The 57,671-nt window shown below is 49.6% G+C and carries 53 protein-coding genes (2 of these 53 running past the window's edge); 19 read left to right on the forward strand and 34 right to left on the reverse strand.

Going from position 1 to position 57,671, the window contains the following annotated elements; genetic code table 11:
• The 5 genes from MRBLPE1_RS07270 to citZ all read right to left on the reverse strand — a co-directional run.
• Positions 1–352, reverse strand: the 5' portion of a protein-coding gene (locus MRBLPE1_RS07270) for a hypothetical protein (RefSeq protein ID WP_364143403.1). The gene continues 77 nt to the left of window position 1, outside the view; only the first 352 of its 429 coding nucleotides appear in the window; its start codon is at positions 350–352; the stop codon falls past the left edge of the window.
• A 217-nt stretch (positions 353–569) separates the two neighbouring features.
• Complete coding sequence (gene recQ / locus MRBLPE1_RS07275; RefSeq protein ID WP_364143406.1) at positions 570–2,723, reverse strand: DNA helicase RecQ; 2,154 nt, start codon at positions 2,721–2,723, stop codon at positions 570–572.
• Positions 2,724–2,846: 123 nt separating this feature from the next.
• Positions 2,847–3,788, reverse strand: coding sequence for a malate dehydrogenase (mdh, locus tag MRBLPE1_RS07280; protein ID WP_364143408.1), 942 nt, complete (start codon positions 3,786–3,788; stop codon positions 2,847–2,849).
• A gap of 486 nt (positions 3,789–4,274) precedes the next feature.
• Entirely contained in the window at positions 4,275–5,570 is a 1,296-nt protein-coding gene (gene icd, locus MRBLPE1_RS07285) for an NADP-dependent isocitrate dehydrogenase (RefSeq protein ID WP_364143411.1), read from the reverse strand.
• Positions 5,571–5,738: 168 nt separating this feature from the next.
• Positions 5,739–6,851, reverse strand: coding sequence for a citrate synthase (gene citZ, locus MRBLPE1_RS07290; RefSeq protein WP_364143414.1), 1,113 nt, complete (start codon positions 6,849–6,851; stop codon positions 5,739–5,741).
• 305 nt (positions 6,852–7,156) lie between these two features.
• On the opposite strand from citZ, the gene MRBLPE1_RS07295 reads away from it, so the two are divergent.
• A complete protein-coding gene (locus MRBLPE1_RS07295) occupies positions 7,157–8,704 on the forward strand; it encodes a Ppx/GppA family phosphatase (RefSeq protein WP_364143417.1) in 1,548 nt (515 codons plus the stop codon).
• On the opposite strand, the gene ppk1 is transcribed toward MRBLPE1_RS07295, so the two are convergent.
• From ppk1 to MRBLPE1_RS07340, 9 genes are all read right to left on the reverse strand, one after another.
• The gene (gene ppk1, locus MRBLPE1_RS07300) at positions 8,676–10,742 is read right to left on the reverse strand and encodes a polyphosphate kinase 1 (RefSeq protein WP_364143420.1); all 2,067 of its coding nucleotides are present in this window, start codon (positions 10,740–10,742) and stop codon (positions 8,676–8,678) included. The two genes, MRBLPE1_RS07295 and ppk1, sit on opposite strands and share 29 nt — an antisense overlap.
• Positions 10,743–10,904: 162 nt before the next feature.
• Positions 10,905–11,297 (reverse strand): FxsA family protein, encoded by a 393-nt coding sequence (locus MRBLPE1_RS07305; RefSeq protein WP_364143423.1) that lies wholly within the window; start codon positions 11,295–11,297, stop codon positions 10,905–10,907.
• 69 nt (positions 11,298–11,366) lie between these two features.
• Positions 11,367–11,831, reverse strand: coding sequence for an acyl-CoA thioesterase (locus MRBLPE1_RS07310; RefSeq protein ID WP_364143426.1), 465 nt, complete (start codon positions 11,829–11,831; stop codon positions 11,367–11,369).
• A 123-nt stretch (positions 11,832–11,954) separates the two neighbouring features.
• Positions 11,955–13,709, reverse strand: coding sequence for a pyruvate kinase (pyk, locus tag MRBLPE1_RS07315; RefSeq protein WP_364143428.1), 1,755 nt, complete (start codon positions 13,707–13,709; stop codon positions 11,955–11,957).
• A gap of 94 nt (positions 13,710–13,803) precedes the next feature.
• Positions 13,804–14,868 carry an acetyl-CoA carboxylase carboxyltransferase subunit alpha gene (locus MRBLPE1_RS07320; protein ID WP_364143431.1) on the reverse strand — a complete coding sequence of 355 codons (1,065 nt, stop codon included), beginning with the start codon at positions 14,866–14,868 and terminating at the stop codon, positions 13,804–13,806.
• On the reverse strand, positions 14,858–15,727 hold the full coding sequence (gene accD, locus MRBLPE1_RS07325) for an acetyl-CoA carboxylase, carboxyltransferase subunit beta (protein ID WP_364143433.1): 870 nt from the start codon (positions 15,725–15,727) through the stop codon (positions 14,858–14,860). The genes MRBLPE1_RS07320 and accD overlap by 11 nt, the downstream gene beginning before the upstream one ends.
• 40 nt (positions 15,728–15,767) lie before the next feature.
• A complete protein-coding gene (locus MRBLPE1_RS07330; protein ID WP_053374720.1) occupies positions 15,768–15,959 on the reverse strand; it encodes a hypothetical protein in 192 nt (63 codons plus the stop codon).
• A gap of 95 nt (positions 15,960–16,054) precedes the next feature.
• Positions 16,055–16,546, reverse strand: coding sequence for a phosphatidylglycerophosphatase A family protein (locus MRBLPE1_RS07335; RefSeq protein WP_364143437.1), 492 nt, complete (start codon positions 16,544–16,546; stop codon positions 16,055–16,057).
• Positions 16,547–16,754: 208 nt separating this feature from the next.
• A complete protein-coding gene (locus MRBLPE1_RS07340) occupies positions 16,755–20,411 on the reverse strand; it encodes a DNA polymerase III subunit alpha (protein ID WP_364143440.1) in 3,657 nt (1,218 codons plus the stop codon).
• A gap of 139 nt (positions 20,412–20,550) precedes the next feature.
• Here MRBLPE1_RS07340 and MRBLPE1_RS07345 point away from each other — a divergent pair, with 139 nt between their 5' ends.
• From MRBLPE1_RS07345 to MRBLPE1_RS07355, 3 genes are all read left to right on the forward strand, one after another.
• Entirely contained in the window at positions 20,551–20,877 is a 327-nt protein-coding gene (locus tag MRBLPE1_RS07345) for a YtrH family sporulation protein (RefSeq protein WP_308999611.1), read from the forward strand.
• A gap of 45 nt (positions 20,878–20,922) precedes the next feature.
• Positions 20,923–21,396 (forward strand): hypothetical protein, encoded by a 474-nt coding sequence (locus MRBLPE1_RS07350; RefSeq protein ID WP_364143443.1) that lies wholly within the window; start codon positions 20,923–20,925, stop codon positions 21,394–21,396.
• Between the two features lie 87 nt (positions 21,397–21,483).
• On the forward strand, positions 21,484–21,780 hold the full coding sequence (locus MRBLPE1_RS07355; RefSeq protein ID WP_364143446.1) for a YtpI family protein: 297 nt from the start codon (positions 21,484–21,486) through the stop codon (positions 21,778–21,780).
• Positions 21,781–21,787: 7 nt separating this feature from the next.
• On the opposite strand, the gene MRBLPE1_RS07360 is transcribed toward MRBLPE1_RS07355, so the two are convergent.
• Together MRBLPE1_RS07360 and MRBLPE1_RS07365 are read right to left on the reverse strand one after the other, a co-directional pair.
• Complete coding sequence (locus MRBLPE1_RS07360) at positions 21,788–23,149, reverse strand: DRTGG domain-containing protein (RefSeq protein WP_364143448.1); 1,362 nt, start codon at positions 23,147–23,149, stop codon at positions 21,788–21,790.
• 89 nt (positions 23,150–23,238) lie between these two features.
• A complete protein-coding gene (locus MRBLPE1_RS07365) occupies positions 23,239–23,712 on the reverse strand; it encodes a hypothetical protein (protein WP_364143451.1) in 474 nt (157 codons plus the stop codon).
• 231 nt (positions 23,713–23,943) lie between these two features.
• On the opposite strand from MRBLPE1_RS07365, the gene MRBLPE1_RS07370 reads away from it, so the two are divergent.
• The gene (locus tag MRBLPE1_RS07370) at positions 23,944–24,297 is read left to right on the forward strand and encodes a helix-turn-helix domain-containing protein (RefSeq protein WP_364143453.1); all 354 of its coding nucleotides are present in this window, start codon (positions 23,944–23,946) and stop codon (positions 24,295–24,297) included.
• A 116-nt stretch (positions 24,298–24,413) separates the two neighbouring features.
• On the opposite strand, the gene MRBLPE1_RS07375 is transcribed toward MRBLPE1_RS07370, so the two are convergent.
• Positions 24,414–24,698, reverse strand: a complete 285-nt coding sequence (locus tag MRBLPE1_RS07375; protein WP_364143455.1) for a hypothetical protein — start codon at positions 24,696–24,698, stop codon at positions 24,414–24,416.
• 89 nt (positions 24,699–24,787) lie between these two features.
• On the reverse strand, positions 24,788–25,123 hold the full coding sequence (locus MRBLPE1_RS07380) for a YlbF family regulator (RefSeq protein WP_364143457.1): 336 nt from the start codon (positions 25,121–25,123) through the stop codon (positions 24,788–24,790).
• Positions 25,124–25,360: 237 nt separating this feature from the next.
• Between MRBLPE1_RS07380 and MRBLPE1_RS07385 the strand changes: the two genes are divergently transcribed.
• From MRBLPE1_RS07385 to MRBLPE1_RS07410, 6 genes are read left to right on the forward strand one after another with little or no spacing between them, the layout of a single operon-like run.
• The gene (locus tag MRBLPE1_RS07385; protein WP_364143460.1) at positions 25,361–26,731 is read left to right on the forward strand and encodes a YheC/YheD family protein; all 1,371 of its coding nucleotides are present in this window, start codon (positions 25,361–25,363) and stop codon (positions 26,729–26,731) included.
• An 11-nt stretch (positions 26,732–26,742) separates the two neighbouring features.
• The gene (locus MRBLPE1_RS07390; protein WP_364143463.1) at positions 26,743–27,957 is read left to right on the forward strand and encodes a YheC/YheD family protein; all 1,215 of its coding nucleotides are present in this window, start codon (positions 26,743–26,745) and stop codon (positions 27,955–27,957) included.
• Positions 27,954–29,333: a YheC/YheD family protein gene (locus tag MRBLPE1_RS07395; protein ID WP_364143465.1), complete on the forward strand. Its 1,380-nt coding sequence runs from the start codon at positions 27,954–27,956 to the stop codon at positions 29,331–29,333. The genes MRBLPE1_RS07390 and MRBLPE1_RS07395 overlap by 4 nt, the downstream gene beginning before the upstream one ends.
• The gene (locus MRBLPE1_RS07400; protein ID WP_364143468.1) at positions 29,333–30,487 is read left to right on the forward strand and encodes a YheC/YheD family protein; all 1,155 of its coding nucleotides are present in this window, start codon (positions 29,333–29,335) and stop codon (positions 30,485–30,487) included. The genes MRBLPE1_RS07395 and MRBLPE1_RS07400 overlap by 1 nt, the downstream gene beginning before the upstream one ends.
• A 1-nt stretch (position 30,488) precedes the next feature.
• Complete coding sequence (locus MRBLPE1_RS07405) at positions 30,489–30,986, forward strand: GNAT family N-acetyltransferase (protein ID WP_364143471.1); 498 nt, start codon at positions 30,489–30,491, stop codon at positions 30,984–30,986.
• The gene (locus tag MRBLPE1_RS07410; protein ID WP_364143474.1) at positions 30,943–32,109 is read left to right on the forward strand and encodes a YheC/YheD family protein; all 1,167 of its coding nucleotides are present in this window, start codon (positions 30,943–30,945) and stop codon (positions 32,107–32,109) included. Before MRBLPE1_RS07405 ends, MRBLPE1_RS07410 begins: the two co-directional genes overlap by 44 nt.
• Positions 32,110–32,225: 116 nt before the next feature.
• Here the strand turns inward: MRBLPE1_RS07410 and MRBLPE1_RS07415 are convergent, their stop codons facing one another.
• On the reverse strand, positions 32,226–32,819 hold the full coding sequence (locus MRBLPE1_RS07415) for an MSMEG_1061 family FMN-dependent PPOX-type flavoprotein (protein WP_364143477.1): 594 nt from the start codon (positions 32,817–32,819) through the stop codon (positions 32,226–32,228).
• A gap of 87 nt (positions 32,820–32,906) precedes the next feature.
• Positions 32,907–33,584, reverse strand: a complete 678-nt coding sequence (locus MRBLPE1_RS07420; RefSeq protein ID WP_364143480.1) for an HAD family hydrolase — start codon at positions 33,582–33,584, stop codon at positions 32,907–32,909.
• Between the two features lie 230 nt (positions 33,585–33,814).
• Here MRBLPE1_RS07420 and MRBLPE1_RS07425 point away from each other — a divergent pair, with 230 nt between their 5' ends.
• Positions 33,815–35,089 carry a saccharopine dehydrogenase NADP-binding domain-containing protein gene (locus MRBLPE1_RS07425; protein ID WP_364143482.1) on the forward strand — a complete coding sequence of 425 codons (1,275 nt, stop codon included), beginning with the start codon at positions 33,815–33,817 and terminating at the stop codon, positions 35,087–35,089.
• A gap of 76 nt (positions 35,090–35,165) precedes the next feature.
• Here the strand turns inward: MRBLPE1_RS07425 and MRBLPE1_RS07430 are convergent, their stop codons facing one another.
• Positions 35,166–35,462, reverse strand: coding sequence for a transposase (locus MRBLPE1_RS07430; RefSeq protein WP_364143484.1), 297 nt, complete (start codon positions 35,460–35,462; stop codon positions 35,166–35,168).
• 159 nt (positions 35,463–35,621) lie between these two features.
• On the opposite strand from MRBLPE1_RS07430, the gene MRBLPE1_RS07435 reads away from it, so the two are divergent.
• Together MRBLPE1_RS07435 and asd are read left to right on the forward strand one after the other, a co-directional pair.
• Complete coding sequence (locus MRBLPE1_RS07435) at positions 35,622–36,386, forward strand: tryptophan-rich sensory protein (RefSeq protein WP_364143487.1); 765 nt, start codon at positions 35,622–35,624, stop codon at positions 36,384–36,386.
• Between the two features lie 82 nt (positions 36,387–36,468).
• Complete coding sequence (gene asd / locus MRBLPE1_RS07440) at positions 36,469–37,257, forward strand: archaetidylserine decarboxylase (protein ID WP_364143489.1); 789 nt, start codon at positions 36,469–36,471, stop codon at positions 37,255–37,257.
• Positions 37,258–37,333: 76 nt separating this feature from the next.
• Here asd and MRBLPE1_RS07445 read toward each other — a convergent pair whose 3' ends face one another.
• Positions 37,334–38,119, reverse strand: a complete 786-nt coding sequence (locus MRBLPE1_RS07445) for an AraC family transcriptional regulator (RefSeq protein ID WP_364143492.1) — start codon at positions 38,117–38,119, stop codon at positions 37,334–37,336.
• 206 nt (positions 38,120–38,325) lie between these two features.
• On the opposite strand from MRBLPE1_RS07445, the gene MRBLPE1_RS07450 reads away from it, so the two are divergent.
• Positions 38,326–39,624 carry an aminotransferase class I/II-fold pyridoxal phosphate-dependent enzyme gene (locus MRBLPE1_RS07450; protein WP_364143495.1) on the forward strand — a complete coding sequence of 433 codons (1,299 nt, stop codon included), beginning with the start codon at positions 38,326–38,328 and terminating at the stop codon, positions 39,622–39,624.
• 136 nt (positions 39,625–39,760) lie between these two features.
• On the opposite strand, the gene MRBLPE1_RS07455 is transcribed toward MRBLPE1_RS07450, so the two are convergent.
• From MRBLPE1_RS07455 to MRBLPE1_RS07490, 8 genes are all read right to left on the reverse strand, one after another.
• On the reverse strand, positions 39,761–41,008 hold the full coding sequence (locus MRBLPE1_RS07455; RefSeq protein ID WP_364143498.1) for an ABC transporter permease: 1,248 nt from the start codon (positions 41,006–41,008) through the stop codon (positions 39,761–39,763).
• Positions 41,008–41,757, reverse strand: coding sequence for an ABC transporter ATP-binding protein (locus tag MRBLPE1_RS07460; protein ID WP_364143500.1), 750 nt, complete (start codon positions 41,755–41,757; stop codon positions 41,008–41,010). The genes MRBLPE1_RS07455 and MRBLPE1_RS07460 overlap by 1 nt, the downstream gene beginning before the upstream one ends.
• Before the next feature lie 193 nt (positions 41,758–41,950).
• Positions 41,951–44,899: an S-layer homology domain-containing protein gene (locus MRBLPE1_RS07465; protein WP_364143503.1), complete on the reverse strand. Its 2,949-nt coding sequence runs from the start codon at positions 44,897–44,899 to the stop codon at positions 41,951–41,953.
• A gap of 127 nt (positions 44,900–45,026) precedes the next feature.
• Positions 45,027–45,755, reverse strand: a complete 729-nt coding sequence (locus tag MRBLPE1_RS07470; RefSeq protein ID WP_364143505.1) for a hypothetical protein — start codon at positions 45,753–45,755, stop codon at positions 45,027–45,029.
• A gap of 425 nt (positions 45,756–46,180) precedes the next feature.
• The gene (locus tag MRBLPE1_RS07475) at positions 46,181–47,410 is read right to left on the reverse strand and encodes an S-layer homology domain-containing protein (protein ID WP_364143507.1); all 1,230 of its coding nucleotides are present in this window, start codon (positions 47,408–47,410) and stop codon (positions 46,181–46,183) included.
• Between the two features lie 115 nt (positions 47,411–47,525).
• Positions 47,526–48,968, reverse strand: coding sequence for a DEAD/DEAH box helicase (locus tag MRBLPE1_RS07480; protein ID WP_364143509.1), 1,443 nt, complete (start codon positions 48,966–48,968; stop codon positions 47,526–47,528).
• Between the two features lie 29 nt (positions 48,969–48,997).
• Complete coding sequence (locus MRBLPE1_RS07485; protein ID WP_364143511.1) at positions 48,998–49,771, reverse strand: SDR family NAD(P)-dependent oxidoreductase; 774 nt, start codon at positions 49,769–49,771, stop codon at positions 48,998–49,000.
• 77 nt (positions 49,772–49,848) lie between these two features.
• Complete coding sequence (locus MRBLPE1_RS07490) at positions 49,849–50,310, reverse strand: chemotaxis protein CheX (RefSeq protein WP_054028542.1); 462 nt, start codon at positions 50,308–50,310, stop codon at positions 49,849–49,851.
• A gap of 167 nt (positions 50,311–50,477) precedes the next feature.
• Between MRBLPE1_RS07490 and MRBLPE1_RS07495 the strand changes: the two genes are divergently transcribed.
• Entirely contained in the window at positions 50,478–51,488 is a 1,011-nt protein-coding gene (locus tag MRBLPE1_RS07495; protein ID WP_364143515.1) for a zinc dependent phospholipase C family protein, read from the forward strand.
• 60 nt (positions 51,489–51,548) lie between these two features.
• On the opposite strand, the gene MRBLPE1_RS07500 is transcribed toward MRBLPE1_RS07495, so the two are convergent.
• On the reverse strand, positions 51,549–52,547 hold the full coding sequence (locus tag MRBLPE1_RS07500; RefSeq protein WP_364143517.1) for an HRDC domain-containing protein: 999 nt from the start codon (positions 52,545–52,547) through the stop codon (positions 51,549–51,551).
• Positions 52,548–52,784: 237 nt separating this feature from the next.
• Here MRBLPE1_RS07500 and MRBLPE1_RS07505 point away from each other — a divergent pair, with 237 nt between their 5' ends.
• Positions 52,785–53,081, forward strand: coding sequence for a DUF3055 domain-containing protein (locus MRBLPE1_RS07505; RefSeq protein WP_364143520.1), 297 nt, complete (start codon positions 52,785–52,787; stop codon positions 53,079–53,081).
• Between the two features lie 51 nt (positions 53,082–53,132).
• Complete coding sequence (locus tag MRBLPE1_RS07510; protein ID WP_364143522.1) at positions 53,133–53,411, forward strand: hypothetical protein; 279 nt, start codon at positions 53,133–53,135, stop codon at positions 53,409–53,411.
• A gap of 143 nt (positions 53,412–53,554) precedes the next feature.
• Here MRBLPE1_RS07510 and MRBLPE1_RS07515 read toward each other — a convergent pair whose 3' ends face one another.
• From MRBLPE1_RS07515 to MRBLPE1_RS07525, 3 genes are all read right to left on the reverse strand, one after another.
• Positions 53,555–54,910 (reverse strand): dicarboxylate/amino acid:cation symporter, encoded by a 1,356-nt coding sequence (locus tag MRBLPE1_RS07515; protein ID WP_364143525.1) that lies wholly within the window; start codon positions 54,908–54,910, stop codon positions 53,555–53,557.
• A gap of 271 nt (positions 54,911–55,181) precedes the next feature.
• Entirely contained in the window at positions 55,182–55,973 is a 792-nt protein-coding gene (locus MRBLPE1_RS07520) for an alpha/beta hydrolase family protein (protein ID WP_364143528.1), read from the reverse strand.
• Positions 55,974–56,170: 197 nt separating this feature from the next.
• Positions 56,171–56,950 (reverse strand): phytanoyl-CoA dioxygenase family protein, encoded by a 780-nt coding sequence (locus tag MRBLPE1_RS07525; RefSeq protein ID WP_364143530.1) that lies wholly within the window; start codon positions 56,948–56,950, stop codon positions 56,171–56,173.
• 125 nt (positions 56,951–57,075) lie between these two features.
• Here MRBLPE1_RS07525 and MRBLPE1_RS07530 point away from each other — a divergent pair, with 125 nt between their 5' ends.
• On the forward strand, positions 57,076–57,671 hold the 5' portion of the coding sequence (locus tag MRBLPE1_RS07530; protein WP_364143532.1) for an AraC family transcriptional regulator. 292 nt of this gene lie beyond the right edge of the window; the window shows 596 of its 888 coding nt (coding positions 1–596); it begins with the start codon at positions 57,076–57,078; its stop codon lies beyond the right edge, outside the window.

Genomic DNA, 57,671 nt, shown 5'->3' on the forward strand with positions numbered 1-57,671 from the left:
GAGCTTTGCCGATGTGCGTAGTTGCGCTCTTGCCATCTTGAATAGATGCTACGACCAGCTTAAGCGGCTTCGAAATAATTCCGCCCAGCGCGGCTATGCCGAGGAAAAGCAGGATGATAATCACCATCCAAACTACGCTGTAATCGGCTTGCGACATCAAGTAGCCGCCCGTTAGCAGCTGTAGAATTAGAAAATACTGAGCGATGCGATTTGCCGAAAGCAAACCTTCCGCCAGACCTCCTTGTCCAAGTCCGGCCAGCTTAGAGGCTCTGCCGATCATGATAGGCAGCACGATATAAAACCCCATGCCAACTGCACCTAATACATGCAAAAATAACATTGCATTATCCATTTTTACTCCTCCTGTTTTGGTAAAGCGTAATCAACGACGATCCACTCCTGCCAAAATTGTGTATATCGATTAGTTTATCAGAAACGAGATTTTTTTCAAATGACTACGCTCCCAATCCGGGCTTTTATACATGCGAATGCACAACTAATTCTGAATCGTTCCCGAAATTTTCACACCTTGCGGCAAATGACTTCAATAATCTAGATGAACTCCCTTTTTATCCTTTGAAACCGTATTTGCTCATAACCCCATGGATTGCAAAATAAGTAACTTCCTCGGGCAAAGCATCCTTGATCGGCCGCAGCTTCTCCGTGCCTTGCTCGCCAATGGCTTCTACGATCAATTGCTCATATTCCTCTGGGATAATCCGGCTCCAGTCCACGTCCTCGCCTTCATCCGCACAGCGAATAATATGGCCCTCTACCGTCACTTTGCTTAAACCGCGTTCTTTTGCGATCTCATCCGGTTCCTGTCCCGCCGAAAAAAGCGCAAGCGTCGCCAAATGGCTCGGCTGCTCATCGCCGTCCGAACTTTTATTTAATGCCGATGCATCCCGCGGGACGTTCAAAATTTTCGCGGCCGTCTTACCTTCGCCTTCAAAAGATCGTATGATTGCGAGCAAATCCTCACCGTATTTCTCCGCTTTTGCCGCGCCGATTCCCTTCACGCTTAACAGCTGGTCAACCGATTGCGGCTGAGCATTGGCAATTTCCCGAAGCGTAGCGTCGAAGAAAAGCATAAATGGCGGTACGCCTTCCGCCGCTGCTTTTTCTTTGCGCCACTGCTTTAGCGCATCGAACAATGGAGACGCGTTCGCGCTGTCGCCAGATACGGCTTGCCTTACGGTAGCCCTTACTCTCTGCATGATCGATTCGCGGCCTTCCAGCACCGGAAGCGCGTTCGCGGTTAAAGAAACGACCGGGTATTGCCCGTCGCTCAGCTTTAAATAACCTTCTGATACGAGCCAATAAAGCCAATCCGCGATTTCTTTCTCGGGCAAATGGCGCATCAAGCCGTAGGTGGACAACCGGTCCAGCCCAAACTCAAGCAGACGCTTGTCTCTCGAACCCTTCAGGACTTTAGCTGCCATCGTTACCCCGAAGCGGCCTTTCATCCGGCCAACGCAAGAGAGCGCCATCTTCGCTTCCTCTGTCCGATTGACAGGCTCGCTCTTATCAAGGCAGCTGCTGCATTTGCCGCAAGCTTCAACGCCTGTTTCACCAAAATAATCGACGATAAATTGCTGTAAGCAGCGCTGGGTACGGCTGAAATTCATCATCGTATTCAGCTTAGAGAGTTGAATAGACTTTCGGTCCGAATCTCCTGTGCCCTGTTCGATCAGAAAGCGCTGCACCTGCATATCAGCAGGCTCGAACAAAAGAATGCATTCACTCTCTTCGCCGTCGCGGCCCGCACGTCCCGCTTCTTGATAGTAGGATTCGATGTCGCTGGTCATTTGCCAATGCAGCACGTACCGAACATTCGGCTTATCGATTCCCATGCCGAACGCATTCGTGGCGACCATGACGCGAATGTCATCAAACCGGAATTTCTCCTGCGTATCGGCCCGTTCCGCATCGGACAAGCCGCCATGGTATTTGCCGGCTTGAATGCCGCGCCGCGTCAGCTGCTCATAAACATTCTCGACTTCTTTGCGGGTTGCCGCATAGATGATGCCGGATTGTTCCTTGCGTCCGGCCACATAGCTCTCAAGAAACTTCTTCTTTTCCACGCCCGTAACCACGGATAACGAAAGGTTGGGTCTGGCAAACCCCGTTACAAATACGCTCGGGTCACGAAGCTTCAGCATGTCTGAAATGTCTGCCGCAACCTCGGTCGTTGCCGTAGCCGTAAACGCAGCTACAAGCGGCCGGTCCTTCATCCGCGCTATCCAGCCTGCAAGCTGTCGGTAGCTTGGCCTAAAATCATGCCCCCACTGCGAGACGCAGTGAGCCTCGTCGATCGCGATTAGCGGGATGGAAAGCTGCTCTGACAACGATTGGAACATCGGCGCGTCAAGTCGTTCCGGTGCGACGTATAACAGCTTATATTCGCCCTGCATGGCATTTCGCATGACATCGCGATATTCCGCAGCTCCCAAAGAGCTGTTAAGAAACGCCGCGGACACGCCTACCCGCCGCAAGGCATCCACCTGATCCTTCATCAACGAAATTAGCGGCGATATCACAAGTGACGTGCCCGGCATCAGCATCGATGGAATTTGATAGCAAATCGATTTCCCTCCGCCGGTTGGCAGAATGGCTAACGTGTCGCGCCCTTGCAAAATCCCCGAAATAATATCCTCTTGCCCTTTACGGAAGGAATCGTAGCCGTATACCCGTTTCAATGCTTCTCTCGCTTGTTCGATCAACCTGAACCCTCCTTCTAAACCATGACTTTTACGCTTTGAAAAATAAACAAGAGGACCCTGGCAGCATTCTGTCAGGGTCCTCCCAAACGCATTCATTTATTTTATCTGCGCGCAGCTTGTTAATTAGCCAGTTACGACTTGGATAACATTGCGAACGGATTGCGCTGATTTATCAAGCGCCGCTTTTTCCTCAGCAGTCAAATCAAGCTCTAGCACTTTCTCGATGCCGTCGCCGCCAATGATTGTCGGAACGCCCATGAACAGATTATCATAACCGTATTCGCCTTCAAGCAAAGCGATTACCGGTATAATGCGTTTTTTGTCTTTAAGGATGGCTTCCGTCATTTGCACAAGGGAAGCTGCAGGCGCATAGTATGCACTGCCGTTGCCAAGCAAATTAACGATTTCGCCGCCGCCGACGCGTGCGCGTTGTACGATAGCTTCAATACGATCCGCTGGAATCAGTTTTTCGATTGGAATACCGCCAACGTTCGAGTAACGGACGAGAGGAACCATATCATCGCCGTGTCCGCCAAGCACGAAGCCGCGAACATCTTCAACGGACACATTCAGCTCTTGCGCAATAAATGTGCAGTAGCGTGCCGTATCAAGTACGCCGGATTGACCGATTACGCGGTTTTTGGGAAATCCAAGCGTTTGGAATGCCGCATAAGTCATCGCATCAACCGGGTTGCTTAGGATGATAACGTAAGCGTTAGGGCTTGTAGCTTTGATGTTTTCGCAAACCGATTTCACGATGCCCGCGTTTGTGTTGACAAGATCATCGCGGCTCATGCCTGGTTTGCGGGCGATACCCGCGGTAATGATGACAACATCAGAATCCTTCGCGTCATCGTAGTTAGACGTACCGATGATGTTAGCGTCTACACCTAGTACCGGAGTAGCTTCAAGCATATCAAGCGCCTTACCCTTAGTCGGGTTCTCAAGTTGTGCGATATCGACAAGAACAACATCACCTAGTTCTTTTTGAGCCAGCATTAGTGCAGTTGTAGCGCCTGTGAAGCCAGCTCCTACGACTGTGATTTTTTTACGGGTTATAGCCATCTTGTGTAAATCCTCCTATCATTATTTTAAAGGGGAGACCCCTTTGACCCCCATTTTTCATTTGGAATCCTTAAGTGCTTTTCGAACCCACCTAAATCCTCCCTTCCAAGGGAGGACCCCGAGGCGCTGCGCCCTCTGGACACCTGCCAATTGGACGAACGTGGGAGTTTGACCGGCGCATCTTTGCTACTGTTGAGCATTACTCGCTTTCGTCCCTGCGGGACACGCTTTACGCTTCTGGCAGGGAATTGTCCCTTGCGGGACGCCATTCCCCACTTGCAAGAGCAGGAACGGGATTTGTCCCTTACGGGACGCCATTCCCCACTTGCGAGAGCAGGAACGGGAATTGTCCTGCGGGACGCCATTCCTAGAGAGAAGAACAGGAATGTGTCCCTTGCGGGACCTCATTCCTGGTTAGTTAGAAAAGATTAGGGATGCAATTGAAAAGTTGTGGGGGGACTCCCCTTTAATAAGATAAGGAACGAACTACATGTTTTTGATGATTTCGTCTGCGAATGCGGAACATTTTACTTCTGTTGCGCCTTCCATCAAACGTGCGAAGTCGTAAGTTACTGTTTTGTTGTGGATGGAAGCTTCCATACCTTTATAGATAAGGTCAGCCGCTTCCTGCCAGCCTAGGTGCTCAAGAAGCATTACGCCGGAAAGGATAACGGAACCTGGGTTTACTACGTCAAGGTCAGCGTATTTAGGAGCTGTACCGTGAGTTGCTTCGAAGATCGCGTGTCCAGTCAAGTAGTTGATGTTCGCGCCTGGAGCGATACCGATACCGCCGACTTGGGCAGCAAGAGCATCAGACAGGTAGTCGCCGTTAAGGTTCAATGTTGCGATAACATCGAAATCTGTAGGACGAGTCAGAACTTGCTGCAAAGCGATGTCCGCGATTGCGTCTTTAACAATTAGCTTGCCAGCAGCTTCTGCTTCTTTTTGTGCTTTGTTAGCAGCGTCAGTGCCTTCTGCTTCTTTAATGCGGTCGTACTCGCCCCATGTGAAAGTTTCGTTAGCGAATTCTTGCTCAGCCACTTCGTAGCCCCAGTTTTTGAACGCGCCTTCTGTATATTTCATGATGTTGCCTTTGTGTACTAGCGTTACGGATTTTTTGCCGTGCTTGATCGCATACTCGATCGCTGCGCGAACAAGACGTTGTGAACCTTCTTTTGATACTGGCTTGATGCCGATACCGGAAGTTTCAGGGAAGCGGATTTTGTTTGCTCCCATTTCGTTTTGCAGGAACTCGATTACTTTTTTCACTTCTGCGGAACCTTCTTGGTACTCGATACCTGCGTAAATGTCCTCTGTGTTTTCACGGAAGATAACCATGTCAACAAGCTCCGGACGTTTTACTGGGGATGGTACGCCTGTGAAGTAACGAACCGGACGCAAGCAAGTGTAAAGATCAAGCTCTTGGCGAAGAGCAACGTTCAAAGAACGGATACCGCCGCCGATAGGCGTTGTCAAAGGTCCTTTAATAGCTACGATATATTCGCGGATAGCTGTAAGCGTATCAGCTGGAAGCCACTCGCCGTACTCGTTGAATGCTTTTTCGCCGGCGAATACTTCGTACCAAGCGATTTTTTTCTCGCCGTTGTATGCTTTTTCTACCGCTGCATCAAGTGCGCGTTTCGAAGCCTTCCAAATGTCGCGGCCTGTGCCGTCGCCTTCGATGAAAGGGATAATCGGATTGTTAGGTACTTGAAGAACACCGTTGTCAATTGTAATTTGCTCGCCTTCTGTTGGAAGCGCGAATTTTTCGAACTGTGGCATGAATGAAATCCTCCTTGGAATGGTACCTGCCTCTAAGGCAGATAAAAGTTAATATTAGTTCATGTGGGAATATAATCTTTTATATGTATCGCCTATAAACGATTATATTTTGAATGAGAGGACGAACGGCCTGTTCGCTCTCTCGTTCAATTATATCATAATTTACGATTAGCGCTGCTCGATCGGAATGTACTTCGCATTAACCGGTCCAACGTAGTCTGCGCGTGGACGAATCAAACGGTTATCTTGGTATTGCTCAAGGATATGAGCGCTCCAACCGGATACACGGCTGATTGCGAATATTGGCGTGAACAGGTCGCGCGGAATTTCAAGCGTAGTGTATACGGAAGCGGAGTAGAAGTCAACATTTGGCTTCAAGCCCTTTTGTCCCGTTACAAGCTCTTCAATCTTAACAGACATTTCGTAAAGCTCCATGTTGCCTGTCAGCTTGCCAAGCTCGCGCGACATTTTTTGCAAATGTTTCGCGCGCGGATCGCCGTTTTTGTAAACGCGGTGACCAAAGCCCATGATTTTATGTTTGTTTGCAAGCGCGTTGTTGATAAAGCTTTCAACGTTAGCTGCCGAACCGATTTCTTCCAGCATCACCATAACGGCTTCGTTTGCGCCGCCGTGAAGAGGACCCTTCAAGGCGCCGATTGCGGATGTTACGCCCGAATAGATGTCAGACAATGTCGCGACCGTAACGCGAGCCGCGAACGTCGAAGCGTTCAACTCGTGGTCAGCATGAAGAACGAGTGCTTGGTCAAGCGCCTTAACGGCAACTTCAGCTGGCTCGTTTCCAGTAAGCATATAGAGGAAGTTATAAGCGACGGAGACGCCTTGTTTAGGAGCTACCGGTTCTTGTCCTTGACGGATGCGGGCAAAAGCAGCAATAATCGTCGGCAGTTGTGCCTGCAACTTAATTGCTTTCAATTGGTTCGCTTCCGGGGACATATCGTTAGCGGAGCTATCATACAGCGCTAGGCTGGATACCGCTGTCCGAAGAGCAGCCATCGAATTTGTATCTTTAGGATATAGCTTAATTTGATCAATTACGCCTTGCGGAATAGCTGCATATTGATCCAACTGCTTTTGCAGTCCATCAAGTTCAGAACGAGTTGGTAATTTTCCGTACCAAAGCAGATATGCGACCTCTTCAAATGTAGCGTTTTCAGCGAGATCATCAATATCGATACCACGGTATGTCAGTACGCCATCAATAATCGAGCTGATGGAGGACGCCGCTGCGACAATGCCTTCTAATCCTTTAGTTGCTGTCATCGTTCTCTCTCCTTTAACTTGGGTATCGTAAACAATAAAAGGTTCGTTTTTTGTACCGTCGCCTTTAATCATAAATGATTTCGGCACTGAAGTGAACAAATACGGACATAAAAATGCTTTATCGGCATCATTAATATTTTTTTCGCTTATTATTTCACCACGTCGTGTCGTATGCTCCAGCAGCATTTTTCCCTATTCGCTCCAATTTTAGCCGTATCATAAACTATTTTTACTGAATCGAATATAGTGGTAAAATGTCAAATAGAGAACATAACGAGCAAAATTCGCTGTATTGGAGGCGCTATATGACAGGACAACGCATTGGAATTATTGACATAGGCTCCAACTCAGTCCGGCTCGTCGTATACGAGAGGACAGCAAATGGTGCTCATCGAGTGGCGGATAGTAGCAAACGGCCTGCCAGATTAAGCGAACGTATTGATGAAAAAGGCTGTCTTCCGGGTACAGCGATCGACGAGCTTATTGACACGCTGACTCATTTTACCATGATTTGCACCCATAATCATACAAGCAATATTCGAGCTGTCGCTACGGCAGCCATTCGAAATGCCAATAACCGCTCTGAAATCCTTGGGCGCATCAAAGCCGAAACAGGCTTGGAGATAGAACTGCTCTCCGGCGAGGATGAGGCCTCGTACGGTTTTCTGGGGATGATCAACTCGCTGAATATCCGGGACGGGCTGCTTATCGATATCGGAGGCGGCAGCACCGAGCTTTCTTTGTTCCGTAACCGCTCACTCGTTCGTTCCGTTTCTTTTCCGTTTGGCTGCGTTAGTCTTAATAAACGGTTCGGAATGAAAGGCATGCTGTCTGACGATGAACTCAAGGCGCTTGAAACCCTTGTCCAAGAGGCAGCCCGTACCGAGTCTTGGATCGGCGAGACCGCGGGATTGCCTCTGGTAGGCGTGGGCGGCACCGTGCGCGCATTAGGGAAAATGCATCAAGCCGCGTATAAATATCCCTTCCCGCAAACGCATAACTATCCGGTTACAAGCGTGCAGGTCGATGAGCTGTTCCATCAAATGCGCAAGCTCCCGCTCGACAAAAGGCGCAAGCTTCCGGGCTTGTCCAAAGACCGCGCGGATGTTGTCGTGCCGGGCGTAGCTATTCTGAGAGTGCTTTTCCGAGCCGCCAAAGCATCCTATTACCGTATTTGCGGGGCCGGGCTTCGTGACGGCTTATTCCATGCGACACGTTTTCCCAATCGTCCCAAGCTCGAAGATGTGTTGAAATACAGCCTCACTAATTTAAGCGCCTTGCACCCGGAAGCGCCAAAGCAGCATGTGCTTCAGGTCAACCGGATCTCGCTTGAGATTTATGATGTGCTTAATTATAACCATCCGCTGCCGACGCAAACCAGAGTACTGCTTGATACGGCATCTCAGCTGTTCCGAATTGGCGCATCCATCGATTATTACGAATATGCGCGGCATTCTTTCTATCTCATTATTAACTCCCAGCTAAACGGGCTTACCCACCGGGAGATGATCATGACAGCAGCCATTGCCTCTTACAAAAGCAAAAGCCGGGCCCGTCAGCACATTTCCGAGTATAAAGAGATGCTCAACGAATCCGACCTTGATGTCATTTATAAGCTTGGCGCGCTGCTGCAGCTGTCGGCTGCGCTTGACCGCGGAGAAACGCAGGCCATCGCGCAGCTCAATGTCCACTTGTCAGGCAATCAGCTGCTGCTTCGCCCGATACAGCCGCGAGGTACGCTGGCCGTCGAGCGGCGCGAGGTTGAAGAGCTTGGAGCCGAATTCAAAAAGCTATGGGGCGTATCGCCGAGCCTTGACTATACGGCTACGCACGTCCCTTCCACGACGATATAACCTTCGCTTCGAACTGACTTCGGAACGGCTCCTTATCAACACTTGAAATATGTTCATAGGTGCCGTTCGGCTGCAGCTCGCGAGCCTTCACATTGTCATTAATGTTAAGATGAAGCATTTTGATCAAAATCTGCCTGAGCGTAGAATCAAACACAGGGCACATAAGCTCGATCCGCCTTGTCAGGTTACGGGTCATCCAATCCGCGCTCGACAAATAGACCTCTTCTTCCCCGCCATTATAAAAATACATGATTCTTGCATGCTCAAGGAATCGGTCAACGATACTGATGACCTGAATGTTCTCGCTGCGTCCCGGCACGCCAGGCCGCAAGCAGCAAACCCCGCGGACGATCAGCACGATTTTTACGCCGGCTTGAGAAGCGTCATACAGCTTATCAATCATCTCCTGATTGGAGAGCGAGTTCATTTTTGCGATAATGCGCGCCGGCTTACCGGCTATCGCGTTCAATCTTTCCCGGTCAATCAGACGGTATAGCTTTTCTTTCAAATCCGACGGCGCTACGCCGAAGGCTTTCCACTCATAGGGAGAAGAGTAGCCAGTCACCTCATTAAACAGGGCTGAAGCGTCTCCGCCGATAATCGGATGCGATGTGAAAAGTCCGATGTCCGTATACAAAGTAGCCGTACTATCATTATAATTGCCGGTGCCTACATGGACATAACGGCGAAGAGTGCCGTGCTCCCGCCTAACGACTAGCAATATTTTCGCATGCGTTTTTAATCCGACCAGGCCATACACGACATGACAGCCCGCCTTCTCCAACTGACGCGCCCAGGCAATGTTCCGTTCCTCATCAAACCTTGCTTTTAGCTCTACAACAACCGTTACCTGTTTCCCGGCTTCGCCAGCCTTTGCAAGCGCTTGAACGAGCGCAGATTGGCCGCTGACTCGGTATAAGGTCATTTTTATCGCCAATACGTTCGGGTCATAAGCGGCTTGCATGACAAAATCATTCACCGCATCGAACGACTCGTAGGGATGGTACATGAGCACGTCACGCTGGCGGATGACTTCAAACATATCGTCCGTATCATCGAACTCCCTTGGATAGACAGGCTCCAGCTTCTCGTACCTTAAATTATCGTTGCCCGGAACAGCGCCCGCGAATTTCATCAAAAAACTTAAATCAAGCGGTCCGTCGATTTCGAATAAATTATCTTCGATTTCCAGCTCTTCCGTAAGCATCTCGAGCGCATAAGGATGCGTGCCCTTGGCTACCTCCAGCCTTACCGGAATACCCCAGCGGCGGCGGCGAAGCTCCTTCTCGATCTCCTCGAGAAGATCCTCCGCATCCTCTTCGTTCAGCGTAATATCCGCATCCCTAGTGAGACGGAATGCATTAACGGAGAAAGGGATATAACCGTTGAATAACGTATCGATGAATTGTTCGATTAAATCTTCAAGCAGCACGAATTCGGTCTTCTTGCTGTTGATTCTTCCGGGTACGGGTACAAACCTAGGCAGGATGGACGGCACCTGAACAATCGCAAACAGGGGCTCCTCCTCGGACGGATCTCCTTCTTGCCTCAAGAGCACGGCCAAGTACAACTCTTTGGTATGAACCAGCGGAAACGGCCTGCTTTGGTCGACGGCCATCGGGGTTAGGACAGGAAATACGATTTCATGAAAATAGTCCGAGACCGCCTTCGTCTGCGAAACGTTGAGCTCCTCGAACGAACGGATAAATATCCCTTCGCGGCTCAAGCCGCGAAATACTTCTCTATATGTACGGTATTGTTCATGAATCATTTGCGTCGTACGTTTAATGAGCCTTTTCCAAAGACCGGACGGCGTATAGCCCGTGAAATCCATTTTGGACAAGCCGGCTCTCATCTGCATTTGTATGCCTGCAACTCTTACACTCATGAATTCATCTAAGTTGCTCGTAACGATTGCCAAAAACTTAGCTCTCTCGAGCAAAGGATTGCCGGGATCCTGAGCTTCTTGGAGAACTCTTCGGTTGAATTCGATCCAACTTAGATCTCGATTTACATAGTTGGACAAAAGCTTGGTCATTTCTCACGCCTCCTGAGTAATTTTGCGGAATCAACCTGCTTCTTAAGCATACGCTCCAACATGCATTTCAAGAATGCTGCGGCAGGAAACGACACCTATCTATCTCATTATGAGGGATAACTATTATTTCCATGTTAACCTTTTGTAAATGCGGCGTAAACATTAGAACCTTCCGATCTTAAAATTGCCGTTTCGCATCCTTTTTTCGAGCCATTGCAGCATAAGCTGCCTATAGAAAACTCGCGTAACGGGGAATAGAAGGGTAATGCCCGCGATATCCGACAAAAATCCTGGCATTAACAGCAATAAGCCCCCTGCAAGCACGCAAAGTCCATCCAGCATCGTTTGTCCGGGTATTTGTCCTGCTTGCATTTGACGCTGCGCCTCAACCCAAACCCTGCGGCCTTCCGCACGCGCTAAATAGGCTCCGGCCAACCCCATTGCGATTAGAATAAAAAATGTATTCCAACCGCCGATCCAGCTGCCCATTTGATAAATGCCCCACAGCTCGATTACGGGAACAACAATAAAAAAACCCAACAGCCATTTGTACATGGTTGGACCTCCTTCAAAGTTTGCGAAGCAAACTTACTTCGTAAGCATAGGCTTTGTTTGCGAAGCAATCTACTTTGTAAGCAAATGGTATAAATCCGGCATTACTTTGTTTAATCGTGCGGGCTGCCATTCGGCGTTGACCCATACATGCTTGGTACCGCCCTCGACTAGCAGCTCTCCAGGCAGCTGCTCGCCAGCCGCGATTTCCGCTGCTTGAAAGTCTGATGCCTCTACCCTTCTTACCTGTGATTCAAACGTAACGCGTACGGGCGTGCAGGCTGCTATTCGCGTGCAAACCAGTATCGTATCATCGTAACGTGCAGGAAGAACATAGCGGCATTGCAAATCGACAACCGGAAGCAGTAAGCCCCGTTCTTCTATATCTTTATAATTATAACCTGCGTTTCTTATCCATTCTGTACGTCCAATTTCGAACCAAGTTACATAATTCCCATGGAACACGACTCCCATTTGATCGGTTTCTTGATATCGGACGCGAAGCGGATGCGTGAACCAGCTGGAAGCGGCTAGCATATTTGTACCTCCCCGAGATTGGATTTTTTCATTTATGTACGGTTAGATTAACAAAAAGCGACGGTGAGATCACCATCGCTTTTGTTTCATTCTTATATGTTTGTTATAAAAGTACCCTTGTAATTAAAGTACCTTCGATTGGCCGTGATAGATTACGCCTGTTTCGCCGTAGATGGTTACTTCCATACCGTCTTGCAGCAACTCCGTTGCATTTGCGATGCCTAGAATAACCGGGATCCCAAGGTTCAGACCGACTACTGCAGCATGGCTTGTAATTCCGCCTTGCTCCGTAATAACCGCGCCAGCTTTCTCAAATGCAGGCATATATTCTTTGTCCGTCGATACCGTAACCAAGATGGAGCCTTGAGTCGTTTTTGCGATCGCTTCCTCCGGTGTACGGGCAACAACGATCTTACCGATGGCTGTTTGGCTTCCGATACCTTGTCCTTGTGCCAAAAGTTCGCCAATGTGGTGAATTTTGATAAGGTTTGTCGTACCTGCGCGGCCAACAGGAACGCCGGCTGTAATAACGACAGTATCACCAAGGTTAAGGAAACCTGTGCTCATGCCGCCTTTTACTGCATTTTCAAACATTTCGTCTGTAGTATCCGCATCAGGACCCAGTACCGCGAATACGCCCCAAATGAGAGATAGACGGCGCAATACTTTCTCATCTGTCGTTACTGCAATGATCGGAGCTTTAGGCTTGTACTTCGATACCATACGGGCAGTAAAGCCGCTTTGCGTCGATGTAATGATCGCTTTTGCTCTTAGGTCAAGCGCAGAGTTAGCAACGGCTTGAGAAATAGCCTCAGTAACCGATGTTTGCTGTGCATTTGCTTGCTTTGTGAACATTTCACGGTATTCCAAAGCCGCTTCCGCGCGCTCAGCAATACGTGCCATAGTTTGTACGGATTCAGTCGGGTAACGCCCCGCAGCTGTTTCGCCGGACAACATAATCGCATCTGTGCCGTCAAAAATCGCATTTGCTACGTCACTCGCCTCAGCGCGGGTAGGACGCGGGTTGCGCTGCATGGAATCCAGCATTTGTGTAGCCGTGATAACCGGTTTACCAACGCGGTTACCTTTTTTGATCATGTTTTTTTGCACGAGCGGTACTTCTTCGGCAGGGATTTCAACGCCGAGATCGCCGCGCGCAACCATTAAGCCGTCGGAAACCTCAAGAATCTCATCGAGATTGTCCACGCCTTCTTGGTTTTCGATTTTGGAGATGATTTGAATATGTCCCGCATTATGGCGCTCAAGAAGCTCGCGGATTTCAAGCACGTCGCTTGCTTTACGCACGAAAGAAGCTGCAATGAAATCTACGCCTTGCTCGATTCCGAATACGATATCATTCGCATCCTTCTCGGTAATACCAGGCAAAGAGATCTTCACTCCAGGTACGTTAACGCCTTTTTTGCTTTTAATCGGACCGCTGTTAACGATACGGCACACGATTTCAGTTCCTTGAACTTCTTCTACCGTCAAACCGATCAAGCCGTCGTCAATCAAAATAGTCGAGCCGATGGTTACGTCGTTAGGCAGGTTGTTGTAAGTAATAGGCACACGATTGCGGTCACCCAGAATTTCTTCTGTCGTAAGCGTAATAGTTTCGCCTTGGTTTAATTCAATAGGCTCTTCCTTCAGCTTGCCAAGACGGATCTCTGGACCCTTTGTGTCAAGCAAAACCGCTACCGATGTACCAAGTTCAGCGTTCGCAAGGCGGATATTTTTGATACGGTTGCCGTGCTCTTCGAAATCTCCGTGGGAGAAGTTAAGACGGGCCACGTTCATGCCTGCTTTGATAAGTTTCTTCGTGTTTTCCAGTGATTCGCTGGATGGACCGATTGTACAAACGATTTTTGTTTTGCGCATGTTAAGTTTCCTCCGTAAATTGCCTGATATTCTTTTTTATACTGACATGACAACCAGCTGCTTGTACAGCGAAATCATCAATTTTACATATTATTTACTGAACGGTCGGGGTCGCTTCTTCCGGCTGTTCGGATGGTTCTACCGTTGTGCCTGCTGCTTGGATGCGATTCGCTTCCTGCTGGCTTGGCGCTTCAAGCGTCTTCTCCGCAATTTTGAATTGGCCGACCTTGCGGAATTTCTTATAACGGTCTTCGATTAGCTGTTCGGCGCTTAACGGAAGAAGTTCCTGCAAATGCTTCCACAGCTTATCTTTGATTTGCTCCGCTTGAAAAGCTAAATCTTTATGGGCTCCGCCTTGCGGCTCCATAACGATATCTTCAATAATGCCAAATTCCAGCAAATCCTTGGCCGTGATTTTCATCGCTTCAGCAGCCTGGTCCGCTTTGGAAGCATCCTTCCACAAAATCGAAGCGGCTCCGTTTGGAGAGATCGCGCTGTAGATCGCATTTTCAAGCATTAACACACGATTTCCCACGCCCAGCGCAAGCGCTCCGCCGCTGCCGCCTTCGCCGATAACGATACAAATGATAGGCACGCCGAAGCCGGACATCTCTCTTAGGTTACGTGCAATCGCTTCTGATTGTCCGCGTTCCTCAGCCGTTTTGCCCGGATAAGCACCCTTCGTATCGATAAAGGTAATGATCGGTCGTTTGAATTTATTCGCTTGCTCCATTAGCCTAAGCGCTTTACGAAAGCCCTCGGGATGAGGACTGCCAAAAAAGCGCGCAATATTCTCACGGGTATCCTTACCGCGCTGATGTCCGATAACCGTTACCGGTACGCCATTCAGCTTGGCAAGGCCGCCAACGATCGCGAGATCATCCGCAAATAGACGATCCCCGTGAAGCTCCATATAATCCGTGAACACCGTCTGAATATAGTCAAGCGACGTTGGACGCTGATGATGGCGCGCCATATGCATTTTTTGAGCCGGAGACAGCTCGCTGTACAGTTCTTCTTCCAGCTGTTTGCACTTTTGCTCAAGACCCAAAATCTCTTCCGTGAAGTCGATCCCCTTCTCCACGCTCAAGGTCTTCAGCTCCGTGACCTTCTGCCGCAAATCATTCAACGGTTTTTCAAAAGGCAGCTCACCCGCCATAGGATGTTTCCCCCTTTACGCAATGCATATCAAGCAGCTTAGCTAACGTCGGCTTCATATCTTTACGGTGTACGACTTTATCCAATTGGCCGTGCTGTAAATTAAACTCAGCCGTTTGGAAGTCGTCAGGCAGCTTCTGGCGAATCGTTTGTTCAATCACAATCCGTCCGGCAAAACCGATCAACGCGCCAGGCTCGGCCAAATTGTAATCGCCCAAGCTCGCAAAGCTAGCCGAAACCCCGCCTGTAGTAGGATCGGTAAAAATTGAAATAAACAAACCGCCTGCGCCTTGAAATTTCGAAAGCGCTGCGCTTGTTTTGGCCATTTGCATCAAGCTAAGAATACTTTCCTGCATCCGGGCGCCGCCGGAGGTTGAGAAAATCAGAAGCGGCAGCTCTTTGGCATGAGCCGCTTCAATGGCTCTCGTTATCTTCTCACCAACGACTGATCCCATACTGCCGGTAAAGAAATCAAAACTCATAACGGCTACGACAACCGGAAAACCGCCGATCGTACCTTCTCCCGTAATGACAGCGTCGCGAAGATTAGATTTGTTCTTCTGCTGCTCCAGCTTGCTGGCATATCCAGGGAAGTTAAGAGGATCAACGGATTCCATATCCGCATCGTATTCAAGCAAATGTCCCTCATCTAGCGTTAAAGCGATTCGTTCCCAAGCAGTAAGGCGATAATGATGGCCGCAAGAGGAGCAAACCTTTAAGTTTTTTTCCAATTCCTTGCTGTACTGAATGGTGCCGCATTTGGAGCACTTATTCATCAAGCCTTCGGGAACCTCACGCTTGCGCGGTTCCGATGGTATTGTCGCATATTTCTTCTTCGTAAATAAATCCTTTATTTGCACGTGTGACACCTCTCAAGGCGCAATAGTATAGAGCTATCCATCATAACGGCCGCATAATGGAGTTAAATACTTCTTGTACTTCCTCCAACTCGCCAGATGGGACTAGTATCTCGTATTGCTGTTTGGACAGATTGACAGAGCGGATTTTCACCAAAAACCCTTCCTCCGTTAGCCGCTTCTTGATGTTATCTGCGATTTTTGCTGTTGGTGCGATATAAATGACCGTCCACATCATGGTACCTCCTGAAAACTTTGCTTCCGCAAAGCTCACTTACTAAGCATAGCTATCCCGGTAACAGGCCATATGATCTCATAATGATACCATAGTCATGGCGAATCCGGCAAATCATATCGGATCGCTTTCGGGTCCTGATGCGCAATTCTTGCCGAGGCGGCAGCGGCTAATCCGGCAACCAAGTCATCCAAAAACACATGAATGCGTTCGCCTTTCACATTCAATTGACGAATAATACCGGGTTTTACTTTATCCAAATATCCGAAGCTCGTCAATCCAATCATGCCATAAACATTCGTTATGCCGAGCGCCAGCGTCTCATCGACGCCATAAAGCGATTCATCGGTTTCCATGATCGATTGCAAGGGCTCCGGCAGTAATTTGCGCTCTGCCAGCTCATCTAAAGCTATGCCTGTATACATGACGTATTGCACCTCGCGCTTATCGAGTACCGCCCTGACGCTTTCCTCGCATTGTTCCATCGTCAGATCACCATTGTAGGGACGCTGCAGCGCATAGACGATTTCGGTTACGTCGTCGATCGATACCCCTCGTTTTAAGAGCCATTTCTCGATTCCTGTCATCGGACTCATCCCTCCCGTAACTGCTTGTACGTCTATCTTGGAAACAATAGCGTGAGCAGATGACACTGTCCTTCACATGCAGCTTCCCTTTAGGAGGCTCCATTGCCATCGTCGCTTGTATCTCTAAACATATGCGCGTACAAGCCCTGACGTGCATACGAAATACTTTTGTTTACAGGATATTTAGGAAGGGTAGAAAGGTCCTTGCTTATCTCACAACGATCGCGCCCTTGCCAAGCAGCTGTTCGACTGCTTCTATGAGCTCGGTGGACGGATGAACGCGGTAGCTGTCGCTAAGCGCAATCGACTTTTGTCCCTGCACATAAAACAAAACGGTAGCAAGCTGGCCGGAATGGCCCGAAAGAAGCGATTTTAGCTGCTCCAGAATTGCGGGCTGCTCATTTTCCGAAATAATTTTGATATACACCCGCTGCGGCTTGCGCTCCGTCGAGTGCGGCGGCCCTTGCTCATTTCCGATAATATTTTCAGTCGGCAATGGATTGTCTTTGAAGGCTCGCGGCTTCCAGGTTGCGCCAGCGGCTCGCCCGGTTGGTGCGGCCTGCTCCCCGGATCTTCCGTTTGCAGAGCTGCTGCCGCTAGTCCGCGCAGCGCGTGCTTTCGCCTGCTTTTGGAGCCGTCCTACATGATCCGCGAGATCCATATCCGAATGCTCGATCGGCACGCAATCCTCGACGATCAGCTTATAATCATCATCCTGCTGTTGAACCGTAGCCTGTATGATTGCTAAACCGCCCTTCTCGAGCTTGCTGCCTATCCGCTTCCAAATCGTCGGAAATACGACCGCCTCTATGCGCATGATACGATCCTCCAGTTCGAGGAAGCCCATGGATAGGCCTTTTTTGCTCGTAAAAGGTTTAACAGACACGACCATCACGCCCACAATGGCGATTGCGCCGTCCTTCGCGTCGCTAAGCTCGAGCAGCCGATCCAGGCCTAACGGCGCAAGCTGCTGCTCCGCAGCATCCAGCGGATGCCCCGATAAGTAAAGACCGAGCAGCTCACGTTCAAAATCCAGCTGCTGGCTGGTCGTATAAGGGCGAATATCCGGCAGTTCGACATCCCAATTCTGGATTTCGTCGAGACCGAACATTTCAATTTGCAGCTCCTCGCGCTCCTTGCGCCATTTCACCGCGGTTTCAACCGTTTCCTCAAGGGCGGCAAGCAGCTGAGCACGATGCCCGGGAAGCGAATCGAACGCTCCCGCCTGAATGAGCGACTCCAGCACCCGTTTGTTTACCACCCGCAGATCCACCCGCTTGCAAAGATCAAGAAGGCTTTCGAACGGCCGCTCGCCGCGTTCTTTCAGGACTGCTTCGATAGCCTGCGTTCCGACGTTTTTGATGGCTGCGAGACCGAAGCGTACGGCTTGAGCCACCGGGGTAAAGGAAACGCTGCTCTCGTTTACGTCCGGCGGCAATACGGCAATGCCCATCCGACGGCATTCATCCACATATTCGGCCGTCTTCCGCTGGTTCCCGGTTACAGAAGCCAGCATCGAAGCCATAAATTGAACGGGATAGTTGGCTTTGAGCCATGCCGTCTGGAAGGCAAGCACGCCGTAAGCCGCCGCATGGGCTCGCGGAAAGCCGTAATCGGCAAATCGAACGATCATATCGTAAACAAGATTCGCTTCGGAAGCGGAATAGCCCTCAGCCAGGCTGCCCTTTACGAAATGCGCCCGCTCCTCGTCAAGCACCTCGCGCTTTTTCTTGGAGACGGCGCGGCGCAGCAAATCCGCTTCCCCTAACGAGAAACCAGCCATCAAGGAGGCAATTTGCATGATTTGCTCCTGGTACACGATGATGCCGTAGGTATCCGCAAGAATAGGCTCAAGCGACGGATGCGGATATTCAACGGTAACAAGCCCATGCTTTCCTTGGATATATTTTGGAATAAACTCCATCGGACCCGGGCGGTATAAAGCGAGAACGGAGACGATATCCTCGAACTCCGTCGGCTTCATTTCCTTCAGAACGCGCCGGACGCCAGCGGACTCAAGCTGGAATATACCCGTCGTATCTCCGCGGCTGAGCATTGCATACGTTGCCGGGTCATTATCGTTGATCGTATGAAAATTGATCACTTTGCCATGCTGCTCCTTCACCGCTTGGAGCGCGCGCTCCAGGATCGAGAGCGTACGCAAGCCGAGAAAGTCCATTTTGAGAAGGCCGATGGCTTCTAAATTCTCCATCGAATATTGCGTAAGAGGAATCTGCTCGCTGCCTGTCTGGATTGGCGTATAATGAGTCAGCGGCTCTTGGGAAATGACGACGCCTGCCGCATGCGTCGAGGCATGACGCGGCATCCCTTCGACTTTTATGGCCATCTTCAGCATGCTCGCCGTCTTCGGCTGGCGCTCGCTCGCTTCGCGTAGTTCGCTGCTCATTCTCAGCGCCTCATCCAGCGTAATGCCAAGCTGATTCGGAATAAGCTTGGCCGCACGGTCTACCTCTTGAAACGGGACGTTCATCGCACGGCCAACATCACGGACAGCGGCTTTGGCCGCCATTGTTCCGAACGTGATGATTTGCGCGACATGCTCATCCCCGTATTTGGCAGCCACGTAAGCAATAACCTCATCGCGGCGCTCGTCATTGAAATCGATATCGATATCCGGCATCGAAATCCGTTCCGGATTCAAGAACCGTTCGAACAGCAGCTTATATTTCAGCGGATCCACGTCGGTGATTCGCAGCGTATAGGCCACCAAGCTTCCCGCAGACGATCCGCGGCCCGGACCGGTTCTAATGCCTCTTTCATGGGCGAACCGGATAAAATCCCACACGATTAGAAAATAATCACTAAATCCCATTTTGTCGATAACGGATAACTCGTACTCCAGCCGCAGCTCCGCTTTTTGCCTAAAATCTTCGTCAGCCGCCCACTCGGGCATTCCCGCGTATCTGGCCATCAAGCCGTCACGGCATAACGTAATTAAATAATCAGACGAACTCATCCCTGCCGGTACCGGCCGGAAGATAGGAAGCGCAGCCCGGCCAAGCGTCAATTCCAGCTCGCATTTCTCCGCGATTTCAATCGTGTTCGCAAGCGCTTCAGGAACATGCCGGTACATAAGCGCCATCTCTTCCGCGCTTTTCAAATACATCTGATCCGTCAGCATGCGCAGACGGTCGGCGTCCTCAATCGTTTTTCCCGTTCCGATGCATATCAGCACATCCTGCATGGCAGCGTCCTCTGCGCGCAGATAATGCACATCATTGGTCGCCGCAAGCTTAATGCCCGTATCGACCGCGAGCTTGATCAATTCGGCGGCTACCTTCTTCTGGTCCAAGAGGCCGTGATCCTGAAGCTCCAAATAAAAATCTTCCCCGAAAATATCTTTGTAGCGCAGGGCGCTGCTCCGCGCTTCCTCAACCCGGTCATGCAGCAAATGCTGCGAGACCTCTCCCCCAAGGCATGCGCTCAAACAAATGAGTCCCTCTGAATGCTTCCGCAGCATCTCCAGATCTACCCGAGGCTTGTAGTGGAAGCCTTCCAGATGCCCGATAGAACTGAGCTTCATCAAATTGCGGTAGCCTGTTTCATTTTTTGCCAGCACGATCAAATGGTATGTCGGATTGTCCTTGCGCGGCCCTTTTTCAAATCGGGAGCCGGTCGTCATATAAAGCTCGCAGCCGATAATCGGCTTAATGCATTGTGCCCGGCATGCCCGATAAAACGGGATCGCTCCGTACATCACCCCATGATCGGTCAGCGCCAGCGCTTTCATTCCAAGCTCTGCCGCTTTTGCAGTAAGGTCACGGATTCTAGCTGCGCCGTCAAGCAGGCTGTATTCGCTGTGAACGTGCAAATGCACGAAAGATTGTTCGTTCTGACCGCTCATCGCATCCGATCCTTTCTGCTTCGTCCAAATAAGTTAACTCTATTTTATCATAATCGCAGTGGACACGCCCATAGAATGGTAGAAGAGCATACGGCATGCATCGTTATGAAGCGTCACTATAATTTTTGGAGGGATACCGATGAGCTACTTCTTGTCCAAAGCGGGACTTGATTTCTTTATTGCGTTCGGCGTTGTCTTAGGGGGCTCTACGCTTGCGGGAATCGGTTCGGTGTTTATGCTGCTGCCGCCTGCGACGACGATGCTCGACACGGCTGCAAGGCTAAAGATCTGGGCGATCGTGGCAGCGATCGGAGGTTCTATCGATCCTGTTCGCGTCATTGAAAGCAATATCATGCAGGGGCAATTATCGCCTGCCGCGCAGCAGATTTGTTTTATTATCATCGCGTTTCTCGGCGCTCACCTAGGCACGGAGCTGGTTCGTCTCATCTGCAAGGGAGCCGCATAAGCGATGCGTCTGCCGCCGTTTGACCGTTTCGTGAGAGGATTACAAATGGTAGGTGTATTAACGCTCGGGATGATCATTGGGGCAATTGTGTACAATTCCATTTTTTTGGCGCGGTTCGAGGCTTTAATTACATTGAAGAGCGAGCTTGAGGTACAGCTAGAGCAGTACGAGCAGGATATAAAGAACTTAAACCAATTCAAAAATCAGCATACCGTTATAAAAAGCGTGCTCCCTCGCATCGAGAAGGAAGCCGGGCAAGATACCAAACGGCCTCGACTAGATCAAGTCACCGAAGCCGAGCTGATCAAACGAATCAAAGAGGATCTTAAGAGCTTCCTAGGCAGGAGCATCTACGAGATCGATTCCGACGCCCGTTTCGCAAGGAAGCTGCTTGAAAGGAAAGTTTATATGGATGTGCACAACAAAGACTATACGATTGAAGTGAACACGATTCTAGTCGTCGATAATATCCTTCAAGTATGGGTGGAGGTCCGGGACTATGTGAAGCCTCCCTCTTAAGCACGCGCCTGTGATTCGTGATACAATAGAGCCTGTCTATTCGCGGGTTGCTGCTGTACCTACATAACTTAAAGGAGCTGCTTATTCTTGGATCAACTTCTGCAATGGCTGCTCGTTCCGGGCATCCTTATTTCACTCGTGTTTTCAGCCGTATTCAGCTTTAAGTCGCGCCGTTCCTCCGATGCGAGAACGAGAGCCGTATTCGCAGCCAGAATGAACATCAGCATGGGCGTCATGATGCTGTTCATTGCTCTGGTACAGCTTTTTTTGTCCGGGGAATCTACCCTTCGCATCGTCATTGGCGCGATCTTTTTGGTCATCGGCGTGTTCAACCTATTTGCCGGACTTCGTAATCTCAGCCTATACAGCAGGCCTAAAAATTAATCTGCGTTTAATAGGGATCGATCATTTGGGCCGTCATCATCGCTTTGGCGGCCAAGCCCTGCGCATCCTTGACCTCGATTTCAAGCTTCGTAAATTTCCTGCTCAGCTCCAGCGCCCTCGGTATGATCGTGACTTCGCTGTCGATTTGAACGGGTCTTACAAAATAAGTCGTCATGCTCTCCAGCAGGTAATCCCGCTTAGCGGTTTCCCGAATCATTCTGCGCGCAGCCTGCGTCATTAACGTTGCCAGCAGCCCTTCCGACACCATCCCTAGCGCTCCGGACATTTGCGCGGTAATCGACCCTTTATAGGCCAAGCCAAGCTCGTCTTGTCCCACGGCACTGACATTTGCCGTTGCCATAAAACCAGCCCACATCAGATCTTCAAAGGTCTCTCCGGATTCCGGCTGCTTGCCGGCAAACCGCATGGCATCAAGCACTTCTTGCCTCGTGACAACGCCAAGCAGCTTGCGGTGCCTATCCACGATCGGCAGTAAATCTATGCCTTCCGCGGCCATGGTATGGGCAGCGGAAGTAACGGTTATGTTCGGAGCAGCCGTAATCGGATGCTTGGTCATCACCCGGTCGACGATGCCGTCCTCGGGCGAACCGACCGCATCCTTGGCCGTCATCATCCCGACAACCTTGCTTCTCTCATCCACCACGGGAAAACGGGAATAGCCGGTTTCGCGGGAGAGCTTATGGAAATCAAGAACGGACTGTCCGATCCGAAGTACATCCGCCGGTTTGCTGAAGGTTACGATATCTTCGATCAACATAATCTTGCGTTTAATAAGCCGATCGTACATCGCTCTATTGATCATAGAAGCAACCGTAAACGTATCATGCCGGGAAGTGATAATCGGCAAGGCGCGGTCGTCCGCAAGCTTGATCACTTCTTCGCTCGGCTCGAAGCCGCCTGTAATCAGAACGCCGGCACCCTCCTCCAGCCCGCAGCGGTGCGCGCCGATCCGGTTCCCGACTATGAGTAGGCTGCCCTCGTCAATATAGCGCAGCATCGCATCCAGCTCCATCGCTCCGATAACGAACTTATGCAGCGTTTTATCGAGTCCTGCCGCACCGCCGAACAGCCTTCCTTCTACGATTTCGGCTACTTCCCCAAAGGTCAGCTGGTCGAGCGCCTCACGGCGCTTACGGTCGATTCGAACCGTTCCGATCCGTTCCTTCGTACTGACAAGCCCCGAGCTTTCCGCTTCTTTAAATGCCTTATAGGCCGTCCCTTCGCTCACGCTAAGCGCCTTGGCTATCGCCCTTACCGAAATCTTCGTTCCGATCTTAAGGCTTTGGATATAATTCAAAATCTGTTCATGCTTCGTGCCGGTCTCGTTACCGGGTCCGATAGGCGCCACTTTGTTTCCTCCGTCCAACTTGCAAAGCTATTCCCTTATTATAAGGGAAAGGAAGGTACAAGTCATGCCTGTCCCGATTCGACGCATGCCTAAAGCTGCCATTGCAGCAGCACCTGCCCGACCTTTAGCTTTCCGTCTACGGGCTGCTCATCCTTGCTCTTGAATCTCCATTTCTTGAACAGCTGCTGAATCGTTTGCATGTTCACGGCGTCCTCCGCGCCGGACATCACAAAGGCCTGCCAATCATATTCGATCGGAAGCGGGTAACGCAGCGCTTGGATGAGAAATTGGTTCAATTCGATCGATTGCGCCGGTATTTCATCATATAAGCTGGAAAACAAAAAAGAGCTGTGTTCGCTATATGGCCTGGAAATAGAATCGGATCTCAGATCGATCACATATTCAACGATTTGGGTATGCGGATTAACGCGGCAGCTAAACGAACCGCGTGCCGTAACAGCCTTATCGACACGATGAGATAAGCGGTAAGTGAATTGGACAAGGAAGGGAACATTGTTATAATAAGCACGGACTTTTCTGAAGAAATCGAATTCGTCAACCACTTTTCCATCCTCCTCGCGTCAACATTTTCGACCTCTATTATCCTACCATCAATCGTTTAATTGGTAAATTGATCCTTTAAAGGTAATCATAATAGTAGAATGATACTTTTTTACACAATTACAGTAAAGGAACCATCTATTCGTCAATGACTATAGTCACTTTTTTGAATATGCTCTATAAAGCGTTGTTGACGGCCTGTTAAAGTTCTATCGTTAGGCTGAGGTGACAAAATGAGTGAAATTGCGGGGCTTGTTGGTGAAAACATACGTCAGCTGCGAAAAAAAAGAGGGCTAAGCCAAGAGCAGCTTGCTTTGCGCGCTGACATAAACGCTTCCTATATGGGACAAGTGGAGCGCGGCGAAAAAAATCCGACGATCGACGTACTCAGCAAAATCGCGCATGCGCTTCAAACGCCGCTGGAGAAAATCGTGAACGTCATATCCCGTGCGGATGCCGCAGATTCTCCTGAGGAAGAAGGCTACGCGACGAAGGTTGTTCATCAGATGAACGGCTTAAGCCTAAAGGAACAGGAAGCCGTCTACCGATTCGTCAAGCAGCTCGTTCAATTTAAAGAAATACAATAAACGAACCTATGACCGATATGTTCATATACAAAAAAAAAAAAAGACCCGCTGGTTTTTTTGTCCGGCGGATCTTCTTTTTTTTTTCGAGCTAACACGCTATGCCGCTTTCCCGCTGCCTATCCGCGCGCTTTTCTGGATGAATTCGCTTTCTGCAACAGCTTCTGTTCCCATAGCTGAGCCTTTGCTCTCTTAATGCGGGCCAGCTCTTTCCTTTTCTCTTCGCTCATAACCAGCGCGTTGACATTCGCGATGACGATCAATGAAGCAAACAAGAGCCACACCAGCCCGAATACGCTCATCAAGCTCCACGGCGCGTTCAGCTCCAGACGGGGAAGCGCATATACGAGCATCGCAAGCGCTATAAGTAAATACAATACATGACGGGCTTTTCCGGAAAACATGCCTTCAGCTCCTTCACAGAGTCTTAAGCGGCAAATCATCTTGTCCGCATTACCATTCTATGAAGCAGGGACAGGTTATATGTCTTTCCTTAATCTACGATCGACTTCAACACATCGGACATAATGCGGTTGACATCCTCGAACACGACCGCGAAGCGGCGCTCGGCATCGAGCAGCTTGCCGATCAGCGGGTTTTGCGAAATGACCTCGTAGAGCTTGTTCATCTTATCCATATCCTCGGCGGACGGCTCTTCGCCGGCCATCATTTTCTGCTGCAGGAAGGTTTGGCGCTCGCGAAAATCATCCAGCATGCTTTTTGCCTCGGGATCGGCCTCCGCTTCCTCTTTGGCAAGCTTCAGCAGTTTTGCTTCTTCGCTTTCTTTAAGCGCTTTGGCTAATTCATAAGCTTTGTCATATACATTCATCCGTCTCTCTCCCATTCATGAAGATCTATTTTATTAAGCCTATTGGTTCAATCCTGCCGCCTCATCGATAGAAAAGCCCAATCTCTTATGGAAAAGCTAATGAAAACAGCACAAGCATCCGGCCCGTTTCGGATTCACAAAGGAATAGATGTCCTCATATGATGAAGTAATTCGTGTAAAACACCTAAAGGCCGCTTACCACTTACCGTCATCCTCCTGCTTGGAAGGAGATTTATGATGCTCAAATCGAAAGTAGCCGTACAGGTGATCAGCTCCGGCATGCTTCCGGAAGATACGCTTATGCTTGGCGAAAAACTTGTAAAGCAGTGGAAAATTCCTCAAGGCCAGCACATCATTTTGAAGTTCGGTGCTTTTCGGCAGCATGTGAAGATCATTCCTGTCGCAAAGTACGATGGAATGAGAATGAGCCAGAGCTTAGCCAGACTGATGGGATTAACAAACGGCACAGCGATTCGACTGCAATACAAAGCCAGCACAGCTACACTTGTTATGGGGCCGTTGATCGGCGTGCTCGTCAGCCGTGATTACCCGCATATGCCGGATAAACCCTTTGGTTCCATTACCATGTTCTGCAGGGAGCTTGTTGAAGCCTGTACGGCGCAAGGCGCATTCGTTTATTTTTTCACGCCAAACCAGATCGGCACAAATTTCGACTATCTTGACAGCTGGATTTATTCGGACGGCTGGCACAAAGCCACCATGCCTGTTCCCGATGTCGTCAATAACCGTCTTACCTCGCGGAAATTGGAGAATAGACCCAGCGTACAACATTTCATGAAAGAAGTAAAACTGCTGCATCAGACGACCGTTTTCAACGAAAAGTTTTTGGATAAAACCGAGGTTTTCGACGCGCTGAAAAAAGATGAGACCTTAGTCCGCTATTTGCCGGAATCGCATTTGCTGCGCAACTACACGATGCTGAAATCGATGTGTTCCCGGTACAGCAGCGTATTTCTCAAGCCGGTTCGCGGCAGCTTAGGCAAAGGCATCATTCGGGTTACCCGACTCGACGCGGGCAGTTACCAAGCCATGTTCGCAACCGCAGCAGGCACCCGCAGGCAGCAGTACACCAGCTTGCTCCAGCTGTTCTCGACCCTATCCGTAAAGATGAAAACGGTGCGGTATCAAATTCAGCAGGGGCTGCAGTTGATCGAGATTCAGAAACGTCCTGTTGATTTTCGCGCACTCGTCCAAAAGAACGCCAGCGGCAAATGGACGATCACATCCATTGTAGCCCGAACGGCCGGGAACCATCATTTCGTCTCGAATTTGGCGCGCGGCGGCACGCTCAGCACGGTTGGCGAAGCTGTTGCAAAATCCAATCTGCAGTCCGGGGTCAGCAAGCAGGACGCGGTTCATCGGCTCCAACAGGCTGCTCTTAATATCGCAAAAGGCGTGGATACCCAAATCCCCGCGCACTTTGGCGAACTGGGCATCGACCTTGCTATGGATACGAATGGGCGCGTATGGCTGCTCGAAGTGAACTCCAAGCCTTCCAAAAACGATAATACGCCTCTGAATGAAAATAAGATTCGCCCGTCTGTCCGCATGATGATTCAATATTCCCGGTTTTTATCGGGCTTTTAACGGAGGATCCAATGCAGACTCGATTGGTCATTCTCGGAATTGTCGTCGCTTCGATAGCCCATGATCGCGATTCAAAGCCCGTATTGCCTGAGCCCTCCTTCTATGGAGCGCTCAGCGCAGCAGGCAAGCAACTCGGAATCGATGTTTATGTATTTGCCGCAGATGGGCTTCAGTTGCATTCGGAGCAGCTCTTTGGCTATCGCTCCGGGCAAGCAGGCTTTACGCGGCAGCCCGTGCCGCTGCCCGATATCGTATATGACCGGTGTTTTTTCACCGGGGCAGGCCAAAGGCTGGACTGCCGCCGCATGCTGAGCAAGCTGGCCCGGCTCAAACCCTATCGGCTGCTGAACGGGACGCTGCCTGCAAAGCTTGAGGTTTATGAGGCGCTGAAAGAGCATTCCGTACTGGCAAAGCATTTGCCCCATACGCAGCCATTGGCGGATGCGGCGCAGCTTCTGAAGCTGGCTGACCATTTTAGAGGCGGTGTGATCCTTAAACCCTCGTCTGGCATGCAGGGCAGGGGCATCGTCCATGTCGCGCGCTGCCCGCTTGAACGGTCTACGCTGGTTAAGGGCCGGAGCCGCCAAAACCGTTCCTTTACGGCTGCTTTTACGGAGGATCGGGCTTTTAAACAATGGATCATGGACTTCGTTAAGCATACCCCCTATTTAATACAGCCTTATTTAGAGCTTAGCGGAGAGGATAATAAGCCGTTTGACGTGAGAGTCCTCATCCAAAAGGATGAAAAAAGCAGCTGGTCGGTATCGGGAGCTGCGCTGCGTACGGGTCAGGCGGGTACCTTAACGTCCAATCTGCACGGAGGCGGCTTGGCATATCCGGCCGCTCAGCTGCTTTCTGCCAAATTTGGCAAGTTTAAATCCGAACGTTTGCTAGAGCAGTTCCATACAATAAGCAAGCAAACAGCAGAACGACTGGAAAATAATTTCGGCAGACTTGCCGAGCTCGGATTAGATTATGGTATAGATAAGAGCGGCCGGCTATGGCTGCTCGAAGCGAACTCCAAGCCTGGTCGCTCTTCCTTTCAAATCATAGGCGACCAAGAGGCCGAGCGGCTTTCGATTGAAAGACCGCTTTTATATGCACGCTCTCTGACTAGGCGCTTATCACCGTCTTTTGTAGCCAATGAATCCGCAAACGGCCGTCTTCATCATTCAAGCACCGACAACCTATTACGGCCTTTCAACGTTCAGGAGGTTCATCGATGAGTTTGACAACTTGTAACGTACATTTCTCGCAGCAATCCAATAAAATCGTATATCTGTCCAGCCCGCTGTTAAAGCAGCTGAAGCTCTCCGGCAAAAAATCGGTTCACCTCAAGCTCGGCAACGAGGTGATCGTGGCTGAGATCAAGCAGCTGAAACGGCCCGGCAATCACCTGTATTTATCCGCTGGCGTCCGCCAATCGATTAAAGTTCCGAAATCAGGCAACGTATATGTGCTTACTACCGGCGAAAACGAGGTTCAGCTTGGGCCGTTAGTCGGCATACTGAGCGATAACCCCACGCGTTCCGAAAGCAATCCCTTCGGTCCGCGCACCGGGTTCATCAAGCAGGTTATCATGACCGGCGAGTCCAAAGCTTACCTTTTCGGTTTCACGCCGAGCGACATCAACTGGCAGCAGGAAACAGTCAACGGCTACTTTCTGAATTCGCAGGGCGGCTGGTACCGCAAAATCGTGCCGCTGCCGGATGTCGTCTACAACCGGCTGCCGAGCCGGAAAGCAGAAACGTCCGCTTCCATTAACGCTTTGCGCGAGCGCTTCGTGCGCCGCAAAATCCCTTTTTTCAACTGGAGCTTCTTCAACAAAGCCGATGTTTATAAGCTTCTCGATAATGATCCGGAAGCCTTGAACCATTTGCCGGAATCCGTTTCCGGTCCTACAGCCGAGAAAATAAAGGAAATGCTCGAGAAGCATCAGTTTCTTTATTTCAAGCCCACGGCAGGAAGCCTTGGCGCAGGCATCTACCGCTTGACTTATCATCCGAAACGCGGCTATTTCGCGCGTTACCGCAAGGGCAGCCAAAACGTGCTGCTTCGGTTCAATCAATTTAACAGCCTCATGCGGATGCTTCAGGCCAAACACGGCAGCAACTTGACTCATTATGTCGTTCAGCAGGGCATCCGCCTCGTCGAAATCGACAACTGTCCGCTCGATTTCCGCTTTCATATGCATAAGAACGGAAATAACGAATGGATACCCGCTGGCATCGGAGCCAAAAAAGCAGGCCGTGGCAGCGTAACGACGCATGTCAAAAACGGCGGTTCACTGATGACGCCGCAGCAGGCGTTAAGCAAGACGTTCGGATCGGATGCCGATGCCGTGCTTGAAAAAGCGAAGCTCGCCTCCATCAGGCTTTCAGAAGCGATCGAGCGAAACTACCCGCACCGCCTCGGCGAGCTGGGGCTGGATCTGGGCATTGATAAAGACGGGGAAGTGTGGATGTTCGAGGCTAACGCCAAGCCCGGCCGTTCGATCTTCAAACATCCAGCGCTGCGTTCCGAGGGGCGTGCTTCACTATCCTATATTTTTGAGCACTGCATGTACCTCAGCCGCTTCCATGACCAGGGAGGTAATAGCTGATGGACAGCAAGCTTCCCGGAGACTCGGATACCAGAGAGCAGCGCGCCGGTAGAACCGTACTCGCCATATTGACCATCGAGGATGACGTTCAGCTTTTTCGCGGCAACCGCAGCAACTTTGTTGATATCATCCGAACCGGCCAATCCATGGGCTTTATCGTCTATGTTCTGACCGTAAAAAATTTGCTGCTCACAAGAAGCAGCCTCAAAGGCTTTGTTTACAACGAACTCGAGGATGTGTGGCAGCAGCGGCTGCTTCCTTTTCCCGATATTCTCTACAATCGGATCCCTCTGCGGGAGGATGAAATCCAGCCTGCGGTCAAGCGAAAAATTATTGCCTGCCAAAAGCATCCGCGCGTAACCCTGTTTAACCCGGCATTTTTCAACAAATGGGATCTCTTCGAATGGCTTCGGCTGTCGAAGACGACCAAACCCTATATTCCTACGACGCGCAAGCTGATTACGGTAACGGGTCTTGGGCGGATGATGCAAAAGCATTCCTATCTCTATTTAAAGCCCGAGAGCGGAAAAGCGGGCAAAGGCATAATGACGATTAAGGTGCATGCCGAGAAGCAGCTGCCCTACCGGCTGAAAATCCAAGAGAACAAAAAAAGCGCCACCTACAACTGCTCTACGATCTATAAGCTTTGGAGCCGTATTCAGAAACAACGCGGACACGAGGCCTATATTGCGCAGCAGGGGATCAAGCTCGCCTCCTTCAATGAGCGAAGGTTCGATCTCCGTGCACTCGTTCAAAAAAACCAGCGCGGACAATGGGATATCACCGGTATCGGCGCGCGGATTGCCGGCGTTTCCAGTATTACAACCCATGTTCCGCGCGGCGGGATGATTGAGGATCCCGAGAAGCTGCTCATTCATTCATTTAATGAAGAACTGGGGCGTAAACTGCTCATAAAAGCAAAAAACACCGCTGTTCTGATCGCCAAGCAGATTGAACAGGCTTCCGGCCAGCTGCTTGGCGAGATGTCCATGGATTTAGGAGTAGACAGCGATGGAAACATGTGGTTTTTCGAAGCCAACTCTAAACCGATGAAATTCGATGAACCGCATATCCGCAAAAAATCGCTTGAACGCATTTTTCATTACGGTGCTTACTTGGCTAGATTAAAAACAGAAAAAGCGGGAGGCGCATAACATGGATCTAGAGCTGCTTACACCGGAAGCGTGGTTAGCGGAACAAAAGAGGCTCATTGGCTTTTCCATACGATTCGGGGATAAGCGGCTCGCGGTATCGACCATCCATGCGCTCCGCAAGCTTGACCCCGCTTTGCTTGAAGAAGGTTCGAACCGGCCCTGCGGCGCGGTGGCTGTCATTGCGAAACATGGCAGCCGCATCGTCGGCTTTGGCTTTGCAGAAGCAGCCGGCGATGCCGCTTGCATGGTCGTCGTTCATCCGGAAGCAAGAAGCCTCGGGATCGGCAGCGCCCTCGTTCAGGCCATGATCCAGCGGTTAGGCAGGCTCAGCTGCAATGTTGCGACAGATAATACCGCAAGCATGGCACTTTGCTTCCGCCTAGGCATGACTGCCGTATCCATGCACAGAGGCCCAACAGGCAAACCGACGCTTCGTTTTGAAAGGGGAATCACGAATGACACAGCCCGTCCTAGGCATCCTGACTTTGTACCTCAATGAAGCCGGGTTGCTAGAGGAGCGATCCGTCTATCAAAAAATGACTTCCGCCGGACGAAAGCTAGGACTTAACGTCTTCGTATTTACGCCGAAGGATGTCAATTATACGGAAAATAAAATTCATGCATGGTTCTACGAGCCAGACTCGAAAACGTGGTCGCGCAGGTGGACCTCCTTTCCGAATATGATCTATGACCGTTGTCGGATCCAGCGTACCTACCGCTTCGAGCAGCTTAAGAAATTCCGCAAAACGTATGGCCATCTTACTTTTCTTAACCGTATGCTGCGCAACAAATGGACCGTTCACCGCACCCTTTCAAAGGATGACCGCTTTAAAGACTATTTGCCGGCCACCAAATATGTCGACAACATTCAAATCGTCACTGAATTCATTCGGAAATATCCACTCGTTTATCTTAAACCGATTAACGGCACGGGCGGCAGAGGCATACTGCGTATCGAGAAGAGGAAGGACGGACTGCTTCATATCCAAGGCCGCGATCAAGAAAGACGCATTATCCGGCCGCAAAATATTTCATCAGCCGGCCTAAGCAGTTACTTAGCGCCATGGGATTTAGAAAGCAACCGGTATATTGCCCAGCAGGGCATTCAAATAAAGCTTGCCAGCGGACGCGTGCACGACTATCGGATGCTCGTCCAAAAAAACGGAGAAGGCGCATGGGAAGTAACGGGATGCGCGGGCAGAATCGGCGCCGCCGGCAGCATTACGTCTAATTTACACGGCGGCGGCCATGCCGAAACGATGAGTCATTTGCTGAATGAATGGCTGCGTGACGAGTCCAAGGCTGAGCAGGTCAAGCAAGAGGCTGAAGAGCTCGGCGTAGCGATTGCAGCTTATTTAGAGCTCAACTACGGCAGGCTCTGCGAGCTTGCGCTCGATTTGGCAATCGACCGTAAAGGCGGCATTTGGCTGCTTGAGGTTAATCCGAAGCCCGCTCGGGAGGTATTCGCGCAGGCTGGCGAGAAAGAGGTCTATCGCAAAGCTATCATTAGGCCGCTCGAATACGCGCTCTGGCTCCATAACCAGAAAAAACGCAAGAAAGCCAAGGAGAAGCCGGCAGCCGTAGCAGACAACCGCCCAGGCCATAAGTATGACGCTCATTAACATGCGGATGAAGCATCCCTGCTAAAAAATAAACACCGGTTAAGAAGCTGCGCAAGCGCGGTCTCTTAACCGGTGTTTTAATATTTGTATCTGTTAAAGTCGGCTAGACGGGGAAGCTACTTCAAGTCATAGCCGTTCATTTGCAAATGCGCCTTGAACATCTCTTTCGTTGACGGCATGTCATCGGCAGCAGGCCATGTTTGCGCATCCCATATCCCTGATTGCTTAAGGGCCCTCGGACAATGGATGAAGCATTCCTGAACCTCTACCACGACGGCAAGATCCGCTGTTTTACCGCTCCATTCCATCTTATCGATCAGCTCGGCGTTCCGGGTAATCGAAGCGCGGCCATTGATGCGCATCACCTCCTGCATGCCGGGAATAAGGAACACCATGCCGATTTGCGGATTTTCCAGCATATTCAGCAAGGAGTCGATCCGGCGATTGCCCGGACGCTCCGGATAGATAAGCCTGTGATCATCCAGCGCCTTCACGAAGCCGGCCTCATCACCGCGCGGCGATGTATCGCATCGTCCCGCAGCATCCGATGTCGATAAGAAAAACAGGGGGGATAAGGACAAGAAGTGCCGAATATGGCCCTCCATTCGCGAAACGCTCTTCTTTACAACCGCTTCATGCGGGGTGCCAACGATCTCTTTTAGCTGATCGGCGGTCACAATCAAATCGTTGTTCCAGCTTGCCTGAACCACAGTCGCGCTCCCTCTGCCATTGACCCTAATCGACAATGTGACCGGTTATCGCAGCCCATTCATACGTTAGAGCCCAGGCTTATTCGTTTATTTCTCCAACAGCCTTGCAAGCTCGCGGAAATCGGTTATCAAAAAATCAGCCCCGTCAAGCTCCGCTGCACGTCCGTACGTCGCATACGCACAGCCTATGGTTTGCAGTCCGTTTCCTTTGCCCGCTTCCACATCGGAGGAACGGTCGCCGACCATCCAAGCGGATTGAATGCCATGATCCTGAAGCAGACGCGCAACGAGATCAACCTTGCTGGATGTCGCATATTCGCCTGCGCTGTAAAGACCGTCAAACAGCCCGTCAATCCCTTTATAACGGGCGACGCCCTTCACATAGTCCTCAAGGCCGTTGCTGGCCACAAACAGCTTAATTCCGCGCGACTTCAGCTCGCGCAGCGTCTCCTCCACATGGGGATACAGCTCGCCCTCTCCCCCTGCCAAGCCTTCCAGCTCATACTGCAGCAGTAAATCATCGGCTCTCTTCCGGGCGTCCTCCGTACTGTCTGGCATGACTTGACGCCATATATCCTCCAGAAGCATCCCTAAGCAGCTAAGCAAACGTTCTACTGGCGGTGTTTCATGCACGTACTGCCTTTCCTCCCGAAGCGTTTCGAACACGCGGTGATGGACAGGCACAAGCAGCGTATCGGTTTCGAACAGCGTGCCATCCATATCGAATATTACCGCCTCCGGCAATCGAAGCTTAAGCTCACTCATGGTTAAATCCTCCTTCAAAGTCTGCTCTTATCATACTGGAATTCGGGAAATAATCGCAAGCTTCATCTAGGCTGATGGAGGCGATACAAACGGTCTCCCTGCTTCAGCCCGCAGGTGCCACTCCTAGCCGCGGCACATCCAATTTGGGTCTTTGGCACGGAAAGAATGCTGCTGTCAGTCAAGCAGCGGCCCGCGTATGCTGACAGCAACGGAAAGGAGTTGATCGTATCATGGCAAAAAACAATATCGTTATTACGCTGCTTGGGAGCAGCGGAGGCGTAGGCAAGGCTGTGCTGGCTCTTTTGGAACGAGTCGTGCAAGATGAACATGCCCCGCTCCACAAGGAATTAGCAAACGGCAAGATCCACTGCGTGGATGTAAAGCCGCAGCAGCTCGATGAAATCAAGGCTTATTACCCTCGGCTTGCCGGCCGGCTTGAGCTTCACCAGTTTGACCTGCAGGATGCGGGCAATTTCAAGCTTCATCTGCTGCAAACATCTACCCGTCTAGTCATCGACGCGTCTTGGGCAGATACATTAAGCATGCTTGAGTGCTGCAATGAGCTTGCCGTTGCTTACGTGAACACCGCATTAGAGAGCACGGAGGTGGATGAGCTTACGGAGCTTGAGGGTTTCACGCTCATCGAACGTTATAGGAGGTTCAAAGAAAAAAAACACAGTTACTCCGGGCTGCAAGCCATCATCGGGTCGGGAATGAATCCGGGCGTCGTGCAGTGGATGGCGATCTCGCTTATGAAGGAGCAGCCAGACAAGCTGCCGCTGGCTTGCTACATTGTGGAGACCGACGACAGCTTTTATGCCGATCGAACGCTGCTTAAGCCAAAAACGGTCTACAGCACTTGGTCACCCGAATGTTATTTGGATGAAGCGATACTGAACTATCCCATGTTGGTCAACCATCACCGCGCCTTATTTCTTTATGATCCCGTTTATGCGCAAACCTTCTTCGTTCGTCTCGGCCAACTATGTTTTGAAGGCTGCCTGATGCCGCATGAGGAAGTACTATCGCTTGGCGAGCGCTACCCTTTCGAGATCGGTTTCCTTTATAAGGTCAACGAGGTCACGACCGAAATTCTGCATGATCATTTGGATAACCCGGATGAGCTCTGGGATTGGAACCACCAGCTGCTTGATCCGCGCGACGCAGAGCTCGAAGGCTCCGATCTGGTCGGGGTACTCCTCGTATACGAAGATCATGAGCGCTATTTGTACAATGTGATGCAAAATAAGGAGATTTTTGATTCATACGGGACAAACGCAACCTATTTTCAAGTGGCATGCGGTCTTTATGGCGGCATATGCACCTTGCTTCTAGAAGCTATGCCTAACGGGGTTCACTGGGTTGACGAGCTGTCGGACGCGGAATTAATCGCCTACGGCAATTATGTAGCTTATTTCATGAAGCCGTTCATTCGGGGCACAAATGCCGGCACGGACGGATTGCTTCTCCAGCGTATGCGGACAGCGGACGAATCGAATAATTAATCGCGGCTTGTTTATGCAAGCCTCTGCCTCGCGAAGGAGCTATCCGCCGGTTCTAACAGCCGGCGCAGATAGCTCCTTATTTGGATCCGAATAAGTGACCCGGCAGCATGGCTATTCTTGCGAGCGCATAGGGACCCAGATAAGCGCCGCTTAGCAGAAAGACCGGATTTTTGAACACGCGGTGCACTTCCGTCATAAATACGGTGTCATGCACGAGTGTCCCCGCTACGGCATCCGCTGCCGTAACGAAAAACAAAAAAGCCGCCGCGACCGCTAGGCCATCGAATATTCGACATGCAGATCTGCTCCATTTGCTAATCCATGCAATAAAGACGGTTCCGGCTGCCAGAGCCGCACCAATCATGACCATCATCATTTTTCTTCACCTCTATTGGCAGGTTCGGTTATTTACGGATGCCTTAAACCCCCGGTTCCTTTTTTTGAAAGCAGCATAACGTGAATAAAAGATGACGCGATTGTTTACATATGATACAAGAGCCTCAAGCGGATTCCAAGAAATGGAGGAATAGACATGAAAAACAGTTTTCGATGGTTAAATCTAATCGGACTCGTTATTATGCTTGTCGTCAATGGACTGGCGCAATGGCTGCCGATTAACGGAAATACAACCGGAGAATTATCGGCTAAATATCCTGCGCTGATTACGCCGGCGCCCTATGCGTTCTCAATATGGTCAGTGATCTACCTGCTGCTGATCGGTTACGTCGCTTATCAGCTGCGTCCGCAAGCAGCTAACAGCAGAATCGCGCAAAGCATCGGCCCTTGGTTTCTTATCAGCTGCCTGCTTAACGCGGCTTGGATAGTCGCTTGGCATTACGAAAAACTGTCGAGCAGCGTATTCGTTATGCTTGCCCTTCTGCTGTCTCTCTTTGACATTTATAAGGCCGTTAGAAAAGACAAGGACACGCCTGCGCCTGGCGAGCGATATCTTGTAAGGCTTCCGTTCAGCATTTATTTTGGCTGGATCATCACGGCAACCATCGTGAACATCACGGTCGCATTATCCGCAGCGGATTGGAACCGCTTCGGTTTATCCGATGTCATCTGGACCGTTATCCTGCTTGTCACAGCGGCTCTGCTCGCTATCCTTATCGGTTTTGCGTATCGCGACCCGGCATTTATCCTAGTTTTCATCTGGTCCTTCATCGCAATCGCGGTCAAAGGAGGGCAGCAAGCCGATGTCAGCGTTGCCGCATTCATCCTCTCGGCACTTTTGGCAGCCGTAGCCGTCTATGTTTTTATCTTGGCAAGTAAAAGGAAAGCAGCTGCATATTGAAAAATAGAATCGGATATGTCACACTGTGTGGTGGGTGTTAGGACTAATTGCCCCATGCAGGAAAGGACGTGACGGTTCACGTATGATAAAATGGCTGCTTCGTTCCATGACAGAATTAAGCTCGCGCAAATGGATATCCCGCATAACCGGAAAATTCGCCCAATCAACGGCCAGCCGCCGCTTTATATCAAGGTTTGCTTCAACCTACGGCATCAAAATAGAGGAAGCGGAAAAACCTCTTTCCCAATATAAGACGTTAAACGAGTTTTTCACTCGACGGTTAAAGCCAGGGCTTCGCGAAGTTCATGAAAGCGAAGATTCGCTTGTCAGCCCCGTTGATGCCCTGATTACGGGAGCCGGCGCCATAAACAGCGGCACGATTGTCAACGTAAAAGGACAGGACTATACGATCGATGAGCTGCTTAACCGTTCGCCCCGAACGGCTAATTACATGAACGGCTATTATATCGTCCTCTATTTAAGCCCTACCGATTACCATCGTATCCATACGCCCGTCAGCGGCCGCGTCGTGGAACGCGAACATATCGCAGGCAGAGTGTATCCGGTTAATGATTTTGGCCTTCGCCATATGCGCAGGGTGCTTAGCCGCAACGAGCGGCTTATAACCTATATGCAGCACCAAACAGGAGAAACGGCTGTCGTTAAGGTCGGCGCGATGAACGTAAGCAGCATCCAATATGTGCAGCCGCTGAAGTCAGAGATGCTCAAAGGCGAAGAGCTTGCCTATTTCGAGTTTGGTTCTACCGTCGTACTCCTGCTGGAGGATGGAAACTTCACGCCGCGCGCTAACGGCTTGCTCGGCAAGAAAGTGCGCATGGGCGAGCGTCTTGGTTCTCTGCAAGGCAGCTAAAACACGTCATGCCATTTCGGACGGCAAAAAAAGCCCGCCCCCTCATGAAGAGGGGCGGGCTTTTCCGTTCATCCTATTATCTAATCTCAGACGGGCTGCGGCCCGTGTACTGCTTGAACTGGCGGCTGAAAAAAAAGATATCGCGGTAGCCCAAAGCGTCGGCTACCTCCGTTACGTTCATGCCCGCATGCATAAGCAGATGCTGCGCCCGCTCGATTCTCGTGCGTATCATATAGGTTTGCACCGACATGCCGATCAACTCTTTGAATTTCATTGAAAAATAACGCGGCGACAGCTGGGCGCGCATCGCCAAATCCTCAACGCGGTGAGCGATACTCGGGTTTTGGCGCACGAAGTTTGCCACCTCATGAATCGCTTCCGTCAGCTGGTTGCTTGCCTTTTTCTCAACGGGAAGCTGCTTGTCCTCTCTGAGCAAATGAATCATCAGCTGCTTCAGAACGAGCTGCGCTTCTTCCTCTGCCGCATAGGTTTGAACAAGAAACAGCCTGACGTAGCGTGAAAGCATATATTCAAAATCGACGGTGTCATGCAACTGCCTATACCGGTTCGGCACTGCCTCTATCGTTTCATTGATGGCAAAATGAATATAAGATAATACCAGCGGCCGCTGGGGATTATGCGTCGCGCTTGTGTAATCGCCTGGCCGAAACAGAAAACAGCTTCCCGGACCAACCTCGTACGGGGCACCGTTAACCTCAACCTCCCCTTCACCGCTCCACACGTAAAATAAGTCGAAATTGGCCATGGGTTTCTCGCGTCTCGCCCATCGCCAGCCCGGCTCGCATACGATTTTGGCAAAGGCAGGCAACAAAACGAAGGAATCCGGCGAAATGTGCAGCATCATGCAACCTCCTGTACAAATCTATGCCGTCATCATACAACAGGGGCAAACTTTTGTGCAAGCAGGCTAAAGTTACGAAAAAATTTGCTTTGAGAATGGTTTGCAGCTTAAAAAAAATGTTATAATAGCACCCGACAAGCGAAAACGGCTCAGGCCTGCTAATACACAATACAAATGAATGATTTCGGAAGGATGGAATAAAGTCCATGAACCCACTTGCTCAGCAGTTAAACGAGACGTTGAAATCGGAGAGTCCGAACGTCTATGCGATGTTGTCAGCCTTAGGCAAAGCGATTTATTTCCCGAAAGAGGGCATACTCAGTCAGTCCGCCGAAGCGAAGACCAAAGCAACTAAATTTAACGCGACTATCGGAATTGCAACAGAAGGCGGACAGCCGATGCATCTCAAGGTGATCCAAGATACCCTCTCTGCTTACAACCCTAAAGATATATATGAATATGCACCACCGGGCGGGAAGCCAGAGCTTCGTGCTGCTTGGCGTACCAAGATGGTTAAAGACAATCCGTCCCTTGAGTCAAAGGGCTTCGGCACGCCGGTCGTTACGAATGCATTGACGCACGGCCTGAGCATTGTAGCTGATTTATTCGCGGATGCCGGAGATGCGGTTGTTATCCCGAATAAGAACTGGGAAAATTACGAGCTCACTTTTGGTATAAGACGAGGTGCCGAAATCGTCGAATATCCGCTTTATAATGATCAAACCCGCTTTAACAGCGCTGGATTGCGCGAGGCTTTGCTCGCTCAAAAGGACAAAGGAAAAGCCATTGTCCTGCTTAACTTCCCGAATAATCCGACAGGCTACACGCCGGGCCCTGAGGAAGGCGAAGAAATCGTCGCTGCGATTCGCGATGCCGCTGAAGCCGGAATCAATGTCGTGGCCGTAACCGACGATGCTTATTTCGGTTTGTTTTTTGAAGATTCCCTGCATGAATCCCTATTTGCTAAGCTTTCCGATCTTCATCCCCGCGTTCTTGCCATCAAGGTGGACGGCGCAACGAAGGAAGAGTACGTTTGGGGTTTCCGCGTAGGTTTTATTACTTACGCATCGAGCTCGGCTGGCGTACTTGCCGCGCTTGAGCAAAAAACGACAGGCATTATACGCGCAACCATTTCCAGCGGCCCTCATCCTTCGCAAACATTCGTATTGCGCGCTTTGACATCGCCTGAATTCGAAGCCCAAAAAGCGGAGAAATACGATATTATGAAAGGCCGCGCAAACCGCGTCAAGGAGCTTCTCGACAGCGGACGATACGGCGACGTTTGGGACTACTATCCGTTTAACTCCGGCTATTTTATGTGCTTGAAGCTTAGCGGCGTTTCTGCAGAAGCCGTTCGCGTTCAACTGCTTAACCAATATGGCATCGGGACGATTGCCCTGGGTGAAACCGATCTTCGCGTTGCTTTCTCCTGCATTGAGGAAAAGAACCTCGAAGAGCTGTTCGATACGATTTTCAAAGCGGTTAATGAATTAATCGCGCAATAAACATCGTTCAATCCAAAAAAACCGTGATTGCGGCTTGTCTTGAAGACAATGCTGCGATCACGGTTTTTTTAATACGATTAGAGCTTCATCTGCATGTGAGATGAGGCTTCAGCCGGACATACATCCGCCAGCAGGATCAATCTTCATCCTCATCCAGCATAAGCTTTTTCCGCAAACGCCCAGGCCGTATAGCCAGGTACGCAAGCGTTAAAGCCGCCGAAGCAAGCGAAGGCATAAACACGCCCGCAATCGCTAGAGGCAAAGCTGCAAAAAGCCATAACAGCGTCGAACACAAAAGCATAGCCAACCTGTCGACCTTCAAAAACTGCTCGATTCGCTGCTTTTCCGGCAAGGGATAAACATGCTTCCATACCGAATAGCGGTGAACATGGCGCAAGCCGCTTAACTGAACGGCAATCAACCCCATGAAAATAAAAAATACAATTATGCTGCCATAGCCGGATAAGGACACCGCCTCTGCAAACCAATAAATGATCAAGCAGCCGAGGAGGAGCAGCCGAATAATCATGCCGCCCATTTCCGTTCTGAGCAGCGAAGTCGTGTAGAGATAAACGAATGTATTGCGGTTCGCATAGCGCACCGTACGGAGGAGCCATGAGATATAAGGCCTTTTGGCGATACTTGACGGCAGCGTTGGCACGTCGATGAATAGTCCGAAAAAGACATAATAGCGCTTCCGCGTTCTTGCTTCCTCATCGATCAGCCTCTCCCAAGGCATCCGATGCTTGCTCGGCAGGCGGTAAAGCAAGACGTATAGAATGCCGAGCAGCAAGGTAAACCCAGCTGCCTGCCAAAGCAAGCTTGTCAGCCAAGCCGCTAAAGTCAAAGCTGTAAAAGCCCAGCGCATCAGGCGCATCAGGCGTCTCATGCCCGGCCATGTCATCCGGCGCTCTCTCCAAGCTCCCCACACATTGGCTGCTTTCATCACAACAGCCATAAAGGCAAGCTCCCATCCTCCGTTAACAGCCGGTCCTTGCAGATAGATGGGAAGGTATAACAGAAACACGGCTGCAGCTAGAAATGAACACGCAATCGTATTATAACGGAAGGACAAGCGTAAATAACCAGCCATTTCCGCTTCGCGCGGCATTAAAAAGACGGTATCGCCCGCGGCAAGCCAGGTACGGAGCGGGCTCCAGCACAGAACGAGCGTTAAAGCGGCAATCCCGACAGCCGCAAATGGAAAGTCGGCGGGAACGTGGCGAATTAATCCGATGTAGCCGATGGCCGAAGATATAATGAACAAAGACATAAATGCCGGAAAACCGCTTTGGCCCATGTAGCGGAAATAGGGTAACGCTTCCTCGCGGAACGCTTTCGCGCGGCGATGCCACAACGTTTCAAGCTTGCGATCATGGCTCATTAAGCATGGCCCCCAGTAACGAGCTTATAGAAGGCATCCTCCAACGAACCGCCTCGCATGTCCATTCCAGCCGCTTTCCTGACATCCTCCAGCGTGCCTAATGCAACGATTTTACCGTGATGCATCACGATAAACCGATCGCAATACGCCTCGACCGTAGACAGAATATGCGAGCTCATCAGAATGGCTGCCCCTTTTTGCTTCACCTCTACCAACCGCTCCAGCAAGGAGCGGATTCCAAGCGGATCAAGCCCGAGAAAAGGCTCATCTATGATATATAGAGGCGGCTCCGCAAGCAGCGCATTCATAATCATGACCTTTTGTTTCATGCCTTTCGATAAATGGGAAGCGAATGCTTTACGCTTGGGTACCATTTGAAACTCTTTTAGCAGCTCATCTTCCCGTTGTTCATATTGGCTGTCCTTCACACTGTAAGCCATGCCTGTTAAACGCAGATGCTCCTCAACCGTCAGTTCGTCAAATAGCACAGGCGACTCCGGCACATAAGCAAAGGCCGCGCGGTAACGCTCCGTCTCCTCCTCCAGAGTCACGCCGTCAATTCGAACATCCCCGATTTGCGGCTTCATTAGGCCCAGAATATGCTTAATGGTCGTACTCTTCCCGGCGCCGTTCAGACCGATTAATCCAACCATTTCGCCAGCCTTCACCTCAAAGGAGATGTCATGCAGCACGGGTCTTCTCGGACTATAGCCGCCGGTTAAACCGTTTACCTGTAAAATGGACTCCATCCTATCACCTTCAACAATGCAATTTGGTATTCGCTATTAAACAGCATACCGAAATATCCGGCTAATATCAAAAAAGCAATTTTCATGCGTTCATCGGGACGCACTCCGATCAATACGCTATGCAAGATTCGAGATCCCGAAAACGATAAAAATGGGCAGCCATCGGCCGCCCATTTTTCTGTAATTTTACTGCTTATTTAGAAAGTAAATGATAAAGTACCTGTGCCACCTGGGCTCTCGTGGAAACCTCCCGGGGGCTGAGCTTCGATTCGCTGCCGGCAATCACGCCGCCTTCTACGAGCGATTTAAAGGCGTCGCTTGCGTAATCGGCAATTTGTTCCGCATCGCTGAAGCTAGACACGGAAACATTCGCGGTTGCTGCCGGAAGTTCTCCCAACACGTCTAACGAACGGTAAAGGAGCGTGAATAGATCTTGGCGCGTAATTTCACGGTTGGGGTCAAATGTCGTACCGTCAATGCCGTTCGTTATGCCAAGGCGTTTCGCCGCGCCAAGATAATTCGTGTAATAGGCATCTCCTGCATCCTTGAAATTATTCGATTCGTTCTCAATCGGCGTAATGCCGTAAGCTTTCAATAACAATACAATGAATTGTCCTCGCGTAACAGACGCATTAGGGCTATAATGCTCTTCGTCCGTGCCGGTTGTAATGCCCCTCGCTGCAAGGAAGCCGACTGCATTCTCGTACCAAGCCGTATCCGCTACATCCGTAAAGCTGACTTTGTTATAGCCGACGATATACTGGGAGAAATGCGACGTCGTAAAATCTACCGTGCCTTTCGACTCGTTATAATAGCCGCGGATCGTTTCCAATCCTGATTCGGCAACATAGTATACGACAACCGCATGAGGATCTTCTCCCGCCTTCAGCGTATAAGGCACGCTGACTTGAAGCGGGCTGCCGCCAAAGGTTGTGATAGGGCTTAAGCCTGCAAAAACGGAGAAATCATAAACCGGGCGGTCGCCCAAAACCTCCTTGCCTTCGTCAGTCAACTCCACTTTCGAAACGATGACGCTGATATCTCCCGTTTCTGCTGCTTTGCTGATATTGTCAACAGCTTCTGGCCCAAAAACGACCGTAGCGATTCCATAGTTAAGTTTCAATCCGGCGTTAGTGCTGGTAGCAGCATCGTTAAATGCGCTTCTAGGAATGCTCAGCTCAACCGATTTGGTTTGAGCAGATGCTTCTACCTTTAGCTCAACTACCGATGATTTACCGGCAGCTTCCGCTTTTTTTACTTGCTCTACCAAGCTTGAAATTGTAGTAGCAGACGCTTTGGCTGCTAATGCCCCTGTTGCGGAGTCCGCAATTGCTGGCACGGTAGCTGTCGGAGGTGTTCCGTCATTGTCACCGCCTATCGGGGTGGTCGGCGCAGGCGATGGTGACGAAGTCGGAGCCGGAGCCGGCGTAATCGGACCGCTTGGATCCGTGTTGGCCGGCACGACGATTTCAATCGATTGCCCTGCTTTGTAGAGAACGGCAGTCGGAATTCCTGTGGCATTAGGTGTCGGACCATTGTAACCGGCTTTTGCGGCATATCTCACGTTATAAGTACCAGGTGCCAGGTTGGTGATAGCGTCGCCTGTTACGCTCTTGTATTCCATAACGGATACGAGCTTATATTCCAAAGCTTTGTTCGTTGTACCGGCAATTTTTCCGTCCAGCTGCGCTGAAGTCGTCGGCGGCACAGCCGTTAGGCCGGTTGGCACAGCTTCCACTCTTGAAAAAAGGCTGTCCAGCGCGTTGGTGTAGTTTCTGTGGTGGACGCCGGTACCTGCGCTGCTTACATAATCAGGCTGAATACTCGTCCATGTATACATTAATTCGATGTGCCCAAGGATCGGTGCAGCCGTTCCGTCTGCATTTTTGTTGTTTTTATTGTATTGGAAGAAAAACGGAACCTGCAATCTGTCGCCTTTAATGACATTACCGTTCGCATCCGTATAGCTAATGACGGAAGGCGGCGTCGCTGCGTTGTTTTGGGTTTTGATATTCGTTAGATATTTAGTAACGATATCGACATATAAACTAGCGTACGGATGATTATTCGATCTAACTTGAAGCGTCTCATTTTTATGCGGGATATTGCCCTCTTTGGCCACGTCAACGCCGCCGTCCAGCTTCGTATCCCATAAATAAACGGTACCTACGTTATATTTTTTGGCATACTGATTGATGAACTTTATGGCCGCTCTCGTATTGGGGCACCAAGAACCGCCAAATAGAATCGTATAATTGCCGTCACTCTCTAAAAGGTTTGTCAGCTCGTCGTAGGTTACGTATTTATAAACGACGGATTGGTCGCTGTCATTAAAAATCTCGATATTGGTTGGAGTCGCTGATTCTATATTCGCATTTTTATTATAAGCGGTTTTAAAAAATTCAAAGTAATCAATCACATCGTCATTCGTGGTTTTGATTCCATTCACTTCCGTCGTAATAGAATCAAATACCAGTCTTACCTCCGCTTTATAAGCCTCTGCCTTGGCAGGATCCAAATTGCCATTTGTCAAATAGTCGTTCCAAACCTGTTCCGTTTGTACAGCATCCACGATACGTTTATTTGTACCGTCGTAAACGAATAGAAAAGGAGCATCGATTTTCTTTACCGCTTTTGTAATATCAGCCCCATCTTGATCAATTGCAGGGTAACTGACTGTATCTGCTTCAGGGAGGATCTCGTTAAGATTTGTTAAATATTCATGGATGACGTCTACATATTTATACGCATATGGATTGCTGCTGTCAGCAATCTCAAAATTTTGGCCGTCTAGTTTTGTATCAAAATTATAAATGGTATCTACGCCATATTCTTTCGCTACTTGATTAATAAAGCCAATATTCGCCTGCGTGCTTTCACTCCATGCCCCGCCAAACAAGACAACATAGCTGCCCTTGCTATCGAAAAGATTAACAAGCTCCTCGTAATTCAAGGTTTGAAAAACGTGATTCTCATCATCCAAGTGCTCGTAAACCTTGCTGAAATAATCAAAATGATCAGTCCCGTTTAGTACTGCAGCTTCCGCTGGATTGGCATTAACGACATTGACTACAGGCAAAATTAGCAATGCTGATAGAAGCAGCGCTAGCAGCCTTCTCGCTGTGTTCGATTTAGTTTTCATATTATCTCCTCAATTTCATCATATTTCTGCGGTCATAACCGTGCGAACTACGCATTCTCTACCGAAAGCAGCATCGTTTGTTCCGAGGGCTCCGCAAATGCGAAGGCCCCCGCGTTATAAAATCGGATTAGCAAATTTCTTCCACTTCCGTGGCTTTATCTTCATTTGCAGCCGGTGCTGCTGGCTGCTCAGAAGAAGAAGAAGAAGAAGATGATGATGATGATGATGATGGGCTCGAAGCAGTTGGAGCTTTAGGTTGAACGGTTTCTGTTTTTACAAAACTAATGGATTTTGATTTATCCTCTTCTTTGGGTTCCGTTTGGGACGCAGACGCCTTTGCTTCTTCTTTTACAACCGGCGCAGCCTTTGTTTCCTCTTTGGCAGATGCTGCAGCCTTCGGCTTGCTCTCTTCTTTAACTGCCGGTACTGCTGCCTTTGTTACTTCTTTTGCCGCAGCCGCGCTTGCTTTTGGCTTTGCGTCTACTTTCGCAGCCGAGTCTTCGATCGTCGTTGGTTTTTGTTCAACTGCCTTTTTCTCAACGGCCAAGCTGGCTTTCGACGCTTCCGCGTCAGCCGCTGTTTCTTCTTGCGGCTTCGTTCCTTCTATCGTTGCCGCAGCTGTGTCAGCCTGCGGTTGTTTTTCCTCCGATGCTGCTACTGTCCTTACCTCCGGTTGTTTTTCCTCCGCGTTAACGATCGTAATTGCTTTTGCCTGCTCTTCTTTGCCAGCGACAGTTACAGCGGGTACGTTCTTCGGCGCTTGAATCCCTTGTGCTTGTTTCGCAGATACGGCTGCATAAGTTAATGCCGAGAAAGCCACCGTAGCGGAAATCAAAGTTATTGTCAGTTTTTTCATGTTTGAATACATCCCTTTCGCTTCGCTCATTGAGCTTTTTTGTTTATTCAATCCCTTTAAACCATACGAAACCGCGCTTAACAGCTCCGTGCATTTCCTTCTTAAATAATTTTGTGTGGATAAAAAAAAGGAGATCCAACAAGGGCGCATGCTGCGCTCTCATCGAATCTCTGGCGGTCCAGTAGATTATTCTTCTTTTGTTATCCGACAAAATGGTTAGCCAACACATTTTGATTACTTTTCTATCTTATTCCCCAAGGAATGCCATGTCAACGATTATTTTAATTTTTCCTATCGTTTTTGTCGGAATTATATTTTCGCAGTGATCTGTTCATTTTCCGTGCCTATATGAGGCGAATATGGATGAAGCATCGGCCGGAAAAAAGGCATCATCGCTGTGGATGATGCCCCTTGCTTTACGTTCATTATTTAATTTCGATTGTTTTTGCCGTTCCGTTTTCACCCTTAACCTGTACAAGCTGACCAGGCTTCAGCAGCGATGCATCACCGGTAATCGCAACATTTGCATCTACGTTAAAAGTAAGCATAACCGTTTGCGAATTCTCAACCCGCGAAATGGAGATCGTTGCAAGCCTCGCTTGCGCGTTGAACGTTACCGTATTAAGTATACCAAGCTCCGTGAAAGCTGTTACCACGGGAGCTGACTTCGTCACTTCTATGAATACGATTTTATTTTGATAAGTGCGCACGAGAACCTCATCACCGGCACGCAGGGCGCTCAGTGGAGCTTTCTTATCATCGCGGAAAATAAATACGTTCGAATCAATGGCCAACGCCGCTTCCGTATTATCCGCTTTAACAACAGTCAGCTTGCCGTCAGCAGGAGCTGCTTTCAGCTTGCCCGTAATGGCTTGCGCATCTTGATCCGGCATTTCCGTATCCGTACGGTCCAATAGAGCAGCTAGCTCAGCGCGGGTAACGGGTTGGTTCGGACGGAATGTTTTTCCGTGTTTATCCTCGTAGCCAGTAATAATCCCTTTTTGCAGCGCGAGCGCGACATAACCGACTGCGCCGGCAGGAATTTCCTTCGCATCTTTGAAGTCGAGCTTCGTATTGTTGAGAGCTTTCGCTTCCTCTTCCAACTTAAGCGCTTTCACAAGGAGGATCGTAGACCATAGTCTTGTCGCATTTGCCTCTGGTTTTACTTCGGTTTCCGTCTCGGCGAACAAATCGTTTTCCAGCGCAACGGCTACGTAACCGACAGCCCATGGATACTTTTTCTCAATTTTGTCAGCGTCTTTGAATTGCAGATCCGTATTCATTTCCGCTGCCGATTCCGCTTGTGCGCGTAGTCCCATCAATCTGACCGCAGCCGTTAGCGTTTCAATGCGGCTAATTTTTTGATTCGGTTTGAATGTTCCGTCCTCATACCCGGTAAATACACCCTTCGACGCTAGACGCATAATGTATTCCATTGCCCATTTCAAATCGTCCTCATCTTCAAACTGCCATGTTACTTTATACTTATCATCATCTTTATCATGCTTGTCCTCTTGTCGGTCATTATCATCGCCACGACTGCCGCCTTGCCCTTTGTCTCTACCGCCATCTGCAAAAGCTGACGTCGCTCCGCCTGCAAGCATTAGCAGCGCAAGCGAGGAAATTGCTGTCTTTTTCAACATTGTGTTTTTCATTAAGAAAGCCACACTCCTTATTCGATTGCGGGTTTTGCCGCGTTTTTTACCTACGCCCATACGTTTCGGGAAAGGCAGATCGATTTAAGAGGGTGGCTTTCAAATTAAATTTATTTTATTGTTCCTTCTCGGCCTCGCGTTTGGCTTTCAACCATTTCGGCGCGCCCTTGTTTTTGCCTTCGCGCTTGCGCTCCGCTTTCTTCGGAGCAGGCTTCGGAGCGGCTTTTGGCGCAGGCTTCGGCTTCGACCCGGCATCGGTTGATTTCACGTCAACAAGCTTCGTTTCCTTCGTATCCTTTATTTCCTTTGCCGCCGGTATTTCCTTCCGCTCCAAAGAGCGCTTCGCTTGGGAAGCTTCTGCGCGCTCGGCCAGCTTCGCATCATGACGGGCAGCAAACGGACGTGTTGCTTCTCGCAATTCTTCTTCCGAAAGAAGCTTGCCGCGGAACATCGTCCGCTCAGACAGCTCTATGCCCAGCTGCTTCCGGAATTTCTCCATAATAAACAGCTCCTGCGGCATCACAATCGATACGACCGTGCCCGCACGTCCCATACGGCCGGTACGGCCAGCCCTGTGCACATAATGGTCCGCGTCTGCAGCGGGATCAAGTTGAATGACGAGCGGCAAGCCTTCAATATCCAAACCCCGGGCTGCTACGTCGGTAGCCAGCAAAAGCTGGCAGCGTCCTTCACGGAAGCGCGTTAACGTGGCCGCTCTACGCTGCTTATCCGCGTCTCCGTAAAGAGCCTCGACGGTGAAGCCCTCATAGCTCAGCTTCGATTCCCAGTTCGAGATATTGTCGGTATCATTAAGAAACAACAGCGCCGATGACGGATTAAGCAAACGAACCAGCCGCCTTGCAGTATCGGTTTTGTCCCGTTTATCGCTGACAATAAAATAATTATCGATCGTTTGAGAAACCCGGTGCTCCGGCGTTATTTGAATCCGTTCCGGATTTTTCATCCAGCGCCCTTCGAATCGGGCCATTTGATCGGGATAAGTCGCGGAGAAAAATGCGATTTGACGCCCCTTCCCCATGCCGTGCAGCAGGATCTCGACCTCTTTTGTTGAGCCGAGCTGAAACACCTGATCCGCTTCATCTACTACGACGTTATTTACATCATTCAGCTTAAGCTTGCGCAGTTTCAGCAGCTCATGCATGCGTCCCGGCGTACCGATGACAAGCTGCGGACGCAGCTTCAGCTTCTCTACCTGCCGCTTAAGAGCCGCTCCGCCAATCAGCTGCTGAACGCGAATATTCAGCGGCTCTGCGTAAATTTCCGCCACGCGAACGATTTGCATGGCCAGCTCCTGCGTCGGCGCCAAAATAACGCCTTGTATCGCGTTCGAATACGAATTCAGCTTTTGAAGCATAGGCAGCAAATAAGCGAGTGTTTTGCCTGTGCCCGTCTGTGACCGTGCTGACACGTCGCTGCCGCCAAGCAGGATCGGTATCGTCTCTGCCTGCACGTCCGTTGGTTCGATAATTCCGTTTGCGGTGAGCTTATTTTCCAGCAGCTCGTTAATTCCGATTTCATTCCATGTGTGCTTACTCATTCTTTAATCCTCTCTCGATTAAACCTTTATTATTTTCGATTTAACATCCCGCCGAAGAGCCGGTCGATCGTGCGCGGCAGCAATTGATAAACCTTTATGCCCAGTGAAGCCTTTTTCGGCAGATCGAGCTCTGCTTTCCGCCGTTCAATCAATCTAACAATTCGTTTCACGACATATTCTGGCTTCATCATAAACCAACTGACATTTTTTACGTATGAGCCGGAAGGATCAGCAAGCGAGAAAAAAGGCGTATCAATCGGTCCCGGATTTACGGCAGACACTTGAATGCCCTGGTCCCGCAGCTCCATTCTAAGCGAGTTCGTAAAACCCAGCACCGCATGCTTCGTAGCCGTATAGCTGGTTGATTTCGCCGTCCCGATCTTGCCTGCTAACGAAGCAATGTTTACGATATGACCGCTCCCGCGTTTCACCATATGGGGAATAACGGCCTTCGTACAACGCACAATCCCCATATAGTTGGTATCCATCATCTGTTCAAAGCTTTCCACGGGCATGCTTGTAAAATACTCAAACTGCCCATAGCCAGCGTTATTCAGCAATACATCTATTTTACCGTATTTCGCAATGACGGCTTCCACTGTCTGCTTAACTTGCTCGTTGTCTGTTACGTCCATCTGATAGAACGAGCTTTGGCCTTTAATTGCGGCAGAAATCTCTTTCAGCTTCCCGATATTCCGTCCCGTCAGCACGGGAATCGCACCCTGCTCGGACAGCCGGATTGCCGTTAACGCTCCAATACCGCTCGATGCGCCGGAGATGAAAATCACTTTATCCTTTAACATCCAACATCACCCATTTACAAGTTTACTTGATTGCTCATTCAGACGCAAAAAAAGCTCCCTAAGGAGCTATTTCTGTGCTAAGATGCGATTAAAACTTGAATGTCAAGTTCTCCGATTCCTTCCATAATAAGCGGAATCGTCAGCGCCTTTTGCGCGGTAAAGCCTGCAGATTGCGCGGATTGAATCACCTTAGGTGGCGTAATATCTACGCGTACCCCTTGATTAAACAGCATTGTGCTGGCATTTCCGCTAATCATGTTGCCGAGCTCAGAAATAGCGCTTTTCACGATTTCGTCGATTTCAGAAATTACGTATCCACCCATCATCGCAGAAACCATTTTCATAGCTACTTCTTCACTTAGCCCGAATACAATGTCTCCGTTCATTTGTCCATTGAGCCCAATCTGAATCCAAATATAGTTCTCTACAAACTTGATATCTTTGAGGCCAAGCTCACCTGTCGCAGGACGAATTTGAACGACTTGCTCAATCACGATTTTTGCGGATTCAAGAAACGGGTTAATGTATTCTGCCTTCATAATGAAGATACGCTCCTTTTCGACAAAATTCGCGGTTTGTCTAGTTTAATTTATATTATACTTAATTCATTAGGACAAGTATACTATAAAAAAAATATATGTACCAAAAGAACTAATTTTTTTCTCAAAAACTGTAGAATATTGTTAAGGAATGGAGGCTGGCCGGCTTGCCAAACGTTTGGGCTCATTTCATATTTGGGCAGCTAGTGCTTGAGAAGCTCGGTGAAAGCGCGCTTCTACAGCTCGAGGAGCATAAAACCATGTTTAATATGGGTTGTCAGGGACCTGACTTTTTGTTTTATCATCGCTTCTTCCCTTGGCAGCGCAGCTTGGCATTAAACCGCTTAGGCACCGAAATGCATAACCGCCATTGCGGTCCCGTACTTGTAGAAATGCTGGATTCTGTCATCGGCAGGAAGGTCTGCCCTAAAAGTCCTGATCCCTCCATCCTATATGCGCTGGGCTTTGTGCTGCATCATATTCTGGACCGCAATCTGCATCCTTATGTTTTCAGCAAATCCGGTTTCCGCAAGTGGGATCATCAACGATTTGAAATAATGATGGATACGTTAATCGCGAAAGCGCTTTGGGGTGTCGAAACGTGGAAAACTGCGGTTTGGAAATACGTGAACACGAATGGCGCCTTCCCGCCTCCGATTCTGGATGCATTTGAATCGATTGCTGCAACCTATTACGCGGAGCTTGCGCCGCTCATTCGGCGCGAGGACTGGAACCAGGCAAATCGCGATTTCACGGCTGCGCAGCGTTTGTTCCATGACCCGATCGGCGTACGGCGAAAGCTTACGTTCGGGCAAATCGAGCCCTTCGTATTTAAGAAATTGCCGCTCCCCTTTGATGTATTAAATTTAGAGGAGACGCCTTGGCTTGACCCGGTTAACGGCACTGCCTATCATCGCGAAAGCGTCTGGACTTTATGGGAGACGGCATTATCGGATGGGATGGAAGTCGTGAACGCTATCCTGGTATGGCTGCGGGCGCATGAAGGTCCCCAGCATACGAAGGAGGAACGTTCTCATGTGCGTCTGCTTCGCGAGAAAGCAATTGACTTAATCGGCAACCGTTCCTATGAGACGGGCCTCTCCTGTGACTCCGATGCGGCTATCCGCTTCGCTGATACGGTATGGCCCGATCAAAGCGGCATTACGAAGTCTCCTTAACGGTTTGGAAGGAGACTTCGTAAATTTCGCAAACGATGACCTCTGAATTCGTATACGGTTCTAAACCGCCTTACTAATCAGGCTCCTCCGGAATCGCAGCCTGATAAGCCGCAGACGCTCATATAACACATCAACCGGCTTATCGAGCTGCGAAGCCTCTGAAGTTCCGTATACCTGCTGCAGAACGGGCTTCAAATATTTGTCGCCAACCAACGACATCGCTTCCCATACGAGCTGCTGCTCGTCCTCCGGCACCTCGTTTAACTCCCTGGAAATGAGCGACTCCATATCGTAGCCCTCTTGCTCCAACTGCTCGATCCGGTCCATCAGCTCGCGTCTTGAGAGCTCGAGCTCGGCTCCGAGCTGCTCGAGAGAGACGCCCTGCTGTACCGCTGCCAAAATATGTTTTTTTGCTTGTTGACGGTCCATCTGCGTTTTAAATTTTGTTTCCTTTTGTTTGTAAAGCCACTGCGTATAGATAGCGGAATCCAGCTTCTCGGCTACCCATTGCAGCGGAAATTCCGTCTCCCGTAGAGCTTCGTCCGTAATCGCGAGCACTTCCGTTCCATACGATGAATGCTTAGCGCTGCCCCATCCCGGAATCTGCGTCAGCTCCTCCGCTGTCTTTGGAACAAAAGCACTGATCATCCATAACATGCGGTTCGTTGCGACAAGATAAGCCGAGCGCTTCTCGGAAGCCGCTTTGGCACGCCGCCATTCGCGGAGCTTTTGGAAGAGATCCGGGTTAGCGTGCAGCTCGCCGTAGCACTGCAGCATGGCCACGAAGCTGCCAGCGGATCCCCGCCGGTCCTCCAGCATGCCGTCGATAATCGGCGTATAGCCTTCCCCCATCACCTTGGCAATGCCATGCCGGAATGTAACGATCATATCCTCCCAGGAAGTGCCTTCGAACCAGGTTTGCGGATTTCCGCTTTCCTCTTCCCCTTCTACCCACATGACAGACCAAATTCCCTGGCTCTCACAAATAGACAGCTGCGCGCTTACGACATTTAGATCCTCTCCGGGCTTCTCGAACGTGTTCAAAAAAACGATTTGCATGTTGATCTCAATCCTCCAATGAATAGATGAATTTGCGAAAGAATTGAACGAGAAGGTCCAATTCCGGAAGCAGACAGCATCCGGAAACAAAAAAAAGCACCTCCTTTGCCTAGGGCAAAAGAGGTGCTTCCTCACGTTCAATGATTCGATTGCCTTCATGCTATCATAATGATTTCTTTATTACAAGCATTTTGTTATTGTATAATGAGTGTATTAATGGAGTGGAGGCTATACCTTATGCTGTTGCCAGATTTTGATTTTATGTCCGATTCAACGGAAGAAACATCAACCCGCTATGTCACGTTTATCGGACCAAGCTTAAAGCGCTTTGATCTTGCCATCACGTCTACAAGCCGTTTTTATGGGAAGAAGCTGATAACCGATCTCCAGTTCGGAAAAACGGCAATTATCGGCCCTGATGATCTTGAAGAGGAAGGCTATCTCGAATATACGTTTAAGCTCACCGAGGAAGAAGCCTCCGAGCTCGCCCAATTCCTATACTTTGTTGTGGGAACGGTGCATTTTACAGACTAATCGGGGTACACTGAAATGGTAATAACATACCATTTTGGGAGGAGTCTGCTGATGGATCGATTTATGGAAGAAAATCGCCGGCCATATACAGATGTATCGACAGTTGAATCACAGCGTAATGACTTGATTCCGGAGGAATTTCCGGATGGTCCGTACGGCTCTGACCTGCGGATGGAATCCCTTGGCAAAAGCACGCCTTGGCGAATAGACCAGCGGTCATCCAACCGCTTCGACTATGAGAATCGCGCTCTTCATGCCGGAATGTCTCGCGAGTATCCCGGAGAAGACGAATACGACCATGCGTTCCCTGAAGTACACGACGAACCTTAAAGAACCAAAGCCCTTGCTGCCGCGCTCGATTGCGTGTCTGACAAGGGCTTTTTTCTGCTTATTTGATTTTTCTATTGCAGTTATGGTTAGACGCAAAAGACCGTCACCAGCATTCGCAGGTAACGGTCCCAGTAGAGCAGGCTTTACGCAGGATTAAGCTCAAGATCATCTTCTTCGCCGCGATTAAATGCATCGCGATCGAATTCGCCTTCGGAATCGGCTACGAGCAATGCCGTTACCGTCGTACCTGTTGCATTAACAGCCGTACGGCCCATATCGATCAAAGATTCAACCGCTACGACTAGCGCAATACCTTCAAGCGGTAGGCCTACGGCAGTAAGGACTACCGTTGTCGAAATGGAAGCCGGTCCAGGAACGCCGGCAACGCCGATCGAAGAAATTACGCTAACCAGAACGATCAGCACATAATCGGTTGCAGTAAGGGTAATTCCATACACCTGCGAAACGAAAACCGATACAATGGCAGGCCATATGCCGCCGCAGCCGTTAAAGTTCATCGTCGCACCAAGCGGTGCTACGAAGCTGGCGATTTTCGGCGAAACGCGAAGGCGTTTCGTAATTACCTCCAGATTGATAGGCAGCGTAGCAAAGCTGCTGCGCGTCGTGAATGCAACGGCGATAGTCGGATAAGCTTTTCGGAAAAACTTCAATGGATTAACCTTCGCTACGAAGGCTACCAAGCCGCCGAATACGAATACGAAATGAAGAATGAGAGCGATATAACTTACCGCAATGAGCATCGCAAGCGGCTCAAGCGTTTCCCAGCCGTATCTGGCTGCCATAACTGCAATCAGCGCATAAACACCGTACGGCGTGAAGCGAAGAACAAATTTAACCACTTGATGCATAATAACCGTTGCGGATTGAATAAAGGCTTTGAAAGGCTGTACGGAATCCGGGTTTTTCGCACCTATCTTGACAATAGCGACCGCAATGAATAAGGCGAAAATAAGGATTGGAACGACTTTACCCTCTGCAGCATCACTGATCGGATTAGAAGGCACTTGATCCAATATCACCTGGAAAAAGCTTGGCACTTCGCGTGCTTCGAAATTTTCAGGTGTCGTTAATGCAAATCCTGCACCTGGACTTATTGCCGACGCAACAAGTAGTCCGATTATGGAAGCTACGCCTGTTGTCGCTAAAAACCAAGCAATGGTCTTCACGCTAAGCTTGCGTAAAAACTCAATGTTCGTAATCGAAATAATACTGTTGATGACAAGGACAAAAACGAGCGGAATAACAATCATTCGAATGAGGTTGATATAGATCGAACCGATTGTGCCTACGCCTTCCGTATCCAGCTTAAAGGTATTGAATATAATACCTGCTACTAAACCCAGTCCAAGGGCTACTAAAACCCGTGTTCCGAATCCTACCCGTTTTTTGGCCATGTAATAAAGGCCGCCAAGAAGTATGGCCGATACCAACAAGGTAATCCAATTGTTTTCAATAGCCGTTAATAAATTATTTTCCATAACACAACCATCTTCCCCTCTGTAATTCTCTATGATATGATGTACAAATTGCTTCTAGATTAATAAGCATACAATCCCGATGAGATTACTTTACTTTACGTAGAACAATATATCATCGGTTTTTCTTTTATGTCAATATGATTTTTCCGCAGCTGTCATTCAACTATACGTACCCTTTATATTAATAACTAAACAATAGAAAAAGAGAAAGAGACGCGGTGCAACCGGTTCAAGCCCGGTTGCTCCGCGTCTCTATAAACTTAGAAAGTAATTAATATACTTTTTTCAGAAAATCGACCGTCGCTTGAAGAGCTTCTGATAAATACAGCGTGGCTCCCTCATAAGGATGCAGCACGCCAAACACATGATCCGCTCCTTCAATCGTAACAAAAGTTTGTTCCGGACTCGACTCCTTCAGCTGCTTATTCACCGCAAGCAACCGTTCGTTATCGCTGCTTCCTTGTACAATTAGCGCCGGCTGTCTCAACGATTTGAATTGTGTCAGCAAATCAAATCTTTCCTTATTCACCACCGCATCCTCCGTTACGAGCTGCTGGAGCCTCGTCACATTTTGCCCGTCAGCTCCTCTGGCTGGCGTTGATCCGCCATTCCATACGACGACAGCTTGCACATTCTCTGGCTGCTCCGCTGCCAGAATGAGACTGCTGCTTCCTGCCCTGCTGTGCCCGATAACCGCAATTCGGTTGGCATCCGCCTCATGGCTTAGCGGAAGCAGGCCTTGCTTCACATGCTGTATGATTACATCAAGATCAACAAGCTCTTGCGAAACGGTGCTCGCTTCGGCCACGCGCTCCTCCGCAAGTCCGTTTTCTTTGGCAGTAACGCGCGAAAAGTCAAAACTGATTGCATAAAAACCCTTCTCAGCTAAACTCTCCGTTACCTCTGGCCAAAATGCCCAATCCTGAAAGCCTCTATAGCCATGCGCAATTATCACAACGGGTCTCGCAACCCCTCCCTCCAGCGTCTTTACTTTGCCCCGCAAAATGAGCTGCTCGGTTAAATTGATCTCAAAAGGCTGTGACACAATCGTTCTCTCGGTCATTTTCATCACTCCTTAATCAATAATAAAAAAAGGAGGCAATCCTTTGGAAAAAGGACACCTCCGTTTTTACGGTCGCATGTATTGCTTTTTAATTTATTAATCTAATACAATAATACACATAGACTTACTTGGTAATGTTTGAATAATAACAAGTCTGCCTAGTTTTGTCAATGCGAAAAAGTTAAATCGTGAAGTTACTATACGTTTTTAAGTTCAAAATTCGGCTTAACGTTTTGAAAATCCGTATTTTCGCCGCTCACCATTAGGCCCATGCCCCAATCAAAATGAACCTGCTCCGATGGTTTATCCGCTGCGTCACGATATTGGAAAAGAACATTTCTGCGCGTTCTTTCACTACGGTTCACATCCGAGCCATGAATCGTCAAGTAGTTGAAAAACAATACATCGCCTGCTTTAGCCGGACAAAGCGTTCCCGAGGAGATCGGATACTCCTTATGATTAAGATAGTGTTTGCCCACATGCGGCAAAGGTCCTTGCAGATGCGAACCGGGAATCACCGCCAAGCAGCCGTTCTCCTCATCCGCGTCATCTAAATGCACGCTGGCAGCCAGCATGGAATGGTTATGATGCGGAAAATACGGGAAGTCTTGATGCATCGGGAATGCAGCGCCATTCGCAGGAGGCTTCACGAGCATTTTGGAATGATGGAGCTGAACATTGGGACCGATGATTTTGTTCAGAACGGCCGTCATTTTCGGATGAATGACTGCTCTCGTAAAGGCCGCGTCATGGTAATGCACATCGTGAAAGCCTTTCAGCACCAGCTTCTTCAACTGCTCCGGGGGAAGGAAATCGCCCTGCCAAGCATGGTTCGCATCCGCTTGATTCTGAGCTGCGCGATTAATGATCCTCTCAACCGCCGCTCTCATCTCCAGCACCTCTTCCTCATTAAACACGCCTCTTACCAGCAAATACCCGTTTTCCTTGTAAAATTGCACATCATCATTGACGTTCATATCCATTCTCCTTATCCTATAATTAGTTTGAATATACGTTAATTATAGGCGGCATATCGTAAATTCGTATTTACCCGCCAAGGACATACTTTTGCAAAATTACGCCATAGGAGCTGGTAGTTTATATGTATGCATGGCCAAAAAGCGAGGAGCGCCTCAACCGGTACGCACGCTTGCTTCAGGGGGAGAGCCTAACCGTTCATGTTTATTATTGGGGAGCGGTAAAAGGTTTGATCGAGAATGCCGTTCACAAACATTCATTTTTTGAGGTTTGCTACGTTGCAGGAGGAACTGGCGTTTACGAGGAGGGGGACAATGCTTACCCCTTGCGGGAAGGCGTTCTATTTTGTTCCCGCCCGAATATTTATCATCAAATTCGGGATGTTGACCAATTGGATTTACTATTCGTGGCCTTTGAGCTGGATGAGAAACTTTCGAAGCCGGATGAATTCGAATACTACAACCAAGCCCTGAATAGCGGACCGATCTGGACAGAGAAACAGCAGTATTCGCCGACTGTTCACATTTGGCATGCTTTGCTCTTTCCAGACGGCGAAGGTCTTGCTGCTCCGATTTCTTTAATTAACCAGCTTGCGCATGCCTTGATTCTTACTTTCCCTACGCTTGTCGGCGGGAAGAACAGTACCGCGGAAACCCTTTTGCCCGCTTCTAACGCTGCTATGCTCATCAGCCGCGCCAAGCTGTATATACGCGACAACTT

This window comes from Paenibacillus sp. LPE1-1-1.1 (assembly GCF_040676435.1).
Taxonomy (GTDB): Bacteria; Bacillota; Bacilli; order Paenibacillales; family Paenibacillaceae; genus Pristimantibacillus.

Excerpts from the sequence above, each read along its gene's own strand:
- MRBLPE1_RS07490 (WP_054028542.1), bottom strand. The coding sequence starts at position 50,310 with ATGAAGGCAGAATACATTAACCCGTTTCTTGAATCCGCAAAAATCGTG.
- MRBLPE1_RS07350 (WP_364143443.1), top strand. The coding sequence starts at position 20,923 with ATGGTAGGTGTATTAACGCTCGGGATGATCATTGGGGCAATTGTGTAC.
- MRBLPE1_RS07375 (WP_364143455.1), bottom strand. The coding sequence starts at position 24,698 with ATGTTTTCCGGAAAAGCCCGTCATGTATTGTATTTACTTATAGCGCTT.
- MRBLPE1_RS07485 (WP_364143511.1), bottom strand. The coding sequence starts at position 49,771 with ATGTTAAAGGATAAAGTGATTTTCATCTCCGGCGCATCGAGCGGTATT.
- MRBLPE1_RS07425 (WP_364143482.1), top strand. The coding sequence starts at position 33,815 with ATGGCAAAAAACAATATCGTTATTACGCTGCTTGGGAGCAGCGGAGGC.
- MRBLPE1_RS07310 (WP_364143426.1), bottom strand. The coding sequence starts at position 11,831 with ATGCTAGCCGCTTCCAGCTGGTTCACGCATCCGCTTCGCGTCCGATAT.
- MRBLPE1_RS07520 (WP_364143528.1), bottom strand. The coding sequence starts at position 55,973 with ATGACCGAGAGAACGATTGTGTCACAGCCTTTTGAGATCAATTTAACC.
- icd (WP_364143411.1), bottom strand. The coding sequence starts at position 5,570 with ATGCCACAGTTCGAAAAATTCGCGCTTCCAACAGAAGGCGAGCAAATT.
- citZ (WP_364143414.1), bottom strand. The coding sequence starts at position 6,851 with ATGACAGCAACTAAAGGATTAGAAGGCATTGTCGCAGCGGCGTCCTCC.
- MRBLPE1_RS07335 (WP_364143437.1), bottom strand. The coding sequence starts at position 16,546 with ATGACAGGAATCGAGAAATGGCTCTTAAAACGAGGGGTATCGATCGAC.
- asd (WP_364143489.1), top strand. The coding sequence starts at position 36,469 with ATGATAAAATGGCTGCTTCGTTCCATGACAGAATTAAGCTCGCGCAAA.
- MRBLPE1_RS07480 (WP_364143509.1), bottom strand. The coding sequence starts at position 48,968 with ATGAGTAAGCACACATGGAATGAAATCGGAATTAACGAGCTGCTGGAA.
- MRBLPE1_RS07410 (WP_364143474.1), top strand. The coding sequence starts at position 30,943 with ATGACACAGCCCGTCCTAGGCATCCTGACTTTGTACCTCAATGAAGCC.
- MRBLPE1_RS07445 (WP_364143492.1), bottom strand. The coding sequence starts at position 38,119 with ATGCTGCACATTTCGCCGGATTCCTTCGTTTTGTTGCCTGCCTTTGCC.
- MRBLPE1_RS07395 (WP_364143465.1), top strand. The coding sequence starts at position 27,954 with ATGAGTTTGACAACTTGTAACGTACATTTCTCGCAGCAATCCAATAAA.
- mdh (WP_364143408.1), bottom strand. The coding sequence starts at position 3,788 with ATGGCTATAACCCGTAAAAAAATCACAGTCGTAGGAGCTGGCTTCACA.
- MRBLPE1_RS07345 (WP_308999611.1), top strand. The coding sequence starts at position 20,551 with ATGAGCTACTTCTTGTCCAAAGCGGGACTTGATTTCTTTATTGCGTTC.
- MRBLPE1_RS07525 (WP_364143530.1), bottom strand. The coding sequence starts at position 56,950 with ATGAACGTCAATGATGATGTGCAATTTTACAAGGAAAACGGGTATTTG.
- ppk1 (WP_364143420.1), bottom strand. The coding sequence starts at position 10,742 with ATGACCAAGCTTTTGTCCAACTATGTAAATCGAGATCTAAGTTGGATC.
- MRBLPE1_RS07380 (WP_364143457.1), bottom strand. The coding sequence starts at position 25,123 with ATGAATGTATATGACAAAGCTTATGAATTAGCCAAAGCGCTTAAAGAA.
- MRBLPE1_RS07390 (WP_364143463.1), top strand. The coding sequence starts at position 26,743 with ATGCAGACTCGATTGGTCATTCTCGGAATTGTCGTCGCTTCGATAGCC.
- MRBLPE1_RS07500 (WP_364143517.1), bottom strand. The coding sequence starts at position 52,547 with ATGCAAATCGTTTTTTTGAACACGTTCGAGAAGCCCGGAGAGGATCTA.
- MRBLPE1_RS07370 (WP_364143453.1), top strand. The coding sequence starts at position 23,944 with ATGAGTGAAATTGCGGGGCTTGTTGGTGAAAACATACGTCAGCTGCGA.
- pyk (WP_364143428.1), bottom strand. The coding sequence starts at position 13,709 with ATGCGCAAAACAAAAATCGTTTGTACAATCGGTCCATCCAGCGAATCA.
- MRBLPE1_RS07305 (WP_364143423.1), bottom strand. The coding sequence starts at position 11,297 with ATGTACAAATGGCTGTTGGGTTTTTTTATTGTTGTTCCCGTAATCGAG.
- MRBLPE1_RS07435 (WP_364143487.1), top strand. The coding sequence starts at position 35,622 with ATGAAAAACAGTTTTCGATGGTTAAATCTAATCGGACTCGTTATTATG.
- MRBLPE1_RS07320 (WP_364143431.1), bottom strand. The coding sequence starts at position 14,868 with ATGGCGGGTGAGCTGCCTTTTGAAAAACCGTTGAATGATTTGCGGCAG.
- MRBLPE1_RS07465 (WP_364143503.1), bottom strand. The coding sequence starts at position 44,899 with ATGAAAACTAAATCGAACACAGCGAGAAGGCTGCTAGCGCTGCTTCTA.
- MRBLPE1_RS07400 (WP_364143468.1), top strand. The coding sequence starts at position 29,333 with ATGGACAGCAAGCTTCCCGGAGACTCGGATACCAGAGAGCAGCGCGCC.
- MRBLPE1_RS07455 (WP_364143498.1), bottom strand. The coding sequence starts at position 41,008 with ATGAGCCATGATCGCAAGCTTGAAACGTTGTGGCATCGCCGCGCGAAA.
- MRBLPE1_RS07460 (WP_364143500.1), bottom strand. The coding sequence starts at position 41,757 with ATGGAGTCCATTTTACAGGTAAACGGTTTAACCGGCGGCTATAGTCCG.
- MRBLPE1_RS07430 (WP_364143484.1), bottom strand. The coding sequence starts at position 35,462 with ATGATGGTCATGATTGGTGCGGCTCTGGCAGCCGGAACCGTCTTTATT.
- MRBLPE1_RS07470 (WP_364143505.1), bottom strand. The coding sequence starts at position 45,755 with ATGAAAAAACTGACAATAACTTTGATTTCCGCTACGGTGGCTTTCTCG.
- MRBLPE1_RS07330 (WP_053374720.1), bottom strand. The coding sequence starts at position 15,959 with ATGTGGACGGTCATTTATATCGCACCAACAGCAAAAATCGCAGATAAC.
- MRBLPE1_RS07510 (WP_364143522.1), top strand. The coding sequence starts at position 53,133 with ATGGATCGATTTATGGAAGAAAATCGCCGGCCATATACAGATGTATCG.
- MRBLPE1_RS07295 (WP_364143417.1), top strand. The coding sequence starts at position 7,157 with ATGACAGGACAACGCATTGGAATTATTGACATAGGCTCCAACTCAGTC.
- MRBLPE1_RS07340 (WP_364143440.1), bottom strand. The coding sequence starts at position 20,411 with ATGAGCGGTCAGAACGAACAATCTTTCGTGCATTTGCACGTTCACAGC.
- MRBLPE1_RS07450 (WP_364143495.1), top strand. The coding sequence starts at position 38,326 with ATGAACCCACTTGCTCAGCAGTTAAACGAGACGTTGAAATCGGAGAGT.
- MRBLPE1_RS07515 (WP_364143525.1), bottom strand. The coding sequence starts at position 54,910 with ATGGAAAATAATTTATTAACGGCTATTGAAAACAATTGGATTACCTTG.
- MRBLPE1_RS07385 (WP_364143460.1), top strand. The coding sequence starts at position 25,361 with ATGCTCAAATCGAAAGTAGCCGTACAGGTGATCAGCTCCGGCATGCTT.
- MRBLPE1_RS07505 (WP_364143520.1), top strand. The coding sequence starts at position 52,785 with ATGCTGTTGCCAGATTTTGATTTTATGTCCGATTCAACGGAAGAAACA.
- MRBLPE1_RS07405 (WP_364143471.1), top strand. The coding sequence starts at position 30,489 with ATGGATCTAGAGCTGCTTACACCGGAAGCGTGGTTAGCGGAACAAAAG.
- MRBLPE1_RS07420 (WP_364143480.1), bottom strand. The coding sequence starts at position 33,584 with ATGAGTGAGCTTAAGCTTCGATTGCCGGAGGCGGTAATATTCGATATG.
- MRBLPE1_RS07475 (WP_364143507.1), bottom strand. The coding sequence starts at position 47,410 with ATGAAAAACACAATGTTGAAAAAGACAGCAATTTCCTCGCTTGCGCTG.